A 57671-nucleotide genomic window follows, 5' to 3' on the forward strand; every position below is an offset into this window, starting at 1 on the left:
CATGACTCATTCGCATAATGTCAACCGTTCTTGGATGATTTTCTTATTTCCACTCTCTCCGGTAGAGAGTGGAAAATAAAGGAATTATACATAACATGTAAAAAAAATAGCGTAATCCTTTTTTGTTTGGATTACGCTGCAAATTTAAAGACAATAATTTTATTAATTGTTTCCGTTTTGGCTCTATTATTTATCAAATTCTTATCAGCCCCCCCCTCCAGAGATCGTTTAACCGCCTTTTATCTGTTGTCTCAACTTTCTGGGAGAACATCCCAGGCATCTCTTGCAAAATCTGGAGAAGTGTGCAAGAGAGGAAAATTCCAGTTCATTGGCAATGGTTCCCAACGGCAGGTCTGTAACTGAAAGTTTGTATTTGATTTCTCCCAACATCTGTTTCTGCATCCATTCGGCTGGAGTCTCTCCAAACTCCGCTGAAAACTGTCTTTTGAAGGCGGAGAGGGAGATGTCACAGGCCGATGCAAGTTCTTTCACGGTCCTGCAACGTTTATAATTGTTCAAGACCTTGTTTTTGAAGTCTTGCGAACGGCCTATAATCGTATAGAAGAAATTCGCGAGTTCCTGCCTGGAGTAGTAAAAGCGAATATTCCAGAAAAGTTCCTTGAGTTTTATTTCGTGAAAATGGATGCAGTTCGCCCCGTCTTCCAGATAACACACCAGAAGTTCGAGAAATTTACGTAACCGATCCCTGATTTCAAGAGGTTCCATACGATATTCGACAATTTCCCTCAGGTGGTATAACTTTGAAAAGGAAGCCTTTTGACAGGGCCATGCCCCCCCTTCGAACAAGGCTGCCACGACTTCACATTTTTTTAACGATTGGGTGTTAAACAGGCTTTCACGGCAAAAAAAGACCATCTCTCCTGATGAAACGGTGAACTGAAAACCGTTGCAGGAGAATTGCAGACTTCCCTTAAGTACGAACAGGATACAATCTTTTACCAATTCCTCCTCGTGGTTCAATCCTTCATCAAATTTATAATACCGGAATCCCTCCTGCACAGATTTCGAGTAATTATAACAGGATGTGTGCTCGTTCAAATAAAAAAGTTCCATTGTTTCTGTTTTTGTAGCCTAATGAAAATATTAGTAATATTATTTTCAGCTAGTTATATAATAAAATCTGTTCATATTGCATCTTTTATTTCTTTTTGGCATCTACAACCGTTTCCAAAAGCGGATTTTGGACAATTTTCCACTCTCTACCGGAGAGAGTGGAAATAAGAAAATCATCCAAGAACGGTTGACATTATGCGAATGAGTCATGAGATATTCAACATGGAATGGTCCAACAGGGATTCGATTTACCTGCATACTCGGGACGGTGTCCACTATTCGGCTTTCGCCGGATCGGCTGAAAGGCTTTTAAGTCTCGTGGGCGGGTTGCGTCCCCGCAGGTCTTTCTGGTGCGGACAGGAGTTTCCGGCTGTCCACTACGTACGCGCAAGGAAGATTCTGGAGTCTTTTCCGGGAAGCAGCATTTTTATTAATGATTATTACATAAGGATAGCTTTGGCTTGTCCTCTGATAAGATAAAATAACGAAACAATGAATAACAGTATGATGAAACCGTTTTTTCTTCTGGTGTTTTTGCTTTGTTCGGCTGGTGCCTTCTCTCAAAAGGTTGCCTTGAAGAACAATCTGGCCTACGATGCCTTGAAAACTCCCAACCTCTCCTTGGAGTTCTCCATGGGGCGTAAATGGACCCTTGACACACAGGTGGGCATGAATTTCTTTTTCTACACGCGGGACGCCACGTCTTCCCGGTACAAGGCAAAGAAGTTCAGTCACTGGCTTGTCCAGCCGGAGCTCCGTTATTGGACCTGTGACGTTTTCAACGGCTGGTTCTTCGGGTTGCACGCCCATGGTGGCCAGATGAATATCGGAGGTGTCGATGTCCCCTTCGTGCTTCAGAAAGGGGACGGAAACATGAAGGACCACCGTTACGAGGGTTATTTCTGGGGAGGCGGGTTGAGCGCCGGTTACCAGTGGGTGCTTTCCAACCGTTTCAATATCGAGGCCTCCTTGGGTATCGGTTACGTGCACGCCCGTTATGACAAGTACAAGTGTACCACCTGCGGGCAGAAGCTGGGCAAGGGGGATGCGGGCTACATAGGTCCCACCAGGGCCGCCATTTCAATTATTTACATGTTGAAATAACTCCCTGAATCCGGGGACACAACTTTTTATTCTATCATGCTAAAATGTATATCAATGAAACCTTACCATATTAACAAGAAGCAAATCCTTATCATGGGTTGCCTGGGAATGTTTCCCTTATTTTCTTCCGCTCAGGACATTTTATCAACGTCAGATACCTCGCGTTGGGATTATTCAAACAGCCGTGTGGAGCGTGAACCGGGTAGAGACGCGCTGGATATTACTTTCAGTGTCTCCCCCCTGGCAGGGCTTGGAAGCCAGGAAGTCGCTTACCTGTTCCCCGTCTATGTCTCGGCTGACGGGCGTGACAGTGTCCGCCTCGAACCGGTCTGCGTGGCTGGCAAGAAAAGATACAAGGTGATCAAGCGTCGCAAGGCATTGGGCAACCTGAAACCCGGTAACCCGGGGGCCGGCGAGGTCCGTTCCGCCAAGGTGGTGGAAAGTTCGGGCCTGACGGTGAAAAGGAGCGTCCCCTTTGAACGGTGGATGGCTGACGGGCGTCTCGTTGTCAGGGAGGTGTCGTACGGTTGTGCCGAGTGCGGCACGAACGAGAGCGAGGATATCGCCTTTCAGGCCGGTATCCCCCTCTTCGGGGAGAAGGATTATGCCTACAGTTTCATCGAGCCGGAAAAGGTCATGATCAAGTGCTACAAGGATTCTTTTGATTGTAAAGTGACTTTTCCCGTGGCACAACACGATCTTCGCAAGACCTTTGCGGATAATCGTCAGGAGCTTGCCGGACTCGGCCAATTTGTATCTGAAAACCTATTGATTAAAGGGGCGGAGCTAAAGGATGTGTATATAAAAGGTTACGCTTCTCCCGAAGGAGATTTTAATTATAACAAATCCCTTGCGCAAAGACGGACTCAAACCCTTTCAAATTATATTTCCAGTCGATATCCCGCCCTCAAGAAAGCACCGGTTTATCGTACCGAAGGGGTTGGGGAAGACTGGGAAGGTCTTAAGGCAGCAGTCAGTGGTTCCACTCTTTCCAATAAGGACAAAATTCTTTTTATCATTGAACATAACTCAAATGATACGGAACGTGAGTCGGCTATCCGTGAGTTAGATAATGATAAGACTTACCATATTCTTTTGGAAGAGTTTTACCCGGCTCTGCGGCGTACAACATTCAGCCTCAGCTTTGATGTAAGGCCTTATACGTCGGAGGAACTCCCCGGAGTTTTTGAGACCAAGCCCGAATGTCTTAGCCTGTACGAAATGTACCAGCTGGCCGGATTGTATGCTTCCCGGGGGGAGAATCCTCTGCCGGTATATAAGAAGGCATACGAGCAGTTTCCGGGGGATATTGTGGCGGTTTTGAATTATGCCAATGCCTTGTTGAAATATGGCAAGGATGCGGACGGTGCGTTGCAGGTATTGGAAGTGGTAAGAGAAGACAGTCGTGTCCTGTTCCCAATGGCAATTGCCTATGATATGAAAGGTGATTGGAGGAAGGCAGAGAAACTGTTGGAAGAGGCAGCGGCTCGGGGATGTAACCGTGCGAAAGCATTCAAGGCTGTAAGGGTAAATGAATAAATCGTGGGTTGCGGATGTAACTCAGTTATATATTGTATTAGTAATTTCAATTTAAAACAATTCAAATTATGAAAGTGATGAAGTATTTTGCAGTGGCTTCGCTGGCGTTGTTTGCTGCATGTAACAATGAAGAAAATCTGGTTGTACCGGAGGGTGCTAATCAGCCGGTTGATGTGATGATGTCAGTAGCATTGCCCGGTCCCGGTACACGTGCCGCCATGGGCGATTTGCAGAACACTGCCAACAATGGTGATCCGGCAACGGTTGAAAAACTGCATGTGTACTTGTTAAAGGGAGATGATATTGTCTTTGCGAAGGAGTTTACGAAGGGGTCTGATGATTTTACTAAGTTGACTTCATCTACCGCCGTGGGAGCTGGTGAAGCGACAGGAGGTTATAAATTCCTTAACGTGGACAAAGGCGCAACAAAAGCTCTTGTTATTGCAAACCCTCAAGGTGCATTGGTTGAGAACAAGCCCGTGTCTGATGTTAGCAAACAACTGTTGAAGGCTAAAATTAATGAAGTGATCTATGCAGGTTCCAAAGAACTTACCACTGTTGGTGCCGAACCTTATGGCGTTGATCCCCAGAAGGATAAGCGTACCGTCAAGAAAGTGGAACTTACCTTGGCTGCCAGTATGAACCGTTTCCAAGTGACTGGAACCAAATTTATCAAAGTTACTTGGAAAGACGGAAAAAAGGCCGAGGCGGAACAGTGGTGCAAGACATGGCTGGGTAAGGCTGAAAATAACGGAAAAACCAGTGCTGATGCATGGACGGCTTTCAAGGCTGCTACCGATGGCTTCAATAACGAAGTGTGGGATGGTAAGTCTGATCTTAGCAAGAAAGCCGCTTTGAACAAATGGTTGCAGGTTGTTGACGTGACCTCTGCAAACCAGGGTATTCTGATGAACCGTTTCAGTAGAACACTTTCTATTCCTGCGCTTACAGTAGAAGAAGAAGCAAACTGGTTCTGGGCCAAGACTTATGTAGGTGACAGATATGATTTTACCAATGGAACATTCAAACCTGATGGCAAGACAGACCTGTCCGATGTATCTTCCTACTTTACAGCAACTGCTTTTGATTTCGGAGCAGGTAAAAAAGCTGCGGCATTTAACTTCTTCTCAAATGGAATTACCGGTTACGGAAAGACTAACAATGCTCCAAAACTTGCTTTCGTTTTCAAAACAGGTGATGCAGGCGTATCTGTAGACAGACGTTTTGTAGTTATATCCGGTTATGCGAAGACAGAAGGTGCAACAGACGGTACGACTGATGTTCCGGCCGGTAAGGGTGGTTACCTGATCAATCTGAATCTTAGCACATTGAACAACGGACAGGGTATCCTGGTGGATACAGATCCGACTATTCCGGAAGGAGTGACTCCAAAACCGGATGGTCAGGAAGATTTGGAGGACGAGAACGTGAATGTCATCGTCCGTGTCGTGGTGCAGCCCTGGACCGCTGTGAACGTATTCCCCATTCTTGACTGATACAGATAGAGAGTAATAGCCGCTTGCCGGAGCGCTTTTCCGGTATCGGCCCTGACAGGCCGGTACCGGAATCCGCCCCGCACTCTCGGGGAGGGGAAAGTTTGTCCCCTCCCTTTTTTGTTACCCGCGGGAGGGAAACGTGTCCTCTCTTTCGGGAAAATTACAGTATTGATTTATAATAATTAGTGTAAAGTATGAACATAAGAAACATACCGACCTTGCTGGGCCTGTTGGCCGCTTTATACCTCGTGACCGCATGTGACCGGGTGTATGACGACCTGAGCGGCTGCCTTGGCAACACGATCGTCTTCTCCTACCTGGCCGATGACGACCGGGAACATCTGCAGGAATATGTGGATGACATTGACGTCTTCATCTTTGACGTCGGGAACGGGGCCCTGGTGGAGAAACACCATCTGGATGGGGAACGCCTGCTTTCGCCGCTGGAGGTCACACTCCCAGAAGGAGATTATAAAGTGGTGGCTGTAGGCAACGCCTTGAAAGAAACGGGCATAGCTGTTGAGGACGGCTACAAGAGGGCGTTGGTTTCCCGTCCCGAACTGATGGAGAAGGACGGACAGGCATCCGGCACGTTTGACAGGCTGTACTTGGGTGAGACATACATCACCTCCAAAGTTATGAACGAGTCCCGTGATGTGGTAAGACTTTATTCCCAGCACGTGAAAATTCATGCGGTAGTTCTTTCCGACGAGGATAATAATTCACAAACTTGGTTTGAACAGAACAAGGGAGAGGGATTCCGTCTGACACTGGAATCACTCTCCGCCCGTTTCTCCTTTTCCGGACAGCGTGCCGGGAAAACATCTTTCGATCTCGCGTTCACCGCGGGCGGGAAAAACGACCGTTTTGTGCTTGACTTCAATACCCTGCGCTTCGAGGACGGGGATCCGTTAACGATCCGCCTTATGCAAGGAGAAAAAGTCCTTTGTACCGTAGATGTGGCGCAATATATCGCGCAATATCCCGAGCAGATACGGATAACGGGGCGTCAGGAGGCTGTCTTGCCGCTGTATTTCCGCCAGAATCCCCTCTCTCTGAGTATAAGTGTAAAACCATGGGAAGCTGTTGATGTGGTTCCCATAACTGATTGATTAATATTATGTTGAAAGATATTAAATATATTCGTATGATGAAGGCTGTGAAGTACTCTATGATAACGGTGTCACTGGTCCTTTGCTTCATTCTGGTATCCTGCCAGAGCGGGGAGCCTATTCCGGAACAGTTTTCCGATGAGGATGCCGTGACGGTCAGACTGAATCTGTCAACCAGGGGTGTTGAATCCGGCGGGAGTGTTATGCTGGACAACTATTCATCCGATCCCGCCAACTGGTATAAGACCGGCACGCTGTTTCCCCAGGCTCCCGCTCAGCCCAGAATAGCGCTTATGGTTTTCAACAAGGAGCAGAACCGGTATGTGTACAGCCGCCTGCTTCCTTTCAGTTCCAGTAACGCGGAAGGGGAATACCAGACCAAGGTACGCCTCCCCAAGGGCGAGAGTGAATTCCACGCTTTCTATGCCCCCAACCAGACGGGAAAGGACCTGCCCTATTATACGCCCGGAGGAATCCTGCAGAACGCGATTCCATGGGATTTCCTCGGGGAAGGCATGGAAGAGGTGGACAGGGAGGATATTGTCGGAGCCGCATTCCCTGCCATCATCAAGGAGCAGGATGACGGCAGTCTCGGCATACCGGTGGACAACCCGTACGATGGCGTGACTCCTTCCCCGTCGGATGAGAAGATCATAGACTGGACAACAACTTCCACGGTAGCCTGGAAAGACGCTCCCGGAATATCGAACAGACTGCACATGGGCATGCTTTCGGGAAAGCTGACCACGACCGTCCAGCCCGCTTCCGGGGAGCAGGTACAGGATATCACAATCCCGCTGTTCCGTGATTTCTCCCGTGTCAGGATATACATCGCAAGCATTGCCCCCTTTGACCGGATCATGTATGATTATAAAAGGATTGCCTTTCTGAACTTTCCGGTACTGATGTCCCCCTCCTTCAGGGAGAATGACTCGGACGTTTCCCAGCTTGCAGGCTCCACACCGGGAACGGGAAAGAACACGGAGCACACGGGCACGTATTCCTACGGAATAAAGAGTGAAACGCAGCTGACCATATACGAAGTCCCCCTCAATGCTGACGGAAAGGTTGACTATACGAAAATGGACGCCCAGAAATACGAACAGTTCTTCCTTCCACAGTATCTGGCCCCGTATATCCCGGAAGCCAATTCCTGGCAGAAGGGACAGCCCCACCCGAAGATACAGCTGACAGTGGAGTATCATGCAGGAGGTGACACCTCACAGGGCAGGACAAGGACTTTCCTGCTTGATGTTGGTGAGGAGAGTTCTCCCGGGGTGTATTCCGGTCCTGTCTATCCGAACCGAGATTACAAGGTATTCATTGTCCTGCCGGAATCCCCGGACCGGGAAATTATTTACCGGGTCGAGTCCTGGAACAGCAAGACGGTGGATTTCCCTCCGTTCCAATGATGTACACGAGAATTGTTATGACAAATTTAATTATTTATGAAACGATATAAACTGAAAACAATTTGCCGCATCCTGTTGTTACTACCCGTCCTTGTCGGCTGCACGGATGACGAGTTCCTTCAAAGGAGCGGTGTGGTGGAGGGAATACCCACCACGGTGGATATAAACGTGGGTACGGCAGCCAATACGGCCAAGACACGCTCCGCCCTACTGGAAAGCGAGGAGAGAAAGATATACGACCTTTACCTATGGGTTTTCGATTCCCGCGGCAGCGTGGAGTTCTCCCGGGAGTATCCCCGTGCGGAGCTTTATCAGGCCGCTGCTGCCCTGGAAACGGCAACCGGCGAGAAGGACACGGATGCCCCCACGAGCATGGGGTTGCTGAAAAACATCCCCATTACCTCGGGAGAGAAGACGCTGATCCTGCTGGCGAACTATAAATCGGATGGTGACGGGCTGTTTCAGGTAGAGCCTGGGATCCTGGCTGGCGTGTCGTCCCTCTCGGACATTCAGAGGGTCAAGGCGGAGATGACCGCCCGTACCCTGTTTCGACCGAACGGGAACCTGCTGATGTCAGTTACCAAGACGGAGGAGATCCGTCCCGACACCAGGCGTCTCGAGGTCTCCCTGAAACGTGTGGAGGCGAAAATCACGGTCAACCTGAAAACCGGGGAGGGGCTCACGTTCGTGCCCGGGACATGGAGAGTCGGTAACGTGCCGGCCTCGACCTTTGTCACCGAGCATATCAAGGGCAGTGACGCCGGGGCTCCTTGGGATGCCGGCGGGATGGAGGTGGGTTCGTACTGGTTGTCCGAATTATTTCAGTTCGAGGGTGACGCTACTACTTCTACTACTACGTTTTACGTCCCGGAGAACCGGAAACTGGCAAAAAAAATGATTACTCCCACCTCTCCCGGTTACAACGCGGAGAGGAAGGGGTATGACCTGAGACAGAAGCAGCTGAAGACTCCTGTGGCAGGCGCAACCGGCAAGCCAAACCTGCAGAACGGTAAGACGGAATATGCCCCGGATCTGGCTCCTTATATCGAGTTTACGGGTGAGTTGCGTCAGAATATGGTGCCCGGAGGTACCCCTACCGAACGTTTCGGAAGAGTGACTTACCGTATCTACTTGGGATATACATCAACCGGAGACCCGGTCAATGATTATGATATAGAACGTAACGTACATTATACCTATAATGTGACTATCAAGGGGATGAACGACCTGGTTGTGGAAGCAAAATCCGACAAGAATGACGAGAAAGAACCTGCTCCCGGAACGGAGGGGCTGGTATATGACGCACATAGGTCATTCAAATTTGACTGTCATTATGAGCAGGGGCTGATACGTTTTAAAAAAGACGAACTTGCTATCTTCAATTCCAATGGAAGTTTGAAGAGTGATGCCATAATCTCTTTCGCTGTACGTACCCCGTTCTGTGATAAGGTCATTTCTTACACTAAGCAGGAATTAGAAAATTTAAAAAGAAACCGCTATATTCCTTCCATGAATAAAAAGGCCGATACAGAATGGCTTAAATTCTATGTCCATCCGAGTACTCTGGCAGACAACGGTAATGAGACAATGGAGTATTTCTCAAACACCGGTGCAAATTTGTTGTCGCTTGAACAGTTCCTTTACAGATTGATGAACGATCCTGACAATGTGTTCAATGCTACTACAAAACTTTGTAAAGTGACCGTTTATGCCAACGAGTATTTCTACGAGCAGAACCCCATGCAGGCGAATGCCCCCAAGGACAAGAACTTGTGGAAAACCTTTGCCAACGCCCCGGACCGGACTTTCGACCTGCTAGTGAACACGTCGCATGAAATCTCCCCCGACGGGCAGTCACGTTATCACCAGGCTGTCGTTTCCATCCGTCAGATGTCCATCAAGACGGTGTTTACGGAGGGACCCGAAGGCATGCGTGTCTGGGGAGTGGAAAACGTGAACGAGACACCGAACCTGGATTTTATGGTGAAGGCTCCGACAGAACCGGACGCCTTTTATAATAAATATTACTCCAACGGCTGGTCGAATACCTGGAAGGTGATGGCAAGGTCGGGCGACTTCAGTCAAGAGGTCATGAAAGACCCGATGGGAAGAAGTAAACAAGACCAGTTATGGCAGGTCATGACGAAGGTGGACAACGCGAAGCTGACTCTCAGCAGAGACCATTATAATAGGGGACTCAAGAATTACCACGCCGAATATGCCTGTTTTACCCCGTTTTTACGGAACCGGGATGATAACCGTGATGGCCGGATGCAGGCCGCCGAGATGAAGTGGTATATTCCCTCGGTGAGCGAGAGCGGTATGCTTATCGTGGGGGAACGGGCGTTGCCGTTACATTCCAGGCTGCACGGGCACGCCCCCTCGGACAACGCCACGGCATTTTATACATCAAGGGCCTTTATGGGAAGTACAAACCGATCTTTATACTCTTCCAACCCCTATATTTGTATCCTGGAGTCCCGCAGCGGGTCCCCCCTCCTAAACTTTGATTATTACAAGGGGGGGAAGTCACCCGGAGACCGTACTCCCTACTCGGAGGTGAGGTTGATCAGGGATCTGGGGATACTGGAGTCTGGGGAAGAAAGCTATCATATCGAGGAGCTGGGCAAGGAACTGAACACGTCTCTTGTCAATAACAGGACGAAAGAGGAATACCTGGTCTTCAAGGCAGATCATTTGCACTATAGCATGACGAGACCAACAAGGGCCATTTACGAGTTGCCCGCACATGACGAGGACTCCCAAAGCAATACCATTTACAAGAACGGGTTCGAGGTAGCCAAGTATATCGCCAATAAGAAAGACAAACCCAAGGATTTGAATAATCCTAACAAGGAGAGCGAGTATTACCACGAGAAGTGGAGCACGCTGGTGACGGACATCGAACAAGGAAACAGTCCGTGCGCCTATTATTATCAGGAGGCAGACAAGAGCGACCTGGGGACTTGGCGCGTGCCCAACGAGGTGGAATTGCGAATTATGTGCGGGAGCCTGTTCGACTGGGATGACAGGGAGAAAAAGGAGGTTTACGAATTCGGGAACAGCCTTCCTTCTCTGAAGACAACAGATGCCCAGGTTTACCATTCCCGGACGGGATTCTCCAAGCGAAACATGAACGGGGCAAGATCGTTCCGTGCCGGTTACCAGATGTATTTTGATGGTTATGTCCGATGGATCACGACCGTGGATACCCAGTGGGCAGGTGACAAAGACAGGCTTGTGAATAACAGGAGGGGATATGTGCGTTGCGTAAGGGACCTGCCGTAGGCGGTCCCTTACGCAGGAGAAGGGTTCTCCCGAAGCGTGGCTGAAAGTGCCGGCGAGAAGTGTTTCAACATTTTTCTCCGGCTTTATTGTTTTAGCGGGGATCATCTTAGCAGTCCAGTCATTCCCGGTAGCCGATGTCCTGATAAATAAAAAAAATGAGACTTAACGATGTTCGCGAGAGATCGAAAGAATCATTTGCTACCTCTTCCAACCTGAAAGCCCTCTTCTGAGAATGTTTTTCTTCTCTTGTCTTTAATCAAAAAGGGAAGAAATTCCTGAAGCTAATAGTCTGCTCATATACGAATCCATCAAAATTTCTATTTTTTTTCAATTTTTATATATTCTGTATACTTTATCCTCAAGTAAGGATTATCACTAGAAATGGTCTGATGAACGGCTTTGATTCTTTTCCAAAGCCACCATCCCTTGTATTCCACCCAAATGGCCTGATTCAAGGTGGCGGGAACACGGATTTGGCCTTTTAAGCGGCAGTTCTCGATTATCCCTGTAATTTGAATGTGCGGGGTGATCATTTCTACCTTCTGCCGGAGTAACGGAACTGTATCGTGTATAATGACTGTATCCTTCACGACGGCGTCGATTGGAGCACCCATTTCCAACTGGTGTTTGGCGGACGCCTCAAGGTTTTTGATTTTTATCCCAAGCTTTTTTATAGTCTCAGCGTCCTGCGTCCGGAAACGCTTGTACTCCTCCACAGTCAGCCGCAACCCTTTGGCATCGACAGCGAGCGTCATGGAATCGATGCGCACACGGGTTAGTTCAGACAGCAAGGTTGAATTGTTAGCCTGGTAACGGTCTCTTTCGCTTGCCAGAAGGACGTTCCTACGATATTGGATATAGATGATGCCCGAAAGTGACAGTACGCCCAAGAGTAAATACTTTGACAACCCTTTATTCATAAATTACGGCAGTTTCAGGAATAAACCATATAAACTCGTCCAGATATTTCTCCTCAAGAAGAACCATGCCACCTCTGGAATCTGATCCCATAAAGGAAAGGTCTTCGACCACAAGCCCTTTATGTCCAATCAGTCCGTCGAGAGACATTTCCGTCAGCTCGTCAGAGGCAACAATGGTCACATATGTATTCTTTATCATAAGATACTTTTTTTAATGTTGTAACTGACATTTGAGCAATTCCCGTATATCCGCTCGGATCTCGTGCAAATCACTCTGAAGGGTATTGAATTGCCTCATGGTCGCTTCAAATACGGACTTATCCAGTTTCATGGCGTTTATACGGTCATACTGCTCTTTGATTGTCAATTCAAGGCCGGCGCATTTGATTTCAAGCGCAGCAATTTGGGCAGTGTTGTTGACGTGCTGGACATACAAGGCCAGCACGAATGTCAGTGTCGCCACTATGATCTTGAAATATTTGATTACAAAATCTTTCATCTGCTCCATAATGTTGGTATTTATTCGATTAGTATTGAAAAAGCTTCCTTTATCGCCCTCAAAAGCAATTCAGCTGCGACACTGTCCCAGAATCCATAAATTACAAGCGTGATTAGAATGACCAGATACACCCACCATGTCACTTCTTTCTTATCAATTTTTCGTTTCTTCATCTTTCGGAGAAATTGTTGGGACAATCACGTTAAATATCACATTCCCGTTACTCCCCTCAATGCGTAGACTGTTCTCTTCCTTGTGTTTGATCGGGAAAATGTCCATCAGCGCCTTGGCGGCATTGACCGAAACGGCCCTGAGCGGTGCCGGAGAGAGCGGCACACCGAAACGGTCGGTATAATCCGAAGTGGCCGTCTCGTCCATGACGGCTTTGAGTGTCTCGGTCACCTGCAGCTTTACGGCCATCGTCTCCATCTCGAACCGTTCCGAAGATAGCAAAGCCTTGATATGTGCCAGCACATGCGGTTTGTTCATCAGGTAATTGGCCGAAGCATACGGGTTCTTCACCGTATCCTTACCGAATACCTCCACAAAGCATTTTTTCGGCCGTCCGGCATACTCCAGCCCGCCGTTCACATAGAGGTTGCAGAATTGCATTTCCTGCTCCGTGAGCGGTTTCTCTTCCGCCCTATCCTGCGTGTTCGTTATCTTGTCTGACATCGGTTCTTCCTTCTTTTTCTGAAAGAGTAGCGGGTTTGTTTCCCGGAGGTTTTACAAAATCCGCCTTTTCGTTAATCAATTGTTCCAGCAACGCTTCATAGAACACTTGGGCCAATGCATCGGCACACGCCTCCGCGTCTGTCAGCGAGTTGATGAGCCGCAGGTTAAACTTGATTTCCAGGTCGTAGCCCGATATGAATGCCATCAGTTCGTTCCCGTCATAGCCCAGTGCCCCGTAGGTCATGCGGTCCGCCGTACGAAATGTGATGGTTTCGGGGATCTGTTCCCTATCAATGCCTTGGGCTTCCTTATTCGTGTCCATACTCATATCTTGAAATATTTACGGGTTTTCTCTTTCCTCTGCATGGCGATTGCCGCCCCTTCCGTCTGGCGCAGACGGGAGGTATAGATCCCCAGGATGTCAAGCGTGGCCGTCACATCCGCAGCCGCATCGTGGGCATCGTCCAGTTCCACACCCAATTTTGAGGCTACCAGTTCCAGTTTATACGAAGTAACCTCCGGATCGGCAGCAAAAGCCAACCGTCCCACGGCAAGCGTGTCGATGTAGTGCGGCTGGAAGTTGCCGTAATAGTCCTTGGTACCGGAAAAGGTCTTTTCAAACTCGGCGGCCAGTCCGGCATAGTTCATCAGCTGTTGCAGGAATCCGATGTCGAAAGCGATGTTCTGTCCGACCAGCACGGGCTTGCACTGATAGCCCTTCGAGAGGGTGCTGCGTTTGGCGAAGGCGATGACTTCTCCGGCGACTTTCTTCATGTCCATACCCTGCGAGCGCAGCATCTCCATGGTAATGGCGGAATAGTCCAATGCCGTCTGTTCGTACTTCATCGGGACATATTCCGGTTCTTTCGCCTGCTCGTGGCGGGTACGCAACACCTTGCGTCGGGGAAGCCCCGCGTCCTGTTTCCCGTAGGGGGCGATATACGCCTGATAGCGGTCGAATACCTGCCATGTGTCGAAACGGACGGCTTGCAGGGCGATCTGTGTACAGGCGCATTCACGGCAGTCCAGCCCTCCGGTCTCAAAGTCCAGCCCGATGCCTACATATATCTTCTGTTCTGTCTTGGGTGCCATATCTTTTCAGGATTGAATGAATAACAATGAGTTCTTATAGGTCTGCAATGTATTGCAGCCGTTGTAGTCGCTGTAACGGATGACGGCAGTGAGGATGACCACCCGGTCTTTGAGCGACTGGATCTCGGTGCGGTGTTCCATGTAATAGTCGTTCCAGCATACACATTCCGCCAGACGGTTGTTCTGGGAGAGTGTCAGCTTGGCGAAACGCTTCCGGCTTCCCGTCTCCCTGTCCTTGTAGGTATGTTCGGTTACATCCACCACCGTGGCGCAGACAGTTGCACGCCTGCCGTCGTTCTCGTCCCGTGCCACCTCGTCCAGAGTCAGGTAAGAGGCTTTTCCCTTGACCTGCCCGCGGGCTTCCGAATTGTCGAAGATGCGGCGGTAATCGATGTTGCCTATACCCGACACGGCAATCTGCTGCTGCGACCAGAAGAAATGCCGCCCGCGCATGTCCTGCGGGAAGTCTTTTTCAGAAAGGGAGAATCCCAGTTCCCGTGCGGCGCGTTCGAGCAGCGCGCAGCGTTCGGTAACCGCCCCGACTTTTTCGATACGGTCGAAGCATCCGGCAAGAATCATGTGCTTGACATGCCGGGCGTTCACGGGGACTTTCACGGCCTCTTCCGCATTGTCGGGGTCGTCCCAGTAACTGTATTTCTTGAGTTTGTAACGGAATATGCGGTGGATGAAGTTCTCGATACCGGTATATGCCCCGCCCCGGTCGCGTTCCGTGACGATGTATTCCACTGTCTTGACACCGACCTGTTTGATACGGGTAAGCGACCAGAAGATTTCATCGGTGGCATAGTCGGTGAAGAACTCCGTCCCGGAGCGGTTGATGTCCGGCGGCACGATCTTAGCCGACGAGCAGCGTTCCATCTCCGCGATCAACGAAGGAATCTCCTTATCGTCCGCCCATTGCAAGGCCACCGTGTAGAATGCCGAGGGGTAATTGGCCTTGAGCCATGCCCCGCAATAGGCTGTAAGGGCGTATGCCGCGGCATGGGAACGGTTGAACGAATATTTCCCGGCCACTTCTATCTTGTGCCAGATTTCCTCCGCCTCATAGTTCGGGCATCCGTTTCCGACGGCTCCGGTAATGAAATCCGCTTTCAGCGTGGCCATCAGGTCGGCTTTCTTCTTTCCTATGGCCTTGCGCAGATAGTCGGTCTTCCCGGGGTCGAATCCCCCGAGCGTATGGGCAACGGACATGAACTGCTCCTGGTAGACCATGATTCCGAAAGTGTTCTTCGTCGCTTTATAACAGCCGTAGTTATAGACCGGGGCCACTTCGCCACGCCTGAAGCGGACATAATCATCGGTGGCGCCGATGTCGAGTGTGGCGGGACGGTACAGGGCATTGATGGCGATCAGGTCCTCGATACACTCCGGTTGTACATCCTGGATAAACCGGGTAATGCCCGGCGAAGAGAACTGGAACACATTCTGCGTGTTGCCGTCCGAGAGCAGCCGGTAGGTCTTCCCGTCTTCCAGCATATCCTGCGTGATACGCCCGATGGTGAGTTCCTGCCCGAAATTCCGGTTGACCAACGCGATGACGGCACTCAGTTTAGCTAGCTCCTTTGTCGCCAGCACATCCTCCTTCAGCAATCCGATCTCATCGACCGAATAGCCGTCGAACTCCGATACCAGTGCCCCGTCCATCTTGCGGACCGGCAGGAAATCGAAGCATTCGGCGGGCCTGCCGTCCCGCGTGTCCGGTGTGACAACGATGGCCGAGGCGTGTATGGAGGCCGCTTTGGGCTGTCCGAGCAATCCTTGCACGTCCTCGATGACCAGCGGATAGGTCTGGATAAAGTCCCGAAGTTTCCTGTTGGAGGCAGCCTGTCTGAACAGTCCTGTCCAGTCCGTGCCATCATCTATCATGGCGGTGATATAATTCACGATGGAGTGAGGCACGCGGTGTACGCGTGCCACGTCCTTCAAGGCGGCTTTCAGTTTCATCGTGGTAAAGGTGCCGGCGGAAAAGACACGCTGGCGGCCGTCCGCGTTGTACCGTTCTTCCAGGTAATCCTTGATCTCCTGCCGCCGGTCGGAGGCATAGTCGACATCTATGTCCGGCAGCGAAGCGTGGCCGCCTTCCGTCAGTCCTTTGTCCACAAAGGCATCCATGACCGTCAGCGGCCCGTCTGCTTTCCTGATTCTTATATGTGTTACTTTCATCTGATATATTTCTTGTATCGTATTATCGCGCTTACCGTCTGGCGGCTGACACCGTACTGTTTTGCCAGGCTGTTCTGGGAAGCCTGGCCGGAGGAATATCTCACCCGTATCTCTTCCGCCTGCCCGTTGGTCAGTTTGGCGTTCACGCTTTTCTCGCCGTAATCCCGTTTGAGACCACCCGCTATGGCATGTTCCATATTCCGCTGGTGCGTACACATTTCCAGGTTATCCGCACGGTTGTTGTCGCGGTTCCCGTCGATATGGTTCACCTCCAGTCCCGGATTCCAGTCGGGCAGGAAGTGCTGTGCCACCAGACGGTGCACGGAGAACTTCTTCCCGACACCGCCTTTGTAGAGCCGGACACAGTCATAAAGCGAAGTCGTCCCGCACCAATGGCACATGATGCGTTCGGGTTGTGTCCAGGTGATACCGTCATGCGAAACTTGCCGTTCCAGACTCTTGACACGCCCGAGGTTGCTGATCTTGTACTTTCCTTCATAGTTCTTGATATCCACCCAGATTTCCCGGAGGTCAGCCATGGGTTATACGGTTTAGTGCTGTCTGAAAAATTTCCCGGTCTATCTCCACGCCGATGAACCGGCGTCCAGTATTCCGACAGGCCACGGTTGTACTGCCGCTGCCCATCGCAAAGTCGAGGACAATGTCTCCTTCATCGGTGTAGGTGCGTATCAGGTATTCCAGCAGGGCGACAGGTTTCTGTGTCGCATGCAGGCAGGACTGTTGCTTGTCGGTCTTGAATTTCAGCACGCTGCGCGGATAGCGTTCCGTGGATATGTAATCCCGGAAATTGTCGTGCTTCCGGTATATCTCGCCGGCATCGCATTTCCGCTGGTGTTCGGCCATCACGACCTTGCGCTTGTGCCCGTCCGTCTTGATCGGATGATACTTCGGCAACCTGTCGTAAAAGACCAGAATGTCCTCGTGCGCCTTCATCGGCATACGCCTGGCGTTTAGGAAACCTGTCGCCTGCGTCTTCTCCCATACCCAGGCATACCGTAGCCTGCGGAGATTGGAGCTGCCCAGCAGGCTCGTAAAAGGATGCTGGCAGAACAGCAGGATGGGAGTGTCAGGTCTGGATATGCCCTGTACGGCATTCCACATCCCGGGGATGTCTATCACGGCGTCCCATCGGCAATGTGTCGTACCGTATGGAGGGTCTGACAATACCATGTCGGCAGTGATGCCTTCTTCAGCCAGCAGGGGCAGCACATCGAGTGCATCGCCCTGGTAAAGGTCGCAACCGTCATAGGGACGGTGGTGTTCGTAGATCGGATTCATGGGTTTCGAGTTCCTTTAGGTTCCACAAGCAATCTCGGCGGTCAAAAAGGATTTCGTCGCCACACATCAATTCATCTGCGTATATCGTCCGCTCTTCTCCGTTACGGATTACCCGCATCCGGGCATCCGTGCACAGACGGTAAGTCTTGCCTTCGGATTCCATTTCCACATAGCGTTCGCCCTTGCCGAGTGTGATGTCCGGGGCAAGCACCGTCAGTTCGTCTTTCCAGCTGAGCCCGCAGCGTTCCGGCACGAGGAAGCGCGAGAAGATAAGGTCATATTTCAGCGGGTCGATGGAGGTTATGCCAAGCAGGTAGGAAACCAGCGATCCCCCGGCGGAACCGCGACCTATACCGGTTGCGATACCTCTCCGGTGTGCCTCCCGCACCATATCCCACTGCACCAGGAAATAGTCCACATTGTCGGTCGATTCAATGATATAGACTTCCTCGTCCAGCCGTTCCCTGTAGCGTTCCCGCTCCGGTTCCGGCACTTCCCGGTCCAGCCCGTCGTCAAGCAGTCTGAGGAACATCGTACGGCGGTCGCCATACCGTTCCCGCTCTTCCGGCCGCATACGGTATTCCGGCATGAACATGCGCCCGGTCTCGAATGAGGCGTCCGCACGTCCGGCAATCTCCACCGTGGGACGGCACATGCGCCTGAACAGGGAGTCGAAGTCCCATTGCCCGGAGAACAGAGGACGGAGCGTGTCGTACAATTCATCCGCTGTCTTGAAATACTGGTCATCGCTCTGTTCATGAGCGGCTCCCGTGGCAATTTTGTTCACTACGATTCTGTACCCTGCATCGTCCTTGTCCATGTAGTAGCAGTCCGGAATCAGGACTGGTTCTACTGTAAATGAATCCGTGTCGGCATCATAACAGTTGCCGAAATAATATTTCAGGGCTTCCAGTTGCTCCCTGTCGATGCGATCCGCCTTGTATTCGTTGGCGTCGACTTGGTAATAGACCGCTTCGGCACCTTTTCGGATACGCTCCACCTGTTTGGAATGTCCGGCCATCCAGTAGACTGAACGGGTGGCAAAGACTGGCACACAACCTGCGGCATACATCAGCAGCTGTTCATAGCGGAGGGTGTTGTCTTCCGAATCGACCATGACAGCCCGTTGGATGCGCAGCAGATTATGCAGCCCCTCGTTATCCAAGGCATAAATCTTCAGCCCGACACGTTCTTCTTCGTGCATCATTGTCAGCGAGTAGCCGAATATATGTTTCAGCCCGGTATTGGCGCACTCCTTCTGAAGGTTCAGCGTGGCGGCCATTGTATTGCGATCGCAGATGCCGACAGCCGTATGCCCGAGCCATTTCGCCTTGCGGCACAAATCCTCCGGCGAACCGCAGGCGTTCAGCAGTTCGTAGGAGGTATGGATGCCGAGGTTCACGAAAGGTACATCGTGTACCGGGGGCTTGGGGCGGCCGATATATTTCAGCAGGTTGAAACTGAATTCTTCCCGCAGGTCATAGTAGTACCAGTTCCTGCCGAACGGGAAGGCCACATGGAAGATTCCTTCTTCTATTAGCACATCCGGACTTTCCATCAGGTTGAACACGAGCCTGTCCCCGTCGCTGCGGAAGATGGATTCCACTCCCGACAGGTCGGCCGTAAAAAGCCGCCCGAAGCTGGGAATATCCACCACTTCCGTATCGACCGGGATATAGGTTATCCGTTGTGCATCGAGCCATGAGAAAAGTTTCTGTATCATCTTTCCTGTACTTTTTTGAGTTTGTATTCAAGGACGGACAGCAGGCGGCAGGCGAAAATCCCGTAGATTTCCGATTCCGTGAGTTCGTCCCAGTCCTTGGCTGCACCGGCAATGTCCGCGATGAAAACCTCGAAATAGGGTTTCAGCCGTTCCGCCGTCCGCTTTACCGACTCGACGGCATCGCTGTCGTAGCCGATAACCACGGTTCTCACGCCTTTCGATTGCAACTTGTAGATCTGGACATCGGAGATTTTCTTTCCGAAAGTGGCCACGGCTGCGACATGGGAATTGTCATAGAGTTCGAGTCTGCGGGTCAGGGCGATGACATCGAAAATACCTTCCGCAAGGATGACCGTATCTGTTTCATCCATACGGACGGCATCGTAGTTATAAAGAAGTTTGGAAAAATCGTTTTCTGTGGAGTTCCGGTAACGCAGTATCTTGTACCCGCCGCTATGTCTGGTCTTGCGGTTGTGGGTGTCTATATCCTCTTTCGGCCAGGTATGGCGGGAGACATAGCCGACAACCGTACAGTCATCGATGACCGGAAAGACGACATAGTCCGCGTAGCGCGGATTGAGCCTGCCGGTTATCCCGACCGGAAAATACTCGTAATCGTCGAAACAGAAGCCGCGCCGCTGCAAATACGGATGCCGGAAAGTGCGCTTGTAAAAGTCCGGCAATTCGACCGGCATCAGTTCGTCGTCTATCTCTTCCGCCTCGTCCTCCTCCAGCAGGTGCAGGTTCAACGGTGAGGCTATGTCAGCTGTTTGCGAGACCATCAGGTCCGTGCGGCCGATAGCCTCCAGAAGTCGCTCCAATGTACGAGTGGATGCCCCGCAGGAGAAGCAGTGGGCCATGAAAGGTTGGCGGCGGGCAGTCTCCTTGCCGATATAGATACCGAACTTGCCGCCCGACTTTCCGCAGAACGGGCAGCACGGAACGATAAGGTTCTTACCGCTCCCGTCCCGTTTGGCACCCGTCTCGCGGGTTATTTCCGAAACCAGATATTGATATTCATGTACCGACAGTTCCATACTAAGGTATAGTCGCGACCGCTACAGGTTGGTTTAAAATGTATGGAAAAAGAATTCGGATTGGTACAATGAAATTATGAAAAAGGTCTGAACTCTTGAGAATGGACATAGTTATTTGCTCATTATGGTAATAGGTTACGATTGAGTTAGTTATCTATTGCAATATATTTCTATGCGTTGCGTAACCTTCAAAGAGCTCTTCAAGTACAAAATTACAAATAAAACGGGAGATTATGACAGAATCAATGAAACAAGCCGTTCCCCACAGCAGGCAAACCGGGAAGAATGTTTTCACTCTCCCCGGCTGTGTTTCCTTTTCTTTTTGGATTTTATCGTTTTGTGGATTTCTCTCCTTGAAGTTTTTTTCCGGATCTGCCTCTATTTTCGTTTCTCTCAATTTTTGTGCCTTTCAGCAACCGCATTTGGCAGCCATTTCCGTTCTGGCTGCAAAGGTAATTTCGGGAATTGACGGGAATGCAAGGTCAAGCCTCCTGTTTTCTGGAAAAATCTCCAACCCTGCGGTCGTATTTTTCCGAAAAACCTTGCATCCTCTACTCCCTTACCTTTTTAAGCGCCCGAAACTCAACTCCTTCAGCTCTTGAATTCGCATTAAAACAAAAAACAAAACGGATGTGAGAGCAACGGTAGCAACAAAATTCGTAGCGTGGGAAGTCCCGAAATTGAAGAACCTGCAAGTCAGCAAAGTGTACAGACTTCGTATCAAACTGAACAATGGCGGAAAACTGAGCAGGGAGGAAAAGGACTGGCACACCCGTGCAGTGAACAGCAACTCCTATTTCAAAAGCGCAGTACCTAAACATTTTCAGAGACATGAAATCATCAGATTCCCCCAAAAAACTAGAAAAAAACATCCTAACTTATACAGATGGGTATTGTAAAAAAAATAAAAATCAATATTGACTTTCGGATAGAACTTAAAACCTTCAATTTTTCCTCAAAAGAGTTTTGATTTAGAACATGGTATGTGAACTACTGCGAAACTAAAGATTTAGCAATAGTTCATGTAGTCAATCCTCATAAACAAGGAGTGTGATCATGTCGTTGATTCGTACTGTTCTTCATACTGTTTCATCCGTTCCTGTAAATATTCCTTTAGATTGTCTCCTTTTTTTAGTTTAAATTTTGCTCGGATATTCGCACGCTGACTGGTGATATTGCCGCTGCTCCTATGCAGTTCTTCACATATCTGACTGACGGTTTTATCCTGTAGAATCAAGCGACAGATAGATAATTCAGATGGAGAGAGTTCCGGATATATTTTTCTGATGATTTCAAGCCTACTCTTTTCTTCTTTGAGATGGGCGTGAAGAGCCATAAAAAGTGTCTTTCTTGTCTTTTCCCCGACAACATCCAGCAACGAGTTGATATTGTCCTCCGAAATTTCCTTACTTATCAATTCCGCGAGAGCAAACAATTCTTCCCTATTCACCTGAAGTACTTTTAGCAACGTTGACTCCTCCTTTTTCAGCATGTCGTTCTCCTGCTGCAGGCAACTTATGTTTCTGTGCAGTAAAATACCGAACAAGGATTTCACCGTGAATATAATAACAATGATAGGGAGATAGTTTGTAAGAAAGGGACCATTGGTGATAAATACGCAAACGGTGTACGACAAGACAGAAATAAGCGATATCTGAATGGTGGTCTTGCTCATGTAGGCACACACGGAAAACATAGTAAACAAGACGGATAAAATGATATTGCCCATGATCAACAATCTTTGATACGGATATTCGTCAATTGTGGAACAATAGATAATCTCCGTGCCAATTTCAATATGTATTGAAATCAGAATAAAATAGAAAGCGGTGTTCAACTTTATTTTATTCGTGAAGTAGGCTATAACGAACAGGATTGTTGCAATAAAAAGTGCCCCGTTTAAATAATAATATATTTTATTGGGAAAAGAGATCATATACATGTATGCTGGTATGCACAAAGCCAGCAGGACCAGAAAAACATGAAATACACGTTTTTGCTGATATTCCATCAGCGTTCCTTGTTCGATAGAGTTGGAAATTATATAATTATACCATTTAAACATACAAATAATTTTAATGATAATAAGAAATTCAATTATGATTAAGCACACTTTTATGCTAATTTGAAACGTTTAATCTCAATATTCTACTGCAAAGATAGAGGAAAAGTATAAATAAGTATTTAGACAACATTCCTAAAGTATGTTTAAGTTTATTAAGATTAATTTTTAAGTACTTATAAGCAAAAAAAAGTTAATTGTTTCTTTTTTTTCTATACCTGCAAACAATACATTTGCATGACAATAACAAAATCGAGTGAAGCAGATAGCTTTTCAGAAAAACAACTTTAAATATATAATATATAGAATGGTGAAAATAAACATAAGGTTATTTTTATTACTTCTCATGCCATTTTCGAATGTCAGGTATCTGACTGGGCAGGAGATGGTGTCCCGTGATACGGTAAGCGTGAAATTATATTTCCAACAAGGATATGATACGTTGTCTTCCTCCTTTCGGGATAACGGTATCCGCTTCGATTCCTTGCTGCACCACACGAGGCTGTTTAACAAGGAATCGGAACACCGCTTACGCCAGGTTTGTATCGTTTCAGGAGCATCTCCGGAAGGAGGGACGGAGATTAACAGATACCTTTCCGACCGTAGGGGTATAGCTGCGAGGACATATTTAAAAGAAAAACTGGCACTGGATACCTGCTTTTTCAAGATGGAGTCCAGAGGAGTGGACTGGATTGGTCTGACGGGACAGATTGCCATGTCTGACATGCCTCACCGGACAGAAGTGTTGGATATCTTGTACAACACTCCCGAGTGGGTCATTCGTGACGGGGCAATTGTTGACAGTCGCAAAAATCGTTTACAGCGTCTGTATGGAGGACGGGTCTGGCGATATATGGAAAAGTTTTTCTTTCCTGAACTACGTAGGACAAAGATTCTTTTCGTTTATGAACCTTGTTCAGTCGGAATACTGAAACCGGGAATGGCTATTCCCATTTATCGGTCTCTCTTTAATGATTCGACAGGTTCTATATCCACCCCACTTTCGATACCGCTTCAACCAGTTGAACCTATAGGGGGACGCTCCATTTATATCGGACTGAAAACCAATTTACTCTATTGCGTTGCTCTCGTTCCAAATTTGGGTATGGAGTTTTATTTGGGGAAGGGATGGTCAGCTGGAGGGAGTTGGATGTACGCCTGGTGGAAAAATGATCAACGTCATCATTATTGGCGTATTTACGGAGGAGAACTGTTTTTTAGAAAGTATTTCGGTTCCCGTGCTAACCAAAAGCCGCTAACCGGACATCATCTTGGTATTTATTCGCAAGGGTTCACTTATGATTTCGAGACTGGAAGTCGGGGATATATAGGTGGTATACCAGGAGGTACACTTTGGGATAAGATGAATTATACAGTTGGAGTAGAGTACGGCTACTCTTTACCTATCAGACGTCGTTTAAATCTTGATTTTGTTATCGGAGCCGGGTATTGGGGTGGAGAGTTTCAAAAATACTATCCAGAAAATAAATATTATGTTTGGAAAGAGACTGGACGGCGTCATTGGTTTGGTCCCACGAAGGCGGAGGTCTCACTTGTTTGGCTGCTTGGGAAAGGCTATTTTAATGAGAAAGGAGGCAGAAAATGAAAAAATGTGCATTTGCAATTATTTCAGTGGTGATGCTCGCTGTCATGCTTTCTTGTGAACACAAAGAACTTTATAATGGTATTCCTCATGTTGTGAATGCAAGAGTGATATTTGATTGGCAGAAGGCTCCTGATGCCAATCCGGCATCTATGTCGCTCTATTTGTTTCCTGTCGGAGGCGGCGAGGTAGTACGTTATGATTTTACCGACCGAAAAGGAGGAACTTTTCGTGTCTCTAACGGGGCATATAGCGTGTTGTGCCTAAACAGTGACACGGAAAATATTCGCTACCTGAACACGAGGCAAAGGGAAACTTTTTGTGTAACTACAAGGGAGGTAACTCTTACTTCAGGTTATGCCTTCATGAACATGATGGATGTAAAGAATATGCATGGAAGCGGAGCGGTAGAATCGGAGCCTATAATGCTCTCGCCTGATATGATTTGGAGCGATTACATAGTACATGTAGAGCTGACTCAAAAACAGTTGCAAACCATTACTTTATATCCTAAAGTATCTGTATGTCGTTATTCGATAGAGATTCGCAATGCCGAGAATCTTAAATATGTGTCGGGAATAAGTGGTGTGCTGTCAAGTTTGGCGAGTGGGTTATTTGCCGGCAGGGAAGAAACGACGGACGAGCGGGTTACAATACCTTTCGACGGAGTCATCTCTGATAATAAAACCATTGTTACAGGGGAGCTGCTCACTTTCGGACAATGCCACTCGAAACGGAACATGCATCATCTGACGGTCTATGCCGTTTTGTCCGACGGGAGCGAGTGGAAACATACCTACGATGTAACGGAGCAGGTCCACACGGCCCCGGATCCCCGTAACGTACACATCCTTTTGTACGGCCTTCCCGTGCCGAAACCCATCGCCAATGGCGGTGGCTTCCGCCCAAACGTCAGCGAGTGGGAAACGGAGGAGGAAAATATAGAAATGTAAGAATCAATTTTATTTGTTTAATTTAATATTATTTACGTATGAAAAAGCAATTATTTTTAACTGCCATGGCTGCACTTGTCATGGTATCGTGCTCGGAAGAAAATGTATTGGATACCAACAAGGGAAATGCAATTGATTTCCGAGCTGCCATGGGGACCCGTGCCCAGGAAACGAACACGGCGAATATGAGTAGTATTTACGTGACTGCCCTGGACGCACGCAATGAAAATCTTTTCTCGGATCAGTTGTTCTCGAAAAATGGTAATTTTTTTACCTCTACACCTGCTTATTATTGGCCGGGAGATGGAAGCACCCTGACATTTTATGCCTACTCGCCTTCAAAAACTGATCTTGGTGGGACGTTGACAATCACTTCCGCGACCAAGAAGCTTACTGATTTTTCACCTGCAACAGATATCAGCAATCAGAAAGATTTCGTTACGATCAAGGCTACCGGTAATAAAACAAATGAAACGTCAGGCGTTCAGTTGCAATTCGAGCATCGGTTGGTTCAGATTGAGGTCAAGGCCAAAAATACAAACGAGGGTTATCAGTACAAAGTGAAAGGCGTGCGTATCGGAATGCCCGTTTCTAAAGGGACGTTCGATTTTGATGCTAACACATGGACGCTGAATTCAGAGAAAACCAATTACGAGGTTACCTATGAGACAGAAAGGATGTTGAATGGCATGCCCGCTTCCATTATGAAAACGGACGATGACAACGCCATGCTGATTCCGCAGCAACTTACTGCATGGGCTGCTGCTACAGACAAAACCAATGTCGCGAAGGGGGCTTATCTGGCTGTGAAAGTTAAAATCACTACAAAGGCGGGGGCACATGTCTATCCGGTTGCCAACGGTGGTGACTATGACTGGGTGGCCGTTCCTATTGAGACGAATTGGGTGGCTGGTAATAAGTACGTTTACACGCTCGATTTCTCGAACGGGGCCGGTAAGGTCGATCCCGAGAAAGTGGTGGATCCGGATGATAATTACCAGCCCGGGGACGATATTTTGGGCGGAGCGATCAAGTTTACTGTAAGTGTGACTGACTGGACAGAGAAAGCAGAGGATATTAATATGTAGAAAAAGAGGTTGCCCGAAAGGTTTTTTTCTGAGAATTGAAAATTTTGGGAAAGTTTCCATTAGGAGTACGGATAAAACGAGGACGACTCAGTTTTTTGAGTCGCCCTCTCTTCATCGCAGAATACATGTAAATAGTCACTGACAAAGAAAATTATTATAGAATGAGTAAAAAGATTTATACCATTGTTTCAAGGGGCTTTTGCTCATCCGGTGCGTGCTTTTGGGTGTTGTTGATTGTAATGATGTTACTCGGTTCGTGCTGGGATGAGTCGTTGACAACCATGCATCCGGGTCCTGAAATCAGTTTCTCTTTATCTGATGCTACAGTACGGCCGATTACCCGTACGGGCGGGGATCGGGAGGATACGGACATGGTTGTGGTGGATTCTCTTCTGGGGGTACTACCCTTGCAGACGGAGGATGGCGGGCGGGAGCTTTACCTGCATGCTTTCCTGTCCGGGAGCGACCGTGCCGGAGAAGGGCGGGTGCTGACCCGGGCCGCGCCTGTCGACGGTATGGGCTTCTACGATTCGTTCGGTGTGCTGGCCTCTGTGTATTCCGGTGCATGGGATGAGAGTTCATGTTTTCCGGATTACATGTACAATGTCATGGTCACGAAATCCTCTTCCTGGACAACCTCTTACTACTGGCCCGGGGGCGGGCGCAACGTGCGTTTCTTCGCCTACGCACCTTACAATTGGGAGGGGATCGTCCTATCGGGGAAAGACGTGGCGGGGACCCCGACAATCACCTGTTCGCTCCCGGATGATGTCCCGGATCAAAAAGACCTGCTAGTGGCCGTTTCCGGTGAGATGCCCGGCAACACCTCGTCCACAGCTCCCCTGAATTTCAGACACGTGCTTACCGCCGTGCGATTTGTCACGGGTGACGACATGCTGCCCGGGCGTATCACGAAAATCACACTAAAAAACGTGTACGGGAAAGCTGTTTACCCGGTGGGCGGTACCTCTTGGCGGGATTTCGGCAGCGTGAAGAGCTTTTCCCAGACCCCCGACAAAGAAGTGAGCGGGCAGCCCGGCGAGGAGATTACAGGTGGAGTAACTACTTTTATGATGATTCCCCAGCATCTTCCCGCAGGAGCTTCTATTGAGATAGCCTACACGGACGGGCTCTCCTCGACGCCACGTACTCTGAGCACCTCTATTGCCGGGAAAATCTGGCCCATGGGTAAAACAATCACCTACCGGATTTCCACGACAAGTATATCTGTGGTCCCGGAATTTTCCGTAACATCTTCCGGTAATTTTACCCACGAAGGGGGAGCTGTAAATTATACGGTTCGTAGTTTTGCTACCGTTTCCGGTGAGGATGGTTCTTCGCAGAAAGTCGAAATGAAATGGTCGGCTGAGTTTGTAGAGGAGGACGGCGTGGGTGGTTATCATGCAATTTCCCGCCCCTTCTGGTTCACGGGCTTCACCGAGAGCGGCAATGGTGGTGTATCGCAGCATAGGGCAACGGCCGAAGCCCAGCAGGGCGTGACAGAAAACCCGCACAACAGTAAGTTACAGATAGCAGAAGACATCAATGTCCAAACGGGAAAAACACCCTATAACCTCTCCAACAGCAGTGGAGAAGAGGCGGTGGAGAATACGGCAAATTGTTATCTGGTAAACGCTCCGGGCATCTATTCACTCCCGTTGGTTTACGGCAATGGAATCAAGAACGGGAATTTCAATACCCCTGCTTATAATAAGCCGCATTTCAGGAATCACCTCGATAAACAGATTTCTAATCCATATATCTATAATAATTCTCAATGTAATCCTACCGATGCTATCCTGCTCTGGCAGGACGAGGAGAATTTGGTGACAGAGGTCTGGCTTTCGGCTGACAAGAAAAGGCTGGAGTTCAAGGTGGACAGATCGGCAATCAGGCAGGGTAACGCTGTCGTGGCCGTGCGGGGGAAGGGAGAAGTCATGTGGAGCTGGCATATCTGGGTTACGGATTACAGACTCGGTGAGGGTATCAAAAACATGTATAGTAAAAGTAACAAAAGCTATGCCATGATGCCGGTGAACATCGGCTGGTGCGACGGCGAGACCACGACTTATGCCCGACGGAAGGTGCTGGTGCGCTTCACACAGGCTGTGACTGGGATGATAAAGATTGTGCCATTTGTTCAGGAAGAACATATCGTCAAACAAAGCGGCAATAATACTTATTTCCAGTTCGGACGTAAAGACCCGATGCCAGGGGCTGTCGATGGCTCTTCGTCACCGACTTCAAAACCTTGTTATGCTTTAGCAGACTACCAATTTAAAACAATCAAGAAGAAGGTTCCTATCGCTGTAGGTATAAAGAATCCGCACGTGTTCTACCAGGATATTGCTTCTTCGGCTTGGAATAATACAAATTGGACTTTGGAGAATGAAACTGATCTTTGGGGATGCAGTACTTCCAGCAACACAGCTATTGATGCATCGGTTAGAAAAACCATTTATGACCCTTCGCCAAGTGGTTTTTGTCTGCCTGCATCAGGAGTCTTCTCGGCAACTACAATTAATGAGTATGAGCAAAATACAGACAGGAATATAAATGGCGATAGATTTATAACCCTATTTGCAAATAATCAGGGTGGTTACTTTTATTGTAAACCGATGAAAGCTCCCGGGAATTGGGATACTACAGGGGGAACCCTCTTTTTTCCAAACTCACTCGGCAGGAACAATAAAAATGGGAATATAATAATAGGTGCCAGTTATTATTGGACAGCAACAGCAGGGAATCTCAATACAGCTCCGGTGTTGTCTTTTAGCAAGACTCTTGTTTCGCGTCCCGGGGGGAAGTATTCGCGAGATAAACGGGCGGTTTTCTCACGAGCTGGCGGATTTTCTGTACGTCCAGTCAGGGAATAGCGTGAAAAGGCTTGTAAATACAAAGGAGAGAGGAGGATGAAACTCTCTCCCCCGCAAGCCTACAAGGAAAAGGCACACGGGGAAGTGTGCCGAGTGCGTGGTGAGTAACAATCAGGGAAAATGAAAGTCAATACATTTTTTAATTACCCATAAAATGTGATTGATCGCACTTAATAAAAGTATTATCTTTCCAAAAAATGTATAAGTATAATCTTGAATATTCAATAATTTCGATATGAAAAATTGGCTTTTCCTTTTAACAATAAGTATTCTTCTTTTTTCTTGTACGGATAAAGATGGAGATTGGGACCCTATGATTTGGAATAATAAAAACAATATAGAAGTTCCACAAGCAGGCAAGAGTTATATCTTTATGAACTATAATTATGAGAGTTTTTGGGTATATGCTATCAATGGAACTGAAAATATAATAGATAATGGGCAAAAATATGAAGATAACTGTATATCTATCAGGATTGAGAAAAATATAATGACTGTAACTGTTTTTCCCAATGAAGGGCATCAAATCCGGACCATTTCAATAGGAGTAAGTGCTGGAGATATCTTTGACTCTTTCCTTCTTAAACAAAAAGGAAAGGAAATCTAATATACTGGAATCCGCCTAAAGAATACATTTTCCTCTAAACGACTGCCAATGTAGTACTTTGGATATGTTTTCCGAAAGTATGTTTTTGCATGCTCTTTTCCATGTTCTTTTGGAGTTTCCATCCGAACGGCCTAATTGGCACTTATTAAACTCAAACGGTGCAACAAGCTGCCAGTCAATGGGAATCTGTCCTTATCCAGATCAGTATCTTAGGTAGAAGATTACTGAATCAGCATTGGCTGATTATTAGGTGTAGAGGCGTTTTTTACATCCTGGAAGGGGAACTGGCTATCCAAATCTGTTATTCTCTTACCGATGCCGAGACTTTTTACTGTGAGATCAAAGTTTTACCCAAACTGCCGTCGGTCGTTTCTTGTGAAAACTCAATGGCAATTCATTTTATGTTATTGCAATTATTGCATTTTTCTAAAATGATCACATGCTACGATACCTTGTTCTATTACCACACAAAAAATGACACAGAGATTGATTTTGTACTCAAGGGCGGGTACAAGGTTTCTTGTCTGGTACAGGTGTCGTATGATATCTCGGACGCCAAGACCCGTGAACGTGAACTGAAAGCCTTGGAGGAGGCGGCAAGAGAATTGCAAAGTGAAACCCTGCTGTTGATAACATGGGGAACGGACGATATGGCGGAATACAAAGGGCATACAATAAAAATCGTATCTGTCCGGAATTGGTTTTACGCATGTAAGCTGCCATATATTCTCAACATTCCAGTCGTTACAAGTCAAAAAGCCACCGACACGCCACATCCGGATCGATGGCTTTTTATTCCCTGTTCAGATTCAGTGTCCTCTGCCCGTCATAGAACACCTCATTGTCGTAGTCGGTGGCAATCCTGATAGTGTCTCCTTTCTTGAAGAACCGGCTTTTGGCCACGTGCAGGCGCATAACGTTCTCCTTTCTTTCAGCCGATGACTGGTTGAGCGAAACAAGGTGCGTGCACGGGCGGGCCAGACCTTTGGCCTCCGAACAGTTGTACTCGGTCAGCACGTTCCGCTCGTCATTCAGCCACTCCCGGTCTTCGATGGTAGACTGGTAAGTCACCACCATCCATACCTTTTCGTCCGCCGCCAGGTCCTTCAGGTCATTGGCCACCGCGATACGCTTCGCCCGTTCATGGTCGGCTCCCCATGAACGGCGGTTGGCATCCGTCAGCAAGTCCATCGAATCCACAATCACGATGTCCGGATTATATCCTTTGAGCTTCCTGTATTCCGAAATGCCGTTCTTGATGTCGAGTGTCGAGACCTGGGCATTGAAATGCGGGTAACTGCGCACCGTGATGCTTCCGGCATACGAGGCGACCAGTTTTTCCAGATGTCTCATCTCCGTATCCGAAATCTTTCCCCGCTCGTAATAGTAGGCGTTCCTGGAAATCAGTCCGCCGGAATAGGCGTTCAACGCCTCTTCTTCCGAACCTTCCAGCTGGAAATGCAGCACATGCAGCCCGTCATCGATGTCCGCCCTGACACCGATCCATTTGGCGATGTGCGACTTTCCCACGCCTGTGCTGGCCAGGAAACAGGTCAGCTGACCTCGCAGGTTACGTCCGGCATTGAGTGCATCCAGATACGGGATGTAGAAGCGGGACACACGAGGGGCGGCCGAGCGTTCCTCTTCCTCCTCGCGCCGGCGGTTCCTCTCGAAACGCTCCTTGAAAGTCGCGGCCACATCGACGAACGAGGTGCTCTTCAGCGTGAATCCTGCCAGCCACTCGGCATATTCCCGAAGAGTCTTCTCCGCCTTGTCCTGTTTGTTCTCGTTATACAGTTTTCCGACCTCCGCATAGACCGACTGCAACCGGACCCCCTTGATGTAGGACTCCAGCATGTCGGTCATCACCTCGGCGCTCTGTCCCTCGTCATACTCCCGGAAAGTGTCTATCAGCTCGATGGCGTCGTAATCCTCATGGAAGGTCTGTGCCAGCACGGCATACGACGGCGGTGTCTTGTATGTCCTGAAATGTGCGGCTATCGCTTCCTGTACCCGCTGGAACGAACGGTCCGGCAGGTATTCCTTGCGCATATGCCGGGTAAGGACGGCACACAACGGTTCCTGTCTGAGCGCCGTGGCATAGAGTTCATACAGGAACTCGGCACTGAGCGGATTGACGGCACTCATGGCTTTGCCTCCTTTTTCCGCCACGCCTCACAGCGGATACGGTACAGTTCCGGATAGCGCGCCTGTGTCCTTCTGCGGCACGGCTCCGCTTTCGCACATTTTGAGCATGACGGAGAGAAAGGCGTCCACATCAGCGTGGAGAGCGCGCAGATGAGATATCCCGCTTCGGTGGAGAGCAGTCGCCGCTTGGTCGTCTCCTCGTATTCCGGATAGATAAAACGTCCGAACGGATGGCTGCGGCGATCTTCCACCGCCCGCACCAGATCCTGCCGTGACAGCCCGAAACTCTTCAGCCACCGGTCCTCCCGGTAGCGGCGTTCCTTTCCCGAGCGGAGATAGCGGCCGATGGCTTTCTTCCCGAATGAATGGGAGACGTTCCATTTCCTGCGATACGCGGTATCATATCCGGAAATGGCATATGTCTGACAGATACAGAAGTCGGACAAGCGTTCCGCGCTGACGGAGACGACCTCCCGGCACAAGCTGTCGAAACACATCCCGAGCTGCCTGTCCGACTTGCCGCCGGCAGGGAACACAAAATCCGCCCACACCGTGGTGCGGACCAGCCGTGTAAAGAGCCTCCGGCATCCGTCAATCCATTCTTTTCTCTCCATCGTGTGTCAATAGTTTGCGCAGCTGCGTCTTGGCCAGGAAGATGCGGCTTTTTACCGTTTCTACGTTCCTGGTCTGCAAAGTACCGTTGTTATAGGTGATTTCCATGATTTCCCCGAGTTTGTAACCAGCCTGCTGCAAGAGCAGGGCTTCCCGGTAAATCGGTTTGAGCCGGTCCAGTGCCCAGAGGATGTCATCGTTATAGAACTCGCGGTAGTTGTCCATCCCCATGCTGTTTCCCGACGGTTCGTCCTCATCCGACAGCGAAGAGGATATTTCCGAAATGTCGATATTGTCGTCCGGGGGCATGCGGTTCCTGTTGCGGTTGTTCAGGTCCGCCACAAGCCGTTTGGTCACGGCATAGATCCAGGTCTTTACCGGACGGGCCGGATCATAACTGTCCATATACTTGAAGAAGTTGGCCAACGCCTCGAGGTAGTTGTCCTCGATGTCCTCCTGGTTATAGGTATATTTGATACAAATGCTGTATATCAGATTCTTGTGCGGCATCACATATTTTCTGAGAAGTTCCGCCCTCTGTCTCGCGGATTCGTCTTCAGGCTGGAGAACCGCAATAAACACATCTTTCTTTTCCACGTTTCCACTGACTGAAAAGGTTGATAATGAATCTCATGTCCTAATCTGTCAGCTACCGTGAGCGTCAATTGAAAAAACGGGTGGCAGCATTACCGCCGCCCGGAAAAAATCCAAACCGTTGTCGGCTTGTCACAGCCTGTGCCTGCGGATGTAATAGTAGAAGAGGTGGCAGGCATCCGCCGCGTTGTCATCCACCGGGACAATACCGTACCTGTCCTTGCAGGCCGCGACCATCTGCGTCTTGGTGGCGTGTCCGTCTCCCGTCGCCCATTTCTTGAGGACAGCCGGGTTGACGAACTCCGGTTCCGGGATATCCAGTTCATCGCACACTTCGAGCAGGATGCCCCTGAGTTCCGAGAGCCGCCGCATGTCGTAGAAATGGCGGTTCACGCTCACATCCTCGGCCACGACGCGGCGGATGCCGTAACGATGGAGTAGCGAGAGCAGCGTAGTCCTGAAAGCGCCGTGCATCTTGTTGCCGTTGCGCCGTTTGCTTTCGGTGAAGTTCCATGTCCCGGCCTCATGCAGGGAGAAGTATCCGGTATGCGTGGCGATGTCCAGCGCCAGTACCTGCTCCCGGGTCAGTACGCTATTCTCCGAGTCTTGATTCGCCATTCTCTTTCACGATTACCAGTTTATGCGGATACCCCTCCGCCACATTCCCGTGCGAGACGACCAGCACGGTACCGCCGAGCGAGTTCAGCGCCTCGAACATGGAGGCAAGCCCCGCTTCATCGACCGCCTCGAGTATCTCGTCCAGCACGAGCAGGTCCAGTCCCTTGTCCCCATCGCAGTTGCTGTTCACGAGTTTCTGCATGGCAAGGATGGTCGCCAAATTCACACGGGCGGCTTCGCCTGCCGAGAACTTGCCGAACGAGCCGCAGTCCATGCCGTCGCGCAACAGCGAGATGGAGATTTTCTCCCTTACCTTACCGCTCTTGAGAATGGTATACCCGTCGAAGCGGATACGGATGTCGCTGCCGATGTTTTGCAGGAATTCGTTGGTAATACGGCTGAGCGCCTCGATTTTCGTGTTGGCCAGATAGGTCTTGAACTGCACGAACCGTTCCCGCTGTATCTCCAGTGCACGGACCCGGGTATCGACGGCCGTCTTGCGCCCTGCCGCCTCGTTAGACTTTCCGCGCGTTTCACGGAGAGTGTCCTTGAGCGATTGTATGAGGTCGGGTGAAGCCGCCTCATCCAGCTCCCGGATCGTGGCCTGCAAAGTGTCGATGGCGCAGGCCGCGGCCTGTATATCTTCCTTGCCTACCCGTATGCCGCGGTTCAGTACGGCATTGCGCTCGTCTATGAATCCGAACACCTCGTCGAATACCTTGCGGCGGACACCTTCGATTTCACTTTGCAGGGCGGTAATTTCGGAAGCGATGCGTTTATGCCCGCTTTCCACCTCTTCCACGTGGCGGGTGGCATTCCTGACGGCCCGTTCGTGCCCGGCCAGCTGCTCCTCCCATCCGGTGCGTCTGCCTTCCAATATCCGGCGCTCATGGTTCAGCCGGTTCTGCTGCAACTCCACGGCATCCGTCTCCTCCTGCTTCTCATCGATACAGCCGTTGATTTCCGTGAGCTGCCGTTGACGGAGCTTCAGTTCCTTCATGCCGGCCTTGATGTCGAACTGCGGTTCTGCCACCAGAAACTCATACCCGCAGAAAGGACAGGTGATGGAGCCGGCCAGTTTGTTCGAGAGGCCGTCAATACCGGCAGAAACGATACGCCGTTTATGGCGCAGTTCCTCGATGCTGCCGGACAGGTCGCGCAGACGGATGTCGATTTCCCGCAGTCTCTCCGCAGTCGTATCGGACTGATCCCTGTATGCCTCACAGAATGCGGCATACTCCTTCTTGAACTGTTCCCAGCCGTCAGTCCTGTTTTTCAGTTCCAGTTCCGCCTGCTTCAAGACGGCATCGCAATCCTTCAACCGCTCTGTGGCGGTCTGTAACCGTCCTTTCTTTTCGGCAATGGCCTTGTCCCAGTCCGTCTGCCGGGCATCGGGAAAGAGGGACATCATTTCCGCTATCTTTTCCAGACACGCTTCCAATGCGGTATCTCCGGCTTCCAGTTCCTGCAAAGCCTCGTCCGCCCGCTGCACTCCGGCAAGCTGTTCCTCAAGCCTGTCCACGGTCTCGTGCCCGGTACGGATCTGCTCCCTCTTGGCCGCTATGGCCGTTTCCAGTCCCATGATACGTTCCACACGGGTACGCCCCCGCTCGGCTCCAGCTTCCTCCTCTTTGCGTATCTGCTCCTGTAACATCCCGATACGCCCGTCCAACCCGGCCAGTTCCAGTTCCACCTGCCGTTTTTTTTCAGAGAGCGGCACGATGTCTTTCTCCACTTGGGCTATGGCCTCGTCCACCAGGATACCGTTGGAAAAGCGGTTGATGACCTCTTTCTTCTCCTTGTCCGATGACGAAAGAAAATCCTCATACCGGTACTTGGAGAGAATGAAGTTGTTGAGCAGTTCGTCGCGTGTGACACCCAGTTTGTCAAGAATATACCGGTTATAGGCATCAACCGAAGGCTGTACCGCCTCGTCGGTCATCACCTGCCTGCCCCCACGGTAAAGCGTGCAGCTGACAGAGGAAGTCCCCTTGCGCGGGATACGGCGGTTGACGAGCAGTTCCTCGGTGGCGGAATCGTTGATGAAATGTAAGGCGACGCGGCATTCTTCCGCCGCATCGTTGATAATCTCCTCCGAGCGTATCTTTCTAAGCGGGCTGCCCGTAATACCCACGGCAATGCATTCCAACAGGGCAGACTTGCCTGCCCCGTTCGACTGCTGGGAGTCATTGTCCCGGTTATCGCCGAAAATCAATGTCGTCACGCCTTGCCGCAGCATGTAGGACAGTGAACGGAAGGCGCAGAGATTTTCGGCTTCTATCGTCTTTAATTTCCACATGATCTGTTTTCTATTTTAGATAAATACTCCAATCCCATCGACACATCCTCGATCTGTTTCTCCCGGCAGAAGTCCTCGTAGGTTTCCCGGATGCGGCGGCTGTCGAATTTCTCGAAGAGCGAAGAGGATACCGCCTCCGGCAGCTGCTCGTCATCGGCAACCAGTTCCACCTTCGCCGCTCCGGCTTCCAGCAGGGCGGCCTTGTCCACCGATTTCATTGCGGCGGCAGGTACATGGACACGTACCTTGACCTTGTAGCGGCCGTCGGCCTCCATTTCACGCAGCTCGTCCATCAGGTGCAGCCCGGCTCGTTCCGCCGGCACATCCATGACACGGTACCGCATGTTCACGCGGTTCTTGACAAACTCGTGCGTGCCGTCCGTGTACAGCACCGTGTATCCTTTCTCCTCGTCCTCCCCGAAGTTATGCTGGCGCGAGGAACCGATATATTCGATTCCCGTCCCCGGAATGACGGTACGGTTGTGGTAATGGCCGACAAAGACCTTGTCGAAAGGAGAGAATATCCTGGCAGGCAGCTCCTTCTCCGAAGGCTGTGCCAATGCCCCGTTGATACCCTCATGGATGTAGAGGAAGTGCTCCGGTTCTCCGGAAAGCGCTTCCGCAGCCAATCGTCCGAGCCTTTCGGCAAAAGAGCCGTCTTCCGGAAAATAGCTCATTACATGGAGCGCGAACTTCCATTCCGGACGGCACAGGGTCAGGGATTCATCCACAACAGTCACATTCGGATGCTGGTCGAAGACATGGCAATATCCGCACAGGGATTCCTGGTTCACCTTGTCGTGGTTCCCTTCCGCCAGCGTGACATGGATGCCATGGTCTGCGGCGGATACAAGCATATCCCTGACGGCCAGCAGGACATCGAGTGTCTGGGCGGCGCGGGAAAAGAACAGGTCTCCTCCGACAACCACTTCCCGGATATCCCGTTCCCTGCAAATTCCCATGGCCTCCTGCCAGTTGGCCTGGAATGCAGGGATGTTGTCTTTCGAGATGTGGATGTCATTCAATAACAAAAGGCAGGGTTTGTTCTCTTTCATACTAAGCGATTGTGATTAGGACGGGAGGCCCGGATGCCTCCCGTCGGATTAGAATTCAAGAACTAGTGAAAGGCTTATCTGCGGCGGCGGGGACGCCCGGCGCGTTCTTCCGTTTCCTCCGGCTGCTCTTCTTCTTCCTCCCCGGGGGCATCCTCCGGTTCGTCACCGGGCTTCGGACCCTCCATCTCGCTTTCGATCAGGTCGAGCAGTTCACGGTTGCTCGTGGAGCGTGTGACACGCACGGAGAGCCCTTCCTGCTCGATGTAGCCGCGAATCATCGCACGCAGCTCCTGGCCCTCCTCGGTCTTGTCACCGAGTTCCTGCCGCTGAAGTTCGTCATAACGTTCGAAAAGGTCGTCCAGCGAGATGCCTCCGCCTTCACGCCCGTTTTCCCTGTTATCTTTCGTACGGCGGTCGAACGAGAACGCGGATGTGTCCTCCTTGGGCAGTTCACCGTCCAGCGTGTCGATGACCGTCTTCATTTCATCCGTCTCCATGAGCGACATGCCGTAGATACCGTCGCACTGTTTGAGGAATTCGACGGTGGCTCCCAGATGATAACGGGTGTAGCGGTAGATGATTTCCGGGATACGCGGCGCACCCATCAGGGCGGTCAGTTCCTCCTTGGTCAACGGTACCGGTTCCGATTCGTTGTCAATGGAAATGACATACTCGGTCTTAGCTCCGTTCTTGCGCTTTTCAATCTCCACCGGATAGGCGTCATACACCGAGGAAACCGGGCACGGGTAAGACGGATTCTTGGCCAGTTTCTTGCTCCACAGCTTGAACTTCCTCTCATCCAGGTCCTTGAACTGGGCATGGGAAAGGGTCATCATCTGCACGCCTTTGGCACGTTCACCCAGGTCGAATACATAGAGACAGTGGCCGTAACTGTATTTCAGACCGCCTCCGAACGAGCCCCCGGCAATCTTTTCCGCCAGTTTGTCATCCCCGTCCTCTTTTGCGGCTTCGACAGCCATACGGCGGTAAGTCTCGATGGGATCAACGCTATATCCGGCATCGGTAGCGCGGGTGACAGTGACATACATCTTCTGGGGCTTGTTCCCCGTAGCGGGTTTCTCCAGCTCCAGAAGCAGCTGGTGGACGGGATACTCATAGCCCGGACGTGTCGGCGAGCCGTCCGGATTGGGAGCGATGGGCAGGATACGGAGACGGTAAGTCCCGAACTTGTCCATGCGGAAGAACTCCGTACGGGCGAACGCCCTGTTCTCCTCCTGGGCACGCAACTGTGCCTCCTGATAAGATTCCTGAACGCCGAGGAACATTTCCTCGACAGACATGCCTTCCATGCCGTTGTTCTTTTCTTCTTCTTGCATAAACGCTTTGTTTTATGGATTTAAAAATGCCCGAAGAATGCGACCCGGCATACCCGCATCGCAAAGAAACTGGTAACAGGACGGACGGGTTCGGTTGCACCGTCCGCGTTCAACTGATAAAACTGGGAGAGGATGTCTCGCTGACCGTATCCCGAAAGAGGATACTCATTTGATAATATGGAAAGGTCTTGCAGCGACCGTGGAATACAAAATTAGGCAAATCACCCGGAACAGCCATACATGTACATGAATGTTTGTCATCGGTATTGTCCTTCAGCGCATTACCGTTTCATTTTAAGAATGTTTTTAATCTCCCCGAGCAGTCTGTCGCCGCCCGGCGCGTTCCGCGCTTCGGCAAGCAGCCTTCTGCGGTTCCGACGGATATACTCTTCTCTCTTGCGGCGGCATATGCCTTCATAGTAGGCTTTGCGCCCCGGCGTGAGCCGTTTCCCGCGCCGGCAATAGACCCCGTCCCGGCGGTACTCGTCCAGGTAGCGGCGGAACTTCGCCTTGCCGCAGGAAGGGTCTTTCGATGCCTCCGCCACCGACCGTATGACCTGCCAGTCCGGCTCGAAGGGCTGCTGCGTGGCGCATAACCTGCGGAGCAGATGATAGACTACCGGCATCTCATACCGGAGCATGAAGCCTATCCGTGTCTCGTCGAAAGGAAAGCGCTTAAGCGTCCCCTGCGGTCTTCCGTCTTCTCGCTTTCGGGGCTTCTGCTGCCGGGGAGACGGTTTCTTCTGCGGCTGCCGCCTGATTTTCTTCTGTTTCATGATGTTGCGGTTGAATGGTTTGCTGTACGGTTTCACGGACGGGAACGTTCCTGCGCTCCGCAATCCTCCGGCGGCTTTCAATATCGCTGTTTACATTGAGTTTATGTTTCATGACTATACAAAATAGGTGAAGTTGAGTTCTACATTGACATTGTACATACCGCGCTCGTAAAGCTGTATCCTGCGCGAACCGCCGTAGATGGTGAACGAGGAGCCCCGGTTGTACTTGTGGTCATCGTTCCAGTCAGCGGCGCTGCAGCGCACGCTGTATCTCGGGGGCTGTATCTTGTTCGGGATGACGGCCACGATGCCGCCCCAGTTGCTGCCGTCCCTGCGTGCGGTATTGATATACCCCTGTATGGACACGATATTCCCGATCTGGCGGACAAACAGCCCCTGGGTATCTGTTCCCGAACCGCTGTTTTCCATCCGTATCCATCCTGTATCCGCCAGCAGGGGCTGGTATTCTTCCGCATAGGCGGCACCGATAGCGCGGCAGGCCTGCCGTTTTGCCTCCGCTGTCGGCAAGGACAGGTCGGAAAGTTTGCCGTCCTTGCGCAGGTAGTCCTTGACGATTTCGTCTTTGGACAGCACGTCCAACTTGTTCCGCAGGAGCTGCCGGGCTTCCATGGGGGATTTTCCTTTCCCGGTCAAAAAGTCGATGTAATCCTGGAACAGGTTTTCAAGCGCGGCGAAGCGGGCGTCCGCCCCGGCCTTGGTATACAGGTTCAGGTTGGTGGCGATGGTATCCTTTTCGGAAGCGTTGTAGCCGCCCATCAGCCGTTCCGCCTTTTTCTTGAGTTCCCTGACAACCTGTGAGGTCATCACGTATCCCTCGATCTGTGCGTGCGAAATGCCACCTTCATCTATATAGGCGAACGAACCGGTCTTGATTTCCAGCAGTTTGTCCCTGAGTTCGGGTGTGAAGACAATGCCCTCGTAAGCGGAGTCAGTCCCGAGCTTTCCGTCCATCATCCGGTCTATCTCGGCCGTGGAATAGACTTCGAGGTTCTTGCGTGCCTTGCCCTTGTCCGGAAGGTCGGACAGGTTAGAAATCTTGGCCAGTTTCAGCTCTCCGGTACCTTTCTTTTCGGCATCGAGGGTATCCCTGACGGCCGCCTGCCGCTTTGCTTTCAGTTCAGCGGCTTCCTCTGCCGTCAACCCGCTGATCTCGTCCGCCGTCAGGCGTACCAGCTCCTTCAGTCCTTCGGAGATTTCCAAAAATACCTCCCCGGCTTCCGCTTTGGAATAGACATCGATATTCTTCCGGGCGGCAGCCTTGTCCATGACATCGGAAAGGTTCCCGTCGGCGGAGAGTTTCATTTTCAAAGCCGCCGCAACGGTTCCCGATGTGACATAACCTTCGCCGCCCTCCGTCAGTTCTCCGGTAGTGATAGCCGCCAGTTTCTTCCTGTATTCGGTCGTGAAGTCTTCGGTAGAGAGCTGTTTGCCTTCTACCACATCCACTTTCTTTCCCATCGCCTCCGTAAAGGCCGTGACGGTCACATAGGTGTCGGACACGGATTTTCCGTTGATTTTAAGCGTACCGAGCACATCCACCGCTCCCAAAGGGGCAAGCACGATGTCGCCCAGAGCGTTCCTCAGCGCAAAACGGAAACTGTCAGCGGTGTCGAAGCCGACGGTGGCGAGCAGCGCGGCGGCACTGTCGCGCCAGGTAATCAGGTTTGTCAGCCTGGCATTGTCTTTCGTATAGGCGGTATTCTGAATATCGATACCCCGTCCGGTGCTTTGCAGGGAGAGCAGTCCGCCGACCTGCAGGGTGGCGGTACGCCCGATGACTTTCAAAACAGGTGTGGTGCAGGCTTTTCCGTCATGCACGGCGAAGTCACGGTATTTTGTTCCTCCGCCTTCCGTGCCGTGGTAATTGATACGGATACAACCCTCATCCGTCACATCCGAGGTGTTATAGATGTCGTATCCCTTGATGCGGACAGCCCCGATCCGGGCGTTTTCACTCAGCGAAGTACCGCAGGATATGCCGTCTTTCGTAACCCTGGCCAGTTCTTTGCCTTGTTTCATGAAACTGAACGTGCCGTCCGTCCGGATGATAATCTCGTTGACAAGCAGACCGTGCAGGTAGGCACCGATGGCGGCATGGCCGTCCGCCTTGACGATACCTTTGAGCATGTAGCCGTTCCCGCCGCTGACGGAGACGGCGGTCTTGGAACTGATTTCTTTCTGCCCGGTGAACGTTCCGGCCAGCACCAGATCCTTCTTGACGGTCTGCCGGGCAAAAGGTGTATCGAGCAGGACGGCATAGCGGCCGAAGAACTTGTCGATGAACCGGGGCGCGTAGCTCTCCGTCACCTCGATAGCCGCCGGCAGTTTGCCGGTAACCGGATCGACCGTATCCGGAACAGCCCTGGCCCCGGCACAGAGATAACAGGTACGCCCGCGCTTGTTGACCTCATTGGCGTAGACCACCGATTCATGCCGGTTGATTTCGTATATATAATAGGGATAGACGGCATCGGCGCAGCCGTCGAAACGGCGTACCTTTCCGCCGAGCCAGACATAACCCGGGGAGACGCGGGGACCCTCGATCTCGCATCCGGAGATGATGAAGTCCGAGCAGCCGTCAAAAACGGCACTCATGCTGAGAGCCAGTTCCTGCAAGTTCAGGATATCGTCCGAGTAGGTATACCGTCCGCCGGTTTCCGCAATATATTCTTTCATTGTCCTGTATTCTTATTGGGGGTGTATTCGTCTTCGTCGATCTTGATCAGGTAGGTCTTGCCTGCTGTCTTATAGGTGTTCACCACATAGGAAAGCATATAGACCAGTTCCCGCGGAGGTATGGTGACGGGCGGGACGCAGACCATGAAGTTGACCTTGTTGATCAGCTTCTCTTCCGCCAGCAGGTAGAACGGACGGGGGCGTTCCGCCTCGTTGTCCGTTGTAACCTGTTCCCCGTTGTACCATACGGTGAAAGGACGCTGGTATTCCGCCCCTTCGTGGTACAGGTCCACACCGACACTCGTGCTGTCCTTGATGAAGATGCGGTCCTTGCCGTCCTTGATGTATTTACCGAACCGGTAGTTCAGGAACCACTCGAAATAGATGACCTGCGAGGTCATGCGCGCCTCGATGTGCCGTTCCCTCGTGAAACTGCGGAACCACTCGTTGGTGCGTTGCAGCGGGTAGAGGCAGCTCTGCACGAACAGGATGAATTTCCGTCCCGACAGATAGTGCGGGACAAGGCGGTTTACGGTGCGGTCTATGGATAACTTATACCTCATGGTTTTCTATTTTCAGGATGATGGCCTCACGGAAGTTGGGCAGGCCGGCCTCCTCGTCCTTGCCGGATGATTCTTTCAGGTATCCCGATGCGGTATGGGTCATGCGGGCGACACGCTGCGGGGGCCGGATATGGCCGTCGGTATCGTGGCTGGCTATGAAGATTCCCTGTTCGGGTACCGCATTCTCGTCAATATGGACATCGGTCACATGTTCCGCACGACGTACGGCATCCGTCAGACGGGAGACATAGACGGCGGCATCGAAGTCGATTTCCATCATATAGGCGTTCAGCTGCTCCTCGATGGCGTCATATACCTCGGATTCGGGTACGGCCCCGTCATGGAAGACCGTCAGGCGCGGTATCAGCACATCGCCCTTGGTGGAGATGACCTCCACCCGTGTTCCGGCAAACTTCAACTTGCCGATATAGGCATTGATGGGTACCAGGTCTTCAGGCGGTATGGCGGAAAGGTTGCCTTTCGTGCCGGTAGCTACTTTCAGGATCAGCTTGCTGTCCAGGTTCCGGTCATCGGTACTCTCCACATACGATACCTGTGTGATGATGCGTTTGGTTTCGTCGACATTCGGATAGCCGAACGCCAGCCCGTCTTCCCGCACCGTCAGTTCGTCTCCCTGCTGATACTGCAGCAGGGCGTTGGCATAATAGGCAGGCGTACCGTTGATACGCCCGTTGATGGCTTCGGAAATATCCACCGCGAAGACATCCAGCAGGGTCTCGAAACTGTATATGGCTGCCGCCACTACCCAGAGGATGCCGTTCATGACGGACAGTTTGGAGTCGCTGGCAAACTCTGCCAGCTCCAGCCTCCGGTTGCGTTCCGCAACGGCCTCGTTGTATATTTCCTTGATCGTACGGCTCATTCCACTGTATAGGTTTTATTGTCGATGATAAACTCCCAGGCTCCGCCCTCGTTCCAGTTCTCCTCATGCAGGATGACCCATATGGCCTCCATACCCGATATGATACGGTAACGTCCGGTCGTTTCGTCCCGGTCCGGCTCCCTGTAAGTCCCCGTCGGGGAAACAGGCAGTGTCATCCGGCAGTTACGCCGGTTGCCGTAGCGTTCCACGATAGCCGTCAGGTATTCGTCCAATACGGTCGGCCTGATCCGCGCCTCCGACAGGTCGAGTTCCATCAGGCCACGGCATTCGACGAGCGGCAGGAGGTCGGATATCATGCTTCCGGACAGGTCTATCCGGTAAGTGCCCGACAAAATCCGGAAACCGTCCAGTGCAAAGGCACAATCCCGGAGCGTCAGTTCTTCCACATGCAGCTCACGGAGAAGGATGACGGACGAGGGGTTCATGCCGCTCCAGTCGATATGGCGGAACGAGGCATCGGCAAACCACCGGATCCTGCGCTTGTGGCGTACACGGCTGTCGAACGTATGGTGCAGCGTGTACGGTATATGGCCGAGAATGACGGTTTCCGCTGCACTGTCATCGCCCCAGTCGATTTCCAACGTTCCCGTTCCGGAAACCTCGCACTGCACGGACACAAGTGCCGCTGACAACGAAAATACGGCCGCCTGCGGGAGGGTGAAATGTTTGGGATAGACATGCCGTTCACCGTTGGAGGGTACAATGCCGTGCATCCCGTTATAGGCGACCACATCGGCATTGATGATGAATCCGTCGGTATAGGTCAATTCCTGCCCGGTGCGGAGTTCCGTTTCCAGTGAAAGATCCGGATTGTTGACAAGCAGGTCCACAATCCCTTCGATGCTTCCGTACAGATGCAGGGCCACATCATAGATGTTCTGTCCGGTGATGACACGGTAATTACCCATGATTGTCCTCCTTCTCCTCGGTTTCCAGCAACAGTTCTCCCGTTGCCGAGTCTATATAGGCGTTCTTGATGACGACCTTGTCCGCACCAAACTCCGCCTGCAGTTTGGCGGCCAGGCCGTTGTTCTCCATGTTGGAGTGCAGGAAGTCTATCAGCCCCACACCGGTAGTCGGATGCTGGTAGAGATTGCCGGCCACGGCCTTGAGTAGGAATGTCCCGTTCTGCATCTTGGAGGCTCCGATTCCGAAGTCCGTCTCCTCGCCGCTGTAGACAACCAGGCAGTCTTCCCGGATCAGCAGGTTATAGAGGCCGTCTTCATTCAAGGCATAGAGCGAAGGCAGGGGCACCGCCTGCTTCGTCCCGTCATCATATTCCTGCATGACAGGGAACCAGTATTTGCCGGTGGCTGCGCAACGTACATATTCCACGCCGCCGGAACCGCTTTCCATGGCAATCCGGACCGTCAATAACCGGTTGTCGGGTATATAGGGAATACGGATATGAATACCTTTTGCATCGCTATACGATGAGAGGAAGTCCGCCGGTACGGTTATCTCCCCGTGGCGGAAGTCCGCATTGTCGGCATCTTCCACGCTGTCAAGCAGGCGGAAGTTATGGAAAGTCTTTCCGGCAACCCGTCCGGACATTTCCACTTCCCCGTATTCGGCATCCATTATGATATCCTCTCTGGCCATGGTGTTGATATAAAAATCCCGGCCGCACCCAAGAAAGAGTAGCGGCAGACAGAAATTTCGGTTTATGCGTCTTTGGAGATTTCGTTATAAACCGCCTCCACGGTGCCCCACATGTCGTCGGGCAGTTCCTCGTCCGAGATCTTCTCGCAGGCGGCTTGCAGGTAGGCCATCTCGTCGGCGGAGAACTCTACCTCCAAGGGATGCTCTTTCTCTACGTCCCACTCGATACGCTTGTCTTCCGCATTTTCACGAAGGTTGATGGTTTTACGTTCCTCGTCACCGATGGCGATTTTACGCAGGATTTCCTTTTTGAGGTTGAATTCCTTGAAGTTGCCGCGTGCCGGCAGAAAAGTTGGCAGGTAAAGGCGGTCCTTGACACTCAGTTCCATTATGATTCTTTTTTAGGATTGATACTTTCACGGATATATTGCTGCATCTTGTCGAAGTCCAGAAATATGGGGCCCAGTTCCCTTCCAGCGGGAAGATTACAGGAGATGTTCCCCTGTTCCATGTAGATAATCCCGACGGGGGGTATGTTCCCTTCCGTATCGGCTTCCTTCTCGTTCACGGAAACATGAAGACGGCTCAGCTCCTCATTGACAATGGAATACTCCAATACATAGGAGGCGTTCTCTGTCTTTTCTTCGGCGGTCTTGGTGACAGTGATGTTGGTAATGTTCATACGCTTTGGCTTTTTAATAAGTATAGGGCAAGGCTATGGATTCCGGTTACTAGCTGTTGTAATTTAATGCCTGATAGTGGAATGACGGGTAGTTGCAGCAAAGAAGGGTCAGTGAATCCCCTCTCTCCATACCGTAGTTTGTCGTGCCCCCGTTCTGGTTCCTCACATTCATGATATTCACGTGTCCTCCCCAGTTATAACTGTAGAACAATGTGAACACGTAAGCGAAATCCGATGGAAGGCTCGAATACCCGAACATGCTCGCGACTGACGATGCGTTCGGTAGATTGATGTTATAAGTGGCGTTGGCGTAAAGGCAAAAGATGTTATTGTCAGAAAAATCAATGCTATAGCCGGAACCTGTGAAATAGATCCTTTTCATTTTGAGACCGATGATGGCTGGTGCGACCAATGGGGCATTGGACCATACCCCATAGTTCCGGTGACCGTTCTTCACATCAATATACAGCCCGTAGTTGTTCGTATATGAATTTACCTTGCTGTTGACAATGCGCCCCGTTGCGCAGGTTCCACCCGAGGTGGCAGGAAAAGTGTTGGCTCCCAACAGAACGTAGGAAGTGGTGTTTCCCACACGGAACAAATCATTGTAGATGGCAAGCCCGCCACCGGAACCACTGCCCGAAGCGGTAGAGCCGATACGTCCCTGACCGATGGAGAAGCCCCCGACGGTTCCGGCGTTGGCATTGATGGTTCCGGTCATAGTCACGTTACCGCCGGCGTCCCACTTGATATTCTGGTTGGCAAGATACCCGGAACCGTCAGCTGCAAACGAGATCTTCCCGCATCCGAACGCGGCGGAACCGTCAGCCTTCAATCCCCAGTAATCTTTTCCCGAGGAAGGATTGTCATGATAGATATAGCCGGATGCACTGATGACAATGCGGTGTCCGGAACTTGGAGCCGATGCCGTAAGCGAGCTGGTACCTAACGCCCATCCGCCAATCTTGCCGGCCACGGCCGTGATGCCAGTCCTGTCAAGGGTGACCTTGACGGAATTGCCCGCATCTCTGACCGATATGCTGCCGTTATAGGAACTGCCGCCTACCACCAGTGCGCTGTCCACGACTATCTGGTTCGCCTTTACCGTACCGGTATAGATCCCGTTGGCATCGATGGTCGTGGTATACTTCTCCGTCGATGTCAAATCAAAAACTGTTGCATAGGCCACATACCAGGTCAGCGGTGCGGAAGCCGTTCCCTGTGCCCCGTCGATATAGAAGAAATGGGTGGTGGAGAAATTCGAGGTTCCGCAGACGACCTTGTAGACATACTCTTTCCAGTCTCCCGTTCCGGCTGTGGGGGTGAGCCAGCGGCTCGATCCGCCTGTACCGATATTGTTGCTCGCCCAACAAATGTTGCGTCCCGTCGGTATCTTGGCGATGATACGGGCTACCAGCACCTTGCGTGAGCTGCAAGTCGTTCCGAAATAGAATCCCCCGTTGCCAGGGCTGGCCGTACCCTTGGTCTGTATCTTCAGTACATACTTACTGTCATTGGGTGCGGTCGAATTCTGCTCCCGGGTAATCGTCACCATACCGTTACCGGAATTGTTATAGATACCGACACCATTGTTCCCTTTCCAGAAAGTGGGGTCACGGTAAAGCATCTTGCCGAACGCCATGGCCGAGGCGAGTTCCTGGGCGGTCGTAATACCGGTCGTCCACTGTGCCGACACGGAAGAGGCGAAGGTGACGGAACCGGAAGCGTTCCATGAGATGTTGCCGCCCGCAATCTGCCCGCTACCGTCGTGGTTCAGTTTCCATTTTGTACCGTTCGTGATCGAACCGTCCGAGCCCAACGAGATGTTGTTCTTCCAGATGTGGTTATGGTCGAATGCCCACCCGGCGATACGGTTATAGACCTCCTTCGCTCCGCTTTTGGTATAATTGGCCGACAGGCAGAAGTATTCCAGATGGTCCCAGGACATCATCTGTATGCCGATGAATCCCGTCTTGACCGTATTCCCGTTTGCCGCAATATGGCCGAAGACAATATGGCCGGCATTGCTGCTCTGATGCCAGGTCAGCGTAATACCAAATGGCTTGTATCCTCCCGTGTACCAGTAACCGCTACCGGCTGATGCCGAACGGATCTGCAAGGGGGTGGCCCCGGACGCTCCGATGTTGCCTACCGTAATGTTGTCACCGCCGATGGTAAAGCCTCCGATTTTCCCCTTGGTGAAGGAACAACTCAGACCATTGATATAGGTCGTATTGATGATGGAGGATTTGATACTGGCTGCATCGAGCTTGGAGGCATTGATACTGCCCGCCGCAATACGGTCGGCCGAAAGCGTCCCGACCTTGATGCTGGATGCGTTGATGCTGACGGCATTGACCTGCGCCGCCGTCAATGTTCCGGTGTAAATTCCGGTAGAGCTGATGTAAGTCAAAGGATGGGCGGCAAGGACACTGTCGCTGCCTTGTGCCAACGCGATAAAGCACCTGCGCCGTATCTCTTCCTCCACGGAGGCGGTCAACGTACGGGGAGCCGGAGCGTTTGCTTTCCTGGAACCGCTCTGGAAAATCAGATCCGAGTTGTAGGCAATCTGGGGGGCTGCCGGTATGGGGGACGGGCTCATGGCACTGCTGACAATCGGCTGGTCGGAATAAATATGGTATACCGCGCCTGTCATCCCGCCGCCACGGAGGAACACGGCGAACATGCAGCTGTTGCCGCATAGGGCTGCCCCGGCAAACATGCGGCAGTACATCTCGGAAAGTTCATAGATGTCCCACGAATAGGCAATACCACCCCAACCGCCGAAATTGGTTTTGACAAGCAGGATCAGTCCGCCTTTATGGGTGGAGGTGTTCCAACTGGCAGGAGCCTGCTCGCTGTAACTGCGACGGATCAGGATATCGCGCTTGACGGTTTGTTCGCCGCCTTTGAAAATGACCGGATAATATACATTTTCCTCTCCGTTGATGACGATTTTGTGGTAGTAGGGATAGCCGTAATTTGATTTCTTGGCCGCCTCTATGTCGTTTTTCCACAGCAGGGAGACAGCGGAGGAAAACGAGACTTTTCCGGCCGCATCCCACGAAATGTTTCCGGAAGCGACCTGTCCGCTGCCGTCATTGTTCAGTTTCCATTTTGTACCGTTCGTTATCGAACCCTCGCTGCCCAACACCACGTTGCCTTTCCGGATGGAAGACACATCTATCGTCCACCCGGCGATATTGTTCTGTGAACCGAGACGGGCGATACATGCCCCCGCGCTGTTGGTCGCGTACAGCCCGAAATCACTGTCGCTGCCATAATACAGCTGTACCCGTTGTCCGGCTGTCGCGCTGGAGTTCAATCCATAGACCACCAAGCGGCTGTTCCCGCTGTCAAGCAGGATATGGCTGCCGCTCAATGCCGTCGCTCCGATCGTCCAGCCTCCTATCTTGCCTTTGGTGACATTCAGCGTAAGGGCTTCGATGTTGCCTGCCGTAACCAGCGAGGCTTTCACGCTGGCCGTATCCAGTTTGGAGGCGTTGATGCTGCCCGCCGCTATACGGTCGACGGAAATGGTGCCGGCAGTAATCTGACTGGCGGTAATGCTCCCGGTATAAATACCTGCCGCGGTGATTTTTGTCAGTTTGGGATAGGTGTTACCACCCAGAGCGGTGGTTATGGAATCAATCGGGGCTGTCCATTGAAGGGAAACGGAAGCGGCGAAAGTAACATTTCCGGAAGCGTCCCACGCGATATTGCCGCCCGCCACCGCACCGGCTCCCGTCGATTCAAAACGCCACTTATAGCCACGGATACCCGTTGCCCCGACAGTCATCGATCCGGATGCTGCCGTATAGGTGTTGGCAGTATTCTTCTTCGTACCGCGATAGATGCTGTCACTGTCGATACTCCATCCTCCGATGGTTCCCTTGGTGGTCGTGAGGGTCAGGGCATTGATGTTTCCGGCGGTGATGAGCGAGGCTTTCAGGGAAACTACATCGATACGCAAAGCTGAAATTGTTCCCGAGATGATTTGCGAGGCATCGAGATGCAACACTTTCACGGTATCGGCGGAGAGTTTTCCGGTAAAGATACCGTCCTTATTGATATAGGTTGCACCGGCCCAGTTCAGACTGACATCAGCTCCGAACTCGATTTTGCCCGTGGAAGCGTTGTATTTGATGGACTGGCTGCCGTTGCCTAACTGCACATTGCCCCCGTTGTCTACGTAAAAGGTCTTGTAACCGTCCTTGAAGCCATGGATGCCACCAACCGTTTCTACAGTAACCGTTCCGGAAGCTGTCTTGACGGAAAGCGGGAATGAACCGATGGCAATACCGGAAATAGTATCGTCGCTGTTCTTGATACCGGTGAACAGTTTCGGGGTAATGACCGTATTGTTGTTGATAAGTGTCTTGCCCGTGTTCCACTCCTTGACCCAGCCGAGCATGGAGGCATCTGCACCGTCTTTTCCCGGCGTACCGGATTTGGCTTTCGACCAGGCAAATGACAGGGTATAGGTAGCTCCGGATATGATGACGGGAATGGAAACCGTACCATGGTCGGCCAGCGTGGCCGTACCCGCCGCAATAGTATAGGTGATGGTCTTGTTGCTGTTGTTGACACGGATGGAAGAGAACCCGGCAGGCTTGACGACCGTACCGATGGAGAAGCCGGTAAAGCCCGAATCCCCGAGCGTGACTTTGACGGCGGAAGTGACGGATACGGTGGAGAGGATCTTCCCGTCCGCATCCGCGGGGAAGACATATTCTCCAAGCGACTGGCTGATGGTATAGCCGTCTTTCTGTATGTGGATTGTCGCCTGGCCACGGGCAACCAATGTCTTTGCCATATATGTTCTTTACGGAAAGTATAGGGCGAAAGAATGGCGGCGGGTTGCCGCTAAACTGGGAAATCAACACGCAGAACATGAAGGGGAGGATAGCAATATCAACACAACCGTGGCGGACAGGATAAGTTTCCCTTTGGACAGCGGAAAGGCCAAAAGCCAGGGAATAGAGGATAAAAATTCAAGGATGGATACCATAAAAGCGGATATAAGTTCAGGTGTTTATTTGAATACGGACGGGAATAATATTATACAACAAGCCCTGTAAAAGGATAACTGTACAACAGGAACATCCCCGGCTGACCGGTACATACATTCAATCTTGCGGAATACTAAATTTTCTTTAGTATGTTAAAGTAACACAAAAGGGGGAGGGTAAATTGCAATCCAACAGTAAATTCGTGTCAATGGATTATAAATATCAGTACATTTGATGTATAAAAAACAACTTTATAAGAAGGAAAATTATGAACAAGCACATTATTGGCGAAATGCAGGAATCTTATGGCGTTTCCTAAGTACAGACGCCCATAAAAGATGGGAAATCGCGGAAGTTAAAAAAGGTACTGGTATGGATGACATGGAACTGGCCAGCGCGATCGGATGGCTGGCACGTGAAGATAAAATTCAGTTTGAACTCCAGCATCCAAATGGAAAAGATAAAAAGGCATACATATATCTTATGCTGAACGTGTATTTCTAAAAACAGGCTTCCGGTGGTGAGCCGGATGAAAAAAGAAGGTATAAAACAGAAATGGTGCCGGTTGTTTCCTTATATAGCATACATGGAACTGACCGATCTGAACAAATATCCGGTTTTACGTTTTGGGGAGTAAAACCGGATATTTGTTTTCAAATTAATACTAATCAATATTTTATAATATATAACAAGCGTCATGTCATGTCCATACACGGAGCCGGTGATAAGTCCCCATCAGTCGTCTCCACAAAAGACTGTAAAGTTTCCTGTTATTTCGACACCTCGCACATGAGCACGCCCTTACCGGTCACATCAGCTTTCGATACAGTGATGGATTTTCCCGTATAGGTCTTTATGACCGATGTTCCGGCCGGGTTCCATAGTTTCCACGTGTAAGCGTAGGCTGTGCCGCCGGCATCCAGTTCCTCCCCGTTACGGTACAGTACCGCCTTGGCATCGACATCGTTGCCGTTATTCTTGATTGTAAACCCTTTCTGGCTGACCAGATCCACCGTGATGGGATCCGACATGTCCGTGAACGAGATAATGTCGCAGACCACCTTGTTTGCCGAACTGTTGCCTGCGGATGTATCCGTATCCTTGATGGCGCATTTGAATGTCTCGAAATTCAGCACGGCATCCGCCGTAATGGTAATCTCGTTCGTGGTCCAGCCTGCCGTCACTCCACGGGGATTGGTGGAAGTCAGGCAGGCCCATCCGGCACCCAGCATTGCATTGTAATACGGGCAGGATACCGGACTGCCAGAAGCACTGGTCCCCGTAAGTGCCGAAGTCAGCGTTACCACTTTGGTTGAAGCGCTTACCGCCGATATGGTGTACTGCACGGAACCGATCGAGATTTTACCCCCGGCTTCCATATTGGTGACGGAAGCGACGGTAACGGTGGTTGCGCCGGCTGTTGCCGTAGCTGTAAGTGTCGTGTTGGCGAACACTGCGGAATCTTTGATGCCCCAGGCATAGGTTACATTTGTCGTATCGATGGTGGCGCCCCGCCATAGGTCGCAGTGCGCCTTGAGCGCAGCCACTTCATCGTTCTTGAAGACAATGCCGTCGGGAGCATAAGCCACGGCGGCAATCATCGCCCCCGCGTTCAGATGCTGGGTGAATTGGATATCCGCCCGGAAAGGGATCTCCAACCCGTTGGCATCGATGTATATTGCCTCGAAGGTATACCGTACCTGCGGGGCGGAAACGGTCATGTGGTTTGCCTTGACGGTCAGGGCGTATTTGGCGGAAGCCGCACCGATCGTGCAGCTGTCCTGTCCTGAAGTTATGGCCTTGCCGTCCTTGTACCATTTGGCGGAGCCGCTCTTGACACCGGCTGTCAATGTCGCCGCGTTGCCGACGGATGAGATCTGGTCTACGGCCGCCTTGCCGCTGACAAACAGAGAAGGGGTCAATATCAGATACGGGGATGCCGCCCACGAGGGGGCATACGCGCCGGTATCCTTGTTGAATACCTGGGTCAGCGGTTGCGAGGAACCGATAAACGCCTGTAAGGAGACAGCATCATTCTGGTCGATGATGGTGACTTGTCCGCGTGCTACTTTGATTGCCATATGCTTATTGTAATGTTGTCGATATATTCACTTCGCAGTCGAAAACGGCCTTGCGCCATACGTCCCCGCCGGTTATCTCTATCTCCCTGCCGGAATGCGGTGCGGCGTTCCATATCCTGTCGCTCTCCGTATCGCGGCTCGTCCGTATCCAGCGGAAATTGCCGTCGGGAATGAGCGGTGTGATCTCTTCACCGCCCCTGTACACCCTGGCACGGAGCACCGTCGAGATGATCCCGTTGCGGAATGTCGTGCCGTTTTCAGACTCCACATAAACAGTATAGGATGGAGAGCCGTCGTAAAGTTTGAAAAAGGTATGGGTCGCGCTGACTTTTTCATTGCGGTATGTTGCCGTGTAGCGGAGGGTCAGCACGTCTCGTCCTTCCCATCCATGAAACGGGGGTGTCATTTCAAACACGGCGGCATTGCATCCGGCATCTTTCCATATCCCGTCAGCGGCAAGGTATTCCCACTGCCGGCTTTCCGGCTCAAAATTGTATTCGGTCGCCACAAGCGGGATATTCTCCGGCTCACATGCGCCTGAAAGCCCGTCCGTGAAATGGAACGCCGTGCCGCCTGTCAGGGAGACGGAACGGGGCTTGAGCAGTTCCTGCGCCTCCTCATCGAGGTCTTCCCAACGGATGGCCACATCGCGCAGTTCGATGGTATCCTTGCCCCACTTGAAACGCCCCGAAGCGAAATGCCCCGTCCCGTCCGGATTGATGACGAAAGAACCGTTCCGTGAAGCGATCGAGCCGTCTTCGTTCAGCCGCAACAGAGGATTCTGTATGGTACCTCCGATACCTCCCTTATTGAACCAGGCTCCGTAATCGTCCGTGTAGGACAAGGCTTCATCGGTCGCCTGATAGGGGGTCACGTTCTTTCCGGCCTCCAATTGGGGGGCGGACAACGACAAGGGGGCGGAAGCGGCAATGCCGAGATACATGACCGGTGAATCCGACTTGCGTATAGGGAAAGGGATACTATGGCGTATCCACCCTTTGCCAGCGGTCGCCGTCCGCTCTCCGACAAGGTGTTCGTCCTGATAGAAGCGGATAGTCGCCGTCTCTTCCGTTTTTATCCAGACCGAGAAGCAATAACAGATTCCGGCATGAGCCTCCCGCCATGCGGCACTTTGCATGGTAAGGAGACTCTCTTCCGTTATCCGTATGCACCGTCCGAGTCCGGCGGGAGATGTTTCATCTAGTTCTTCCGAATGGCTGAACCGGCAGGACAGGCTGTCGGGTATGACATTCTTATGGATTTTGCCCACATAGAACGTGCTTGAAAAACCGTTCCCATCTCCTGCGGTAAGCGTGCCGGCTATATTGACATTGCGTGTGGCATAGAGATTCTGGAAATAGGCCCCGTAACCGTCCAATATACCGAAGACCGGATCGATGATGCCGCTGACCTTTCCCACACGGGCCTTGCTCGCCTCGCTGAAGGCGGATACGGAGGCAAGACGGACAATGTTCAGGTCGGCGGTTTCACACCAGTCCCCCTCAGCGGTCAGGCTTGATGTCAGGTCAAGAAACAGACTCCGGCTGTACTGTGCCGGGTAATCCACGGTGATGACCCATAACTTGTACTTCCATTCCCGATCGATGGAGATTACATCTTCCGCATCCGTCTTTTCACGGTTCGTATAGCCGAACCGTATCGGTACGGAGTCCGATGCTTTGGAGGACCTGGCCTTGAACGATACCAGCAGGCGTTCCGGATGCCCGACCGGTTCTTCCAATGTCAGTATCAGCCCGTAAGATGCGTTTCCTGCCGGTTCCGCGTTGCGGATAATGCGGACAATGCGTGTCGCTTCCGAAACGGCATCCGGATATTCCGTTTGCAGCATGCTGCCATAAACGGCGTACCTGGACTTGTCCGGCACTCCCGCCATGCCTCCGTCCATAACGGGATAGCACAGGGAGCGTTCGGTCGCTATGCCGTCGATGACATCCATATAGGGTGAATCGCTGTCAGAAGCCGTCAGGTACAAGGCCCCGCTGCGTGCCGTATCGAACAGGTTGGTAACCCGCACGAAGTCCAGCAGTTCACCGCCCTGCGGCTCGTCCCCGTCCAGTAATGCCCCGACGAAATAAGGGGCGTCCCTGTCCCCGACAAGCTCCGTTCCGGTTTCTGTCACGCATATCAGCGAATAGACGGTACGCTCCCGTTCGGCATATTGCCTGCGGATGATATCCCCGGCTTGCAGTCCTTGTATCTTCTGCGAGTCGGGGGCGATACGGATCTTGTATGTCGGATAACGGAATACGGACATGGATTATGACAGTTTTTCCACGGTGTCTCCCGAACAGCTGTCGCTGATCCAGAAGGAACCGTTGGTTACCGAAGTCTTTTGGACCTCGAACTCATAGGCGCGGAACTTACGGCGGGCCACCACTTCGTCGAATGTGGCGGAGACGCCTCCTGTCGTCCGGTTTCGACGGATAGCCCATCCGCTTCCGGAAAGGCCCGAGGAAAAGAACTCCGAAGAGAGCGACCCGGTAAAGACGCTGTTTCCGTAATGCCGGATATCGTCCTTCTCCGCTTGCAGGCGTAACGCCTCTGTCAAGTATAGGGTTCTGTCAGTAATCCGGGTGGGCGACGCATGGATTCCGATATGCCCGGCTGCTTCCAACGGAACACCGACCGTAACGAAATCGGCATCGGTGCGGATATGGAACGATTCGCTGTGACGGTTCTGCGGGGCATAACAGCTCACGGACGGACGGTGTGAAAAATCCGTACTGTGAGGGATAGCCGTCCTTGCGTCCTCTTCCTCGTAGATTACCTCGGAAGAAAGCGATACGCGCTCCCTGTCGCCTGTGAACATGAATCCCTCTGCCGTGCCCATCCGCAAGCGCTTGTGGATAACGATACCTTCATCGGAAGTGTCTACCCGGTATGAGGAGAGCAGGTCGGCACCGTAGTTGTGGCGGACAGTCAGCGAGCCCGGAAAACACGCCTTTCCGTAAGGGGAAAGCATCAGACACTCGCCGTCCACGTCCGATATGCCGGAGAACAGGCGTATCTTCGGGGTATGGTCGCCACCTAAAAGAAGGTCACCGCCGATACTCCCGAACTGTATCTTGTCCTTGTCGGTACGGAGCAGTACGGGAACATCTCCGATCCGGATGCCGAACCCGTCCAGGAACGAGAGGAATCCGCCGAGCGCGACATCCTCTTCCGAGAACGAAAGCAGACATTTCCCTTTGTCGCCCAGTTCCACACCCTGCAGGGCTTTCAGCCCGCCGTCCATGACCGTACCCCCTCGCACCGTCAGATTCCGTCTCACCATGCCGTCCCGCATCGTCCAATCCGCCGTGTCCATATTGGCGTTGCCACGATGGTAGACATCCTGCCCCCCCACGGCCAGCCGTGTCGGGGAGATGGATATTCCTGTATCCTCGTCCCCGATAATCCATGCCCCTTTGGAATGTACCGTCGCATCCAGAAAGTCTATATGGGAGGCATTGGTTGTAGCGGTGGCCTTGTCCGCGTCGTAACGGAGCAACTGCCTGCCACCGATGTACAGGCTGTCACCCCCGACTTTCAGGTTGCCGGTAATCCTGATACCGTACTCGACGGCAGTTACCACACCTTCCGGATCGGTAATATCCTGCAAATAGGTTTCCAGGATACGGGTGTTTCCAATGCCGGCTTCGAAGCCGTAATTGGCGCTGAGCCTGCCGGTCATGTCACCGCCCGATTTCTTCAGGTAACCCAACAGCAAACCGCCGCTTCCGGAACCGCCTTCTCCCGCAACGGCTCCGGCAATGGCGGATGCAAAACCGTAAGCGGTATTCTTCAGTCTCAGGCTGGTCTCGTCGCCTTCCTCGATGCCGTAAGGATGCTCGTCGTCCTTTTTCTGCTGGGCATTGAAAAAGTTATGGTACAGCTGTGCGTAGATGGAATAGCACAGGCTCTCCTTGTCGAGGGTTTCTATATCGGGATGCAGTTGTACGCTCATTTGGTGTAGCAGGTCTTGGAAAGAAAATTCTGGATACGTGATGTCAGCGAGATGAAATTCGGCATATTGATCGGCGACATCGTGCCCATCAGTGTGGGGGTCATGATTTTCGAACATTCCGTCAGGAAGTCGAGCATCAGCCGGGCAAGCTCATTACCCAAAACCAGCGGCTCGCTGGCATTCTCGTCACCGAGCGTCACCTTGTTGTCGGCAACGGCAACGGTCGTGGAATTGACCTTTTGCACCACTTTATCAGCTGTCTGTCTGACTTCAGACTTGTCCACCGCATGCGTGATGCTTTCCGCATCGATAACGCTTGTCGCTTCCTTGTTTTTATCATTCCTGACAGTTGTTGTGACGGCGGTCGGTGTATAGCGGGTGGAGGTCTCGTTGCCGGTAGAATCCAGTTCGTCGTAATCCGGAGAGGAATCGCTATCCGGATCCAAATCCTCCATTTCAGTCACACCGATGACGGTTGTCGTGCGGGCATTGAGCCGCAGGATGTCCACATGGGAGAAATTCACCACATAGGCATAACGGGTGGCAGCATCCATGAAGATGGTCACATCGGAAAAGAGTGTAGGTACGATCAGGAAGCCGCCTTCACTGTTGGTTGCAGCCGAAAGTAGCACGCCTTTATGGATGACAAGTTCGGCGGAGGCCGTCTCGTCCGGGTACTCGCCGACATCGATGGTGCCACCGTAGTCGGAAAACTCCTCGTCCGAAGGGTCATCGTGTATCTTGGCGACATAGCCGTGTATCATGCGGGCCGTACCGATACCGGACATACCACCCGGAGCCAGACTGATACGTTCCATGCTACGGCCGAGAGCTATTTTACGAATAGCCTCGCGGATAAGCAACTGATTTGATTTGTCTGAAGACATGCGTTTTTTTGGGAAAGAATAGATGTCGTATGGTCCGTTGGTTGCAGATTACCATGTCATTCCTTAAAATAAATATAGAAAATATACGTTTAAATGGGGCTGATGATGTATACACTATATTACAGGTAATCAAATGTGCGTCAAAACATTATTGAAAAATGCAGAAAAACCGGTAGAGCCAGTGTATTTACCAA

The 57671-nt window shown here is 51.4% G+C and carries 49 protein-coding genes and 2 pseudogenes; 17 read left to right on the forward strand and 34 right to left on the reverse strand.

Going from position 1 to position 57671, the window contains the following annotated elements; genetic code table 11:
* Positions 1-228: 228 nt before the first annotated feature.
* Positions 229-1074: an AraC family transcriptional regulator gene (locus LPH68_RS07800; protein WP_121972087.1), complete on the reverse strand. Its 846-nt coding sequence runs from the start codon at positions 1072-1074 to the stop codon at positions 229-231.
* A 195-nt stretch (positions 1075-1269) separates the two neighbouring features.
* On the opposite strand from LPH68_RS07800, the gene LPH68_RS07805 reads away from it, so the two are divergent.
* The 7 genes from LPH68_RS07805 (at position 1270) to LPH68_RS07835 (ending at position 11025) form a co-directional block, all read left to right on the forward strand.
* Positions 1270-1554: a hypothetical protein gene (locus LPH68_RS07805; protein ID WP_048695667.1), complete on the forward strand. Its 285-nt coding sequence runs from the start codon at positions 1270-1272 to the stop codon at positions 1552-1554.
* Between the two features lie 12 nt (positions 1555-1566).
* Complete coding sequence (locus tag LPH68_RS07810) at positions 1567-2178, forward strand: DUF3575 domain-containing protein (protein ID WP_196045284.1); 612 nt, start codon at positions 1567-1569, stop codon at positions 2176-2178.
* A 54-nt stretch (positions 2179-2232) separates the two neighbouring features.
* Positions 2233-3717, forward strand: a complete 1485-nt coding sequence (locus LPH68_RS07815; protein WP_196045282.1) for a DUF3868 domain-containing protein — start codon at positions 2233-2235, stop codon at positions 3715-3717.
* 68 nt (positions 3718-3785) lie between these two features.
* A complete protein-coding gene (locus tag LPH68_RS07820; RefSeq protein ID WP_196045280.1) occupies positions 3786-5213 on the forward strand; it encodes a hypothetical protein in 1428 nt (475 codons plus the stop codon).
* Between the two features lie 194 nt (positions 5214-5407).
* Positions 5408-6325: a FimB/Mfa2 family fimbrial subunit gene (locus LPH68_RS07825; protein WP_196045278.1), complete on the forward strand. Its 918-nt coding sequence runs from the start codon at positions 5408-5410 to the stop codon at positions 6323-6325.
* A 59-nt stretch (positions 6326-6384) separates the two neighbouring features.
* Positions 6385-7737 (forward strand): DUF5042 domain-containing protein, encoded by a 1353-nt coding sequence (locus LPH68_RS07830; RefSeq protein WP_370638798.1) that lies wholly within the window; start codon positions 6385-6387, stop codon positions 7735-7737.
* A gap of 36 nt (positions 7738-7773) precedes the next feature.
* Positions 7774-11025, forward strand: coding sequence for a fimbrial protein (locus LPH68_RS07835; protein ID WP_196045275.1), 3252 nt, complete (start codon positions 7774-7776; stop codon positions 11023-11025).
* 317 nt (positions 11026-11342) lie between these two features.
* Here the strand turns inward: LPH68_RS07835 and LPH68_RS07840 are convergent, their stop codons facing one another.
* The 11 genes from LPH68_RS07840 to LPH68_RS07890 all read right to left on the reverse strand — a co-directional run bounded on the left by LPH68_RS07840 (position 11343) and on the right by LPH68_RS07890 (position 20454).
* Positions 11343-11945: a DUF6549 family protein gene (locus LPH68_RS07840; protein ID WP_048695802.1), complete on the reverse strand. Its 603-nt coding sequence runs from the start codon at positions 11943-11945 to the stop codon at positions 11343-11345.
* Positions 11938-12144, reverse strand: coding sequence for a hypothetical protein (locus LPH68_RS07845; RefSeq protein WP_048695799.1), 207 nt, complete (start codon positions 12142-12144; stop codon positions 11938-11940). Before LPH68_RS07845 ends, LPH68_RS07840 begins: the two co-directional genes overlap by 8 nt.
* 12 nt (positions 12145-12156) lie before the next feature.
* Complete coding sequence (locus LPH68_RS07850) at positions 12157-12453, reverse strand: hypothetical protein (RefSeq protein WP_048695795.1); 297 nt, start codon at positions 12451-12453, stop codon at positions 12157-12159.
* Positions 12454-12597: 144 nt separating this feature from the next.
* The gene (locus tag LPH68_RS07855; RefSeq protein ID WP_121972095.1) at positions 12598-13119 is read right to left on the reverse strand and encodes a hypothetical protein; all 522 of its coding nucleotides are present in this window, start codon (positions 13117-13119) and stop codon (positions 12598-12600) included.
* Positions 13088-13447 (reverse strand): hypothetical protein, encoded by a 360-nt coding sequence (locus tag LPH68_RS07860; RefSeq protein WP_196045292.1) that lies wholly within the window; start codon positions 13445-13447, stop codon positions 13088-13090. The genes LPH68_RS07855 and LPH68_RS07860 overlap by 32 nt, the downstream gene beginning before the upstream one ends.
* Complete coding sequence (locus LPH68_RS07865; RefSeq protein WP_196045293.1) at positions 13444-14211, reverse strand: PolC-type DNA polymerase III; 768 nt, start codon at positions 14209-14211, stop codon at positions 13444-13446. The genes LPH68_RS07860 and LPH68_RS07865 overlap by 4 nt, the downstream gene beginning before the upstream one ends.
* Positions 14212-14217: 6 nt before the next feature.
* Positions 14218-16395: a DNA polymerase III subunit alpha gene (locus LPH68_RS07870; protein WP_196045295.1), complete on the reverse strand. Its 2178-nt coding sequence runs from the start codon at positions 16393-16395 to the stop codon at positions 14218-14220.
* Positions 16392-16934, reverse strand: a complete 543-nt coding sequence (locus LPH68_RS07875; RefSeq protein WP_196045297.1) for an HNH endonuclease — start codon at positions 16932-16934, stop codon at positions 16392-16394. Before LPH68_RS07875 ends, LPH68_RS07870 begins: the two co-directional genes overlap by 4 nt.
* Positions 16927-17694 carry a site-specific DNA-methyltransferase gene (locus LPH68_RS07880; protein ID WP_196045299.1) on the reverse strand — a complete coding sequence of 256 codons (768 nt, stop codon included), beginning with the start codon at positions 17692-17694 and terminating at the stop codon, positions 16927-16929. The genes LPH68_RS07875 and LPH68_RS07880 overlap by 8 nt, the downstream gene beginning before the upstream one ends.
* Positions 17660-19417 carry a PHP domain-containing protein gene (locus tag LPH68_RS07885; protein ID WP_196045301.1) on the reverse strand — a complete coding sequence of 586 codons (1758 nt, stop codon included), beginning with the start codon at positions 19415-19417 and terminating at the stop codon, positions 17660-17662. Before LPH68_RS07885 ends, LPH68_RS07880 begins: the two co-directional genes overlap by 35 nt.
* Positions 19414-20454 carry a toprim domain-containing protein gene (locus LPH68_RS07890; protein WP_196045303.1) on the reverse strand — a complete coding sequence of 347 codons (1041 nt, stop codon included), beginning with the start codon at positions 20452-20454 and terminating at the stop codon, positions 19414-19416. The genes LPH68_RS07885 and LPH68_RS07890 overlap by 4 nt, the downstream gene beginning before the upstream one ends.
* A gap of 233 nt (positions 20455-20687) precedes the next feature.
* Between LPH68_RS07890 and LPH68_RS07895 the strand changes: the two genes are divergently transcribed.
* Together LPH68_RS07895 and LPH68_RS26815 are read left to right on the forward strand one after the other, a co-directional pair.
* A complete protein-coding gene (locus LPH68_RS07895) occupies positions 20688-21056 on the forward strand; it encodes a hypothetical protein (protein WP_196045305.1) in 369 nt (122 codons plus the stop codon).
* A 30-nt stretch (positions 21057-21086) separates the two neighbouring features.
* A pseudogene (locus tag LPH68_RS26815) lies at positions 21087-21269 on the forward strand (molybdenum ABC transporter ATP-binding protein); the annotation flags it as partial.
* A 239-nt stretch (positions 21270-21508) separates the two neighbouring features.
* Here LPH68_RS26815 and LPH68_RS07905 read toward each other — a convergent pair.
* On the reverse strand, positions 21509-22519 hold the full coding sequence (locus LPH68_RS07905; RefSeq protein ID WP_121972104.1) for a LuxR C-terminal-related transcriptional regulator: 1011 nt from the start codon (positions 22517-22519) through the stop codon (positions 21509-21511).
* A gap of 343 nt (positions 22520-22862) precedes the next feature.
* On the opposite strand from LPH68_RS07905, the gene LPH68_RS07910 reads away from it, so the two are divergent.
* The 6 genes from LPH68_RS07910 to LPH68_RS07935 all read left to right on the forward strand — a co-directional run bounded on the left by LPH68_RS07910 (position 22863) and on the right by LPH68_RS07935 (position 30509).
* The gene (locus LPH68_RS07910; protein ID WP_230296900.1) at positions 22863-24122 is read left to right on the forward strand and encodes a DUF3575 domain-containing protein; all 1260 of its coding nucleotides are present in this window, start codon (positions 22863-22865) and stop codon (positions 24120-24122) included.
* On the forward strand, positions 24119-25072 hold the full coding sequence (locus tag LPH68_RS07915) for a DUF5119 domain-containing protein (RefSeq protein ID WP_196045719.1): 954 nt from the start codon (positions 24119-24121) through the stop codon (positions 25070-25072). Before LPH68_RS07910 ends, LPH68_RS07915 begins: the two co-directional genes overlap by 4 nt.
* 38 nt (positions 25073-25110) lie before the next feature.
* Positions 25111-26160, forward strand: a complete 1050-nt coding sequence (locus LPH68_RS07920) for a fimbrillin family protein (RefSeq protein ID WP_196045718.1) — start codon at positions 25111-25113, stop codon at positions 26158-26160.
* 161 nt (positions 26161-26321) lie between these two features.
* Complete coding sequence (locus tag LPH68_RS07925) at positions 26322-29036, forward strand: fimbrillin family protein (RefSeq protein ID WP_230296901.1); 2715 nt, start codon at positions 26322-26324, stop codon at positions 29034-29036.
* Positions 29037-29271: 235 nt separating this feature from the next.
* Positions 29272-29643, forward strand: coding sequence for a hypothetical protein (locus LPH68_RS07930; protein WP_196068825.1), 372 nt, complete (start codon positions 29272-29274; stop codon positions 29641-29643).
* Positions 29644-30029: 386 nt separating this feature from the next.
* Positions 30030-30509, forward strand: coding sequence for a hypothetical protein (locus tag LPH68_RS07935; protein WP_230296902.1), 480 nt, complete (start codon positions 30030-30032; stop codon positions 30507-30509).
* Here LPH68_RS07935 and LPH68_RS07940 read toward each other — a convergent pair.
* From LPH68_RS07940 to LPH68_RS07970, 7 genes are all read right to left on the reverse strand, one after another.
* A complete protein-coding gene (locus tag LPH68_RS07940) occupies positions 30436-31791 on the reverse strand; it encodes a DnaB-like helicase C-terminal domain-containing protein (protein WP_196045838.1) in 1356 nt (451 codons plus the stop codon). The two genes, LPH68_RS07935 and LPH68_RS07940, sit on opposite strands and share 74 nt — an antisense overlap.
* The gene (locus tag LPH68_RS07945) at positions 31788-32405 is read right to left on the reverse strand and encodes a hypothetical protein (RefSeq protein ID WP_196045837.1); all 618 of its coding nucleotides are present in this window, start codon (positions 32403-32405) and stop codon (positions 31788-31790) included. The genes LPH68_RS07940 and LPH68_RS07945 overlap by 4 nt, the downstream gene beginning before the upstream one ends.
* The gene (locus tag LPH68_RS07950; RefSeq protein ID WP_196045839.1) at positions 32383-32985 is read right to left on the reverse strand and encodes an RNA polymerase sigma factor; all 603 of its coding nucleotides are present in this window, start codon (positions 32983-32985) and stop codon (positions 32383-32385) included. Before LPH68_RS07950 ends, LPH68_RS07945 begins: the two co-directional genes overlap by 23 nt.
* A 144-nt stretch (positions 32986-33129) precedes the next feature.
* Complete coding sequence (locus tag LPH68_RS07955; RefSeq protein ID WP_196045836.1) at positions 33130-33615, reverse strand: crossover junction endodeoxyribonuclease RuvC; 486 nt, start codon at positions 33613-33615, stop codon at positions 33130-33132.
* On the reverse strand, positions 33590-35914 hold the full coding sequence (locus tag LPH68_RS07960; protein ID WP_218049957.1) for an SMC family ATPase: 2325 nt from the start codon (positions 35912-35914) through the stop codon (positions 33590-33592). The genes LPH68_RS07955 and LPH68_RS07960 overlap by 26 nt, the downstream gene beginning before the upstream one ends.
* Positions 35902-36969 (reverse strand): phosphoesterase, encoded by a 1068-nt coding sequence (locus LPH68_RS07965; protein WP_196044933.1) that lies wholly within the window; start codon positions 36967-36969, stop codon positions 35902-35904. Before LPH68_RS07965 ends, LPH68_RS07960 begins: the two co-directional genes overlap by 13 nt.
* 74 nt (positions 36970-37043) lie before the next feature.
* Positions 37044-38306 carry a hypothetical protein gene (locus tag LPH68_RS07970; RefSeq protein ID WP_196044934.1) on the reverse strand — a complete coding sequence of 421 codons (1263 nt, stop codon included), beginning with the start codon at positions 38304-38306 and terminating at the stop codon, positions 37044-37046.
* A 14-nt stretch (positions 38307-38320) separates the two neighbouring features.
* On the opposite strand from LPH68_RS07970, the gene LPH68_RS07975 reads away from it, so the two are divergent.
* A complete protein-coding gene (locus LPH68_RS07975) occupies positions 38321-38479 on the forward strand; it encodes a hypothetical protein (protein WP_196044935.1) in 159 nt (52 codons plus the stop codon).
* Positions 38480-38587: 108 nt separating this feature from the next.
* Here LPH68_RS07975 and LPH68_RS07980 read toward each other — a convergent pair whose 3' ends face one another.
* From LPH68_RS07980 to LPH68_RS08025, 10 genes are all read right to left on the reverse strand, one after another.
* Positions 38588-38932 (reverse strand): hypothetical protein, encoded by a 345-nt coding sequence (locus LPH68_RS07980; protein ID WP_230296903.1) that lies wholly within the window; start codon positions 38930-38932, stop codon positions 38588-38590.
* A 49-nt stretch (positions 38933-38981) separates the two neighbouring features.
* Positions 38982-39194: a hypothetical protein gene (locus LPH68_RS07985; RefSeq protein ID WP_196044936.1), complete on the reverse strand. Its 213-nt coding sequence runs from the start codon at positions 39192-39194 to the stop codon at positions 38982-38984.
* 2 nt (positions 39195-39196) lie between these two features.
* Complete coding sequence (locus LPH68_RS07990) at positions 39197-41779, reverse strand: hypothetical protein (RefSeq protein ID WP_196044937.1); 2583 nt, start codon at positions 41777-41779, stop codon at positions 39197-39199.
* Positions 41776-42342, reverse strand: a complete 567-nt coding sequence (locus LPH68_RS07995) for a hypothetical protein (protein WP_196044938.1) — start codon at positions 42340-42342, stop codon at positions 41776-41778. Before LPH68_RS07995 ends, LPH68_RS07990 begins: the two co-directional genes overlap by 4 nt.
* Entirely contained in the window at positions 42332-43225 is an 894-nt protein-coding gene (locus LPH68_RS08000; protein WP_008860780.1) for a hypothetical protein, read from the reverse strand. The genes LPH68_RS07995 and LPH68_RS08000 overlap by 11 nt, the downstream gene beginning before the upstream one ends.
* Complete coding sequence (locus LPH68_RS08005; protein WP_196044939.1) at positions 43222-44154, reverse strand: hypothetical protein; 933 nt, start codon at positions 44152-44154, stop codon at positions 43222-43224. Before LPH68_RS08005 ends, LPH68_RS08000 begins: the two co-directional genes overlap by 4 nt.
* The gene (locus LPH68_RS08010) at positions 44147-44827 is read right to left on the reverse strand and encodes a hypothetical protein (RefSeq protein WP_196044941.1); all 681 of its coding nucleotides are present in this window, start codon (positions 44825-44827) and stop codon (positions 44147-44149) included. The genes LPH68_RS08005 and LPH68_RS08010 overlap by 8 nt, the downstream gene beginning before the upstream one ends.
* A gap of 83 nt (positions 44828-44910) precedes the next feature.
* Positions 44911-45237 (reverse strand): hypothetical protein, encoded by a 327-nt coding sequence (locus tag LPH68_RS08015; RefSeq protein ID WP_048699047.1) that lies wholly within the window; start codon positions 45235-45237, stop codon positions 44911-44913.
* On the reverse strand, positions 45237-45530 hold the full coding sequence (locus LPH68_RS08020; RefSeq protein WP_048699049.1) for a hypothetical protein: 294 nt from the start codon (positions 45528-45530) through the stop codon (positions 45237-45239). The genes LPH68_RS08015 and LPH68_RS08020 overlap by 1 nt, the downstream gene beginning before the upstream one ends.
* Positions 45531-45579: 49 nt before the next feature.
* Positions 45580-50346 (reverse strand): hypothetical protein, encoded by a 4767-nt coding sequence (locus LPH68_RS08025; protein ID WP_196044940.1) that lies wholly within the window; start codon positions 50344-50346, stop codon positions 45580-45582.
* A 464-nt stretch (positions 50347-50810) separates the two neighbouring features.
* On the opposite strand from LPH68_RS08025, the pseudogene LPH68_RS08030 reads away from it, so the two are divergent.
* Positions 50811-51046: pseudogene (locus LPH68_RS08030) on the forward strand (winged helix-turn-helix domain-containing protein).
* Between the two features lie 266 nt (positions 51047-51312).
* On the opposite strand, the gene LPH68_RS08035 reads toward LPH68_RS08030, so the two are convergent.
* The 4 genes from LPH68_RS08035 to LPH68_RS08060 are packed head-to-tail and all read right to left on the reverse strand — an operon-like array spanning position 51313 to position 57477.
* Positions 51313-52623 (reverse strand): hypothetical protein, encoded by a 1311-nt coding sequence (locus LPH68_RS08035; RefSeq protein WP_196068813.1) that lies wholly within the window; start codon positions 52621-52623, stop codon positions 51313-51315.
* Between the two features lie 4 nt (positions 52624-52627).
* On the reverse strand, positions 52628-54898 hold the full coding sequence (locus LPH68_RS26820; RefSeq protein WP_217733241.1) for a hypothetical protein: 2271 nt from the start codon (positions 54896-54898) through the stop codon (positions 52628-52630).
* A 3-nt stretch (positions 54899-54901) separates the two neighbouring features.
* Complete coding sequence (locus LPH68_RS26825; protein ID WP_196045366.1) at positions 54902-56590, reverse strand: hypothetical protein; 1689 nt, start codon at positions 56588-56590, stop codon at positions 54902-54904.
* Positions 56587-57477, reverse strand: coding sequence for a hypothetical protein (locus tag LPH68_RS08060; protein ID WP_048699061.1), 891 nt, complete (start codon positions 57475-57477; stop codon positions 56587-56589). Before LPH68_RS08060 ends, LPH68_RS26825 begins: the two co-directional genes overlap by 4 nt.
* Positions 57478-57671 lie beyond the last annotated feature (194 nt).

The organism is Bacteroides sp. 1_1_30, from assembly GCF_020982715.1.
Taxonomy (GTDB): Bacteria; Bacteroidota; Bacteroidia; order Bacteroidales; family Bacteroidaceae; genus Bacteroides; species Bacteroides xylanisolvens.

Excerpts from the sequence above, each read along its gene's own strand:
- LPH68_RS07870 (WP_196045295.1), bottom strand. The coding sequence starts at position 16,395 with ATGAAAGTAACACATATAAGAATCAGGAAAGCAGACGGGCCGCTGACG.
- LPH68_RS07915 (WP_196045719.1), top strand. The coding sequence starts at position 24,119 with ATGAAAAAATGTGCATTTGCAATTATTTCAGTGGTGATGCTCGCTGTC.
- LPH68_RS07930 (WP_196068825.1), top strand. The coding sequence starts at position 29,272 with ATGAAAAATTGGCTTTTCCTTTTAACAATAAGTATTCTTCTTTTTTCT.
- LPH68_RS07830 (WP_370638798.1), top strand. The coding sequence starts at position 6,385 with ATGATAACGGTGTCACTGGTCCTTTGCTTCATTCTGGTATCCTGCCAG.
- LPH68_RS08020 (WP_048699049.1), bottom strand. The coding sequence starts at position 45,530 with ATGAACATTACCAACATCACTGTCACCAAGACCGCCGAAGAAAAGACA.
- LPH68_RS07925 (WP_230296901.1), top strand. The coding sequence starts at position 26,322 with ATGAGTAAAAAGATTTATACCATTGTTTCAAGGGGCTTTTGCTCATCC.
- LPH68_RS07935 (WP_230296902.1), top strand. The coding sequence starts at position 30,030 with ATGGCAATTCATTTTATGTTATTGCAATTATTGCATTTTTCTAAAATG.
- LPH68_RS07800 (WP_121972087.1), bottom strand. The coding sequence starts at position 1,074 with ATGGAACTTTTTTATTTGAACGAGCACACATCCTGTTATAATTACTCG.
- LPH68_RS07855 (WP_121972095.1), bottom strand. The coding sequence starts at position 13,119 with ATGTCAGACAAGATAACGAACACGCAGGATAGGGCGGAAGAGAAACCG.
- LPH68_RS07835 (WP_196045275.1), top strand. The coding sequence starts at position 7,774 with ATGAAACGATATAAACTGAAAACAATTTGCCGCATCCTGTTGTTACTA.
- LPH68_RS07820 (WP_196045280.1), top strand. The coding sequence starts at position 3,786 with ATGAAAGTGATGAAGTATTTTGCAGTGGCTTCGCTGGCGTTGTTTGCT.
- LPH68_RS08035 (WP_196068813.1), bottom strand. The coding sequence starts at position 52,623 with ATGGCAATCAAAGTAGCACGCGGACAAGTCACCATCATCGACCAGAAT.
- LPH68_RS08005 (WP_196044939.1), bottom strand. The coding sequence starts at position 44,154 with ATGGGTAATTACCGTGTCATCACCGGACAGAACATCTATGATGTGGCC.
- LPH68_RS08060 (WP_048699061.1), bottom strand. The coding sequence starts at position 57,477 with ATGTCTTCAGACAAATCAAATCAGTTGCTTATCCGCGAGGCTATTCGT.
- LPH68_RS07875 (WP_196045297.1), bottom strand. The coding sequence starts at position 16,934 with ATGGCTGACCTCCGGGAAATCTGGGTGGATATCAAGAACTATGAAGGA.
- LPH68_RS07975 (WP_196044935.1), top strand. The coding sequence starts at position 38,321 with ATGGATTTAAAAATGCCCGAAGAATGCGACCCGGCATACCCGCATCGC.
- LPH68_RS26825 (WP_196045366.1), bottom strand. The coding sequence starts at position 56,590 with ATGAGCGTACAACTGCATCCCGATATAGAAACCCTCGACAAGGAGAGC.
- LPH68_RS26820 (WP_217733241.1), bottom strand. The coding sequence starts at position 54,898 with ATGTCCGTATTCCGTTATCCGACATACAAGATCCGTATCGCCCCCGAC.
- LPH68_RS07825 (WP_196045278.1), top strand. The coding sequence starts at position 5,408 with ATGAACATAAGAAACATACCGACCTTGCTGGGCCTGTTGGCCGCTTTA.
- LPH68_RS07815 (WP_196045282.1), top strand. The coding sequence starts at position 2,233 with ATGAAACCTTACCATATTAACAAGAAGCAAATCCTTATCATGGGTTGC.
- LPH68_RS07920 (WP_196045718.1), top strand. The coding sequence starts at position 25,111 with ATGAAAAAGCAATTATTTTTAACTGCCATGGCTGCACTTGTCATGGTA.
- LPH68_RS07850 (WP_048695795.1), bottom strand. The coding sequence starts at position 12,453 with ATGGAGCAGATGAAAGATTTTGTAATCAAATATTTCAAGATCATAGTG.
- LPH68_RS07970 (WP_196044934.1), bottom strand. The coding sequence starts at position 38,306 with ATGCAAGAAGAAGAAAAGAACAACGGCATGGAAGGCATGTCTGTCGAG.
- LPH68_RS07845 (WP_048695799.1), bottom strand. The coding sequence starts at position 12,144 with ATGATAAAGAATACATATGTGACCATTGTTGCCTCTGACGAGCTGACG.
- LPH68_RS07865 (WP_196045293.1), bottom strand. The coding sequence starts at position 14,211 with ATGGCACCCAAGACAGAACAGAAGATATATGTAGGCATCGGGCTGGAC.
- LPH68_RS07995 (WP_196044938.1), bottom strand. The coding sequence starts at position 42,342 with ATGAGGTATAAGTTATCCATAGACCGCACCGTAAACCGCCTTGTCCCG.
- LPH68_RS08010 (WP_196044941.1), bottom strand. The coding sequence starts at position 44,827 with ATGGATGCCGAATACGGGGAAGTGGAAATGTCCGGACGGGTTGCCGGA.
- LPH68_RS08015 (WP_048699047.1), bottom strand. The coding sequence starts at position 45,237 with ATGGAACTGAGTGTCAAGGACCGCCTTTACCTGCCAACTTTTCTGCCG.
- LPH68_RS07955 (WP_196045836.1), bottom strand. The coding sequence starts at position 33,615 with ATGGCGAATCAAGACTCGGAGAATAGCGTACTGACCCGGGAGCAGGTA.
- LPH68_RS07960 (WP_218049957.1), bottom strand. The coding sequence starts at position 35,914 with ATGTGGAAATTAAAGACGATAGAAGCCGAAAATCTCTGCGCCTTCCGT.
- LPH68_RS07880 (WP_196045299.1), bottom strand. The coding sequence starts at position 17,694 with ATGAATCCGATCTACGAACACCACCGTCCCTATGACGGTTGCGACCTT.
- LPH68_RS08025 (WP_196044940.1), bottom strand. The coding sequence starts at position 50,346 with ATGGCAAAGACATTGGTTGCCCGTGGCCAGGCGACAATCCACATACAG.
- LPH68_RS07965 (WP_196044933.1), bottom strand. The coding sequence starts at position 36,969 with ATGAAAGAGAACAAACCCTGCCTTTTGTTATTGAATGACATCCACATC.
- LPH68_RS07805 (WP_048695667.1), top strand. The coding sequence starts at position 1,270 with ATGCGAATGAGTCATGAGATATTCAACATGGAATGGTCCAACAGGGAT.
- LPH68_RS07860 (WP_196045292.1), bottom strand. The coding sequence starts at position 13,447 with ATGAGTATGGACACGAATAAGGAAGCCCAAGGCATTGATAGGGAACAG.
- LPH68_RS07905 (WP_121972104.1), bottom strand. The coding sequence starts at position 22,519 with ATGTTTAAATGGTATAATTATATAATTTCCAACTCTATCGAACAAGGA.
- LPH68_RS07985 (WP_196044936.1), bottom strand. The coding sequence starts at position 39,194 with ATGAAACATAAACTCAATGTAAACAGCGATATTGAAAGCCGCCGGAGG.
- LPH68_RS07890 (WP_196045303.1), bottom strand. The coding sequence starts at position 20,454 with ATGGAACTGTCGGTACATGAATATCAATATCTGGTTTCGGAAATAACC.
- LPH68_RS07910 (WP_230296900.1), top strand. The coding sequence starts at position 22,863 with ATGCCATTTTCGAATGTCAGGTATCTGACTGGGCAGGAGATGGTGTCC.
- LPH68_RS08000 (WP_008860780.1), bottom strand. The coding sequence starts at position 43,225 with ATGAGCCGTACGATCAAGGAAATATACAACGAGGCCGTTGCGGAACGC.
- LPH68_RS07945 (WP_196045837.1), bottom strand. The coding sequence starts at position 32,405 with ATGGAGAGAAAAGAATGGATTGACGGATGCCGGAGGCTCTTTACACGG.
- LPH68_RS07895 (WP_196045305.1), top strand. The coding sequence starts at position 20,688 with ATGACAGAATCAATGAAACAAGCCGTTCCCCACAGCAGGCAAACCGGG.
- LPH68_RS07810 (WP_196045284.1), top strand. The coding sequence starts at position 1,567 with ATGAATAACAGTATGATGAAACCGTTTTTTCTTCTGGTGTTTTTGCTT.
- LPH68_RS07940 (WP_196045838.1), bottom strand. The coding sequence starts at position 31,791 with ATGAGTGCCGTCAATCCGCTCAGTGCCGAGTTCCTGTATGAACTCTAT.
- LPH68_RS07980 (WP_230296903.1), bottom strand. The coding sequence starts at position 38,932 with ATGCCGGTAGTCTATCATCTGCTCCGCAGGTTATGCGCCACGCAGCAG.
- LPH68_RS07990 (WP_196044937.1), bottom strand. The coding sequence starts at position 41,779 with ATGAAAGAATATATTGCGGAAACCGGCGGACGGTATACCTACTCGGAC.
- LPH68_RS07885 (WP_196045301.1), bottom strand. The coding sequence starts at position 19,417 with ATGATACAGAAACTTTTCTCATGGCTCGATGCACAACGGATAACCTAT.
- LPH68_RS07840 (WP_048695802.1), bottom strand. The coding sequence starts at position 11,945 with ATGAATAAAGGGTTGTCAAAGTATTTACTCTTGGGCGTACTGTCACTT.